Origin of the sequence: Stutzerimonas stutzeri (genome assembly GCF_024448935.1) — a bacterium.
In the GTDB taxonomy this organism is placed as follows: Bacteria; Pseudomonadota; Gammaproteobacteria; order Pseudomonadales; family Pseudomonadaceae; genus Stutzerimonas; species Stutzerimonas stutzeri_AO.
This window is the reverse complement of the sequence record NZ_JAMOIE010000034.1, coordinates 1-45,477: the sequence shown is the minus strand read 5'-3', so window position 1 is coordinate 45,477 and position 45,477 is coordinate 1. Positions and strand designations below refer to the sequence as shown.

Below are 45,477 nucleotides of genomic sequence, written 5' to 3'. Positions count from 1 at the left end.
GCTGATCAGTATCGGGGCCGTTGTCCATATGCGGTCAAGCTTTTTCTTGCAACTTGCAGCTTGGGGCGGCTTTTACGTTAATCGTACATGCCCACATGCCGCGGATGGCTTGCAACGCGTTGCAGCCAGGCACAGATCGCAGGGTAACTGGCCAGCCAAAAGCCACCCTCTTCAGCCACGTGCGTATAGGCATACAGCGCCACATCCGCAATCGAGTAGCGGTCGCCAACGAGAAACGGCGTGCGCTGCAGTTGCTGCTCCATGACATCCAGCGCTCGATAACCGTCCAGTTGCCTGGCCGCATACTCATCGAGGCGATCGTCGGGCAGGCCCAGATAAACCTTGATAAATCGCGCTACGGCAATAAACGGCTCATGGCTGTACTGCTCGAAGAACTGCCACTGTAGAACCTGAGTGCGCAAACGTGGATCGGTGGGCAACAGCTCGGATCCGTCCGCGAGGAAATTGAGGATCGCATTCGACTCCCACAAGCAGGTGCCGTCCTCCAATTCCAGTACGGGAATCTTGCCGTTGGGATTCTTCTTCAGAAACGCCTCCTCGCGACTCTCGCCACGAAGAATATCCACCGGTATCCACTCGTAATCTCGACCGAGCAGATGCAGCATCAATCTCACTTTGTAGCAGTTGCCCGAACGATAATCGCCGTAAACCTTGTACATCTCCTCCCTCCTGGGCAACGCAAGCACCGATACCTTGATCAGGCCGCATCGGCATCGGCCATCTTGCACCCACGAATCACCTTCGCTAGCCGACGCACGCCCTCATCCAGCCGCTCCGGGGCAACATGGCTGAAGTTCAACCTCAGATACCCGAGGTTTTGCTCGGGATCGATGAAGAATGGCTCACCCGGCATGAATACCACATCCTGTTCAAGGGCAGGATTGAGCAGCGTTCGCGTATCGACAGGGCTTTTCAGCCGCAACCAGAAGAACAGACCGCCCTGCGGGATCTGCCACTCGGCCAGGTCGTCAAAGTGCTCCGCCAACGCGGCCTGCATCGCATCACGGCGCAGATGATAGAAGCGGCGTAGCTCGCTCAGGTGCGTACGATACTGCTCGCTTCCAAGCCACTGCAGCGCCTGCCACTGACCAATGCGGTTGGTGTGCAGATCAGCCGACTGCTTGAGCCGCAGCAAGTAGGGGAAAAGATCGGGTGTTGCGATCAGGTATCCCACCCGCAGCCCTGGCAGCAAAGTCTTGGAGACCGTGCCGGTGTATATCCAGCTTGCCTTGCGCATACGGCTGACGATGGGCCTGGCGCTGCTTTCGTCGAAAACCAGTTCGCGATAAGGCTCATCCTCGATCAGGACTACATTGAACTCGTCGAGCAGCGCGGCTACCGCATCGCGCTTTTCTTCGCTGTAACGCACCGCCGAGGGATTCTGGAACGTTGGGATAAGGTAGGCAAAGGCCGGCTTGTGCTGCTCCAGCCGTTGGCGCAACGCGACCAACGATGGACCGTCTGCCTCTTGCGGAACCGCCAGGCAGTCGGCGCCGAACAACTGAAAAGCCTGCAGGGCGGCTAGATAAGTCGGCGCCTCGAGCAGCACCTCGGTGCCCCGATCGATGAACAGTTTGGATGCGAGGTCCAGGGTCTGCTGGGAACCGCTGACGATCAGTACTTGACTGGCCGAGCAAGAAACACCGATTGCGCGGGCTTCAGCCGCGACGGCCTCGCGCAGTGCGGGCTCCCCTTCGCTCATCCCGTACTGACCCAGGCTCGCCGGCATGGGCGCCCAGTCGACCTTCGGCAGCATGGGCTCAGCAGGCAGTCCGCCAGCGAAAGACATCACCTCAGGACGCTGTGCAGCGGCAAGAATTTCACGAATCAGCGAGCTTTTCAGGCGATCAATGCGTTCGGAGAAGGCCATGGGGCACCAGATGCAGGAATAGGAAAAATGAGTCAAACTACTTGATCGAAATTACGCCCCCAACCATAAATACGTCAATATGCCTGACCTAAAAAAAAGCACTGTTCAGCGCCAGATCATGGAGAATTTCTTCCTTGGCTATCAGGCGTATACCGCCAAGCCGGACGAGATGCTTGCCCGACGCGGACTGTCCCGGGTGCATCACAGAATCCTGTTTTTTATCGCAAGCTACCCCGATCTCAGCGTCAAACAGCTACTCGGCTACCTGGGAGTCAGCAAGCAGGCCTTGAACACGCCATTGCGGCAGCTGATCGAAATGCACCTGGTGGAGAGCAGGATGGCCGATGAAGACAAGCGCAAGCGCATGCTGCGCTCCACCATCGAGGGTGCAAGGCTTGAGCAGGCATTGCGACGCGAACAGGTGCGTCTTCTCGAACGGGCCTTCCAGCATGCCGGGGAAGAAGCGGTGAATGGCTGGCTGGCGGTTAACCAGGCATTGGCAAGCGGCATGATACGAACTTGAAGCAGCGAACAGCTCGGCCTCGACGGGGGCCACTCTGCTGTTGGAGCCTATTGATAGATCGAAGCCCTACCCCTCCTCAGGACGGGTAAACTGAAAACAAGGCGCAGATGTAACCTTTGATCAGGACGGGACAGCTACAAAAAAGGGCGACCGAAGTCGCCCTTTTTCAATGGATTGCAGAACTTAGTTCTGGTTTTCCATCTGCGCGCGGATCAGATCACCGATGGTGGTCGGACCGGCAGCCGGCTCTACGTCCTGCTTGGTACGCAGTTCCTTCATCGCGTCCTTCTCGTCCTCAACGTCTTTCGACTTGATGGACAGGCTGATGACGCGACTCTTGCGGTCGATGCTGATGATCTTGGCTTCGACTTCTTCGCCTTCCTTCAGGACGTTGCGCGCATCTTCAACGCGGTCACGGCTGATTTCGGAGGCTTTCAGGGTCGCTTCGATATCGTTGCCCAGGTCGATAATGGCGCCTTTGGCGTCAACTTCTTTCACGGTGCCGCGAACGATGCTGCCCTTGTCATTGACGGCGGCGTAGTTGGAGAACGGATCGTCTTCCAGCTGCTTGATGCCCAGGGAGATGCGCTCGCGCTCCGGATCGACCGACAGGATGACGGTGTCCAGCTCGTCGCCCTTCTTGAAGCGGCGGACGGCTTCTTCGCCCGGCTCGTTCCAGGAGATGTCGGACAGGTGCACCAGGCCGTCGATGCCGCCGTCCAGACCAATGAAGATACCGAAATCGGTGATCGACTTGATGGTGCCGGAGATGCGGTCGCCCTTGTTGAACTGGCCAGAGAAGTCTTCCCATGGGTTGGACTTGCACTGCTTGATGCCCAGGGAAATACGACGACGCTCTTCGTCGATGTCCAGAACCATGACTTCCACTTCGTCGCCGACCTGCACGACCTTCGACGGGTGGATGTTCTTGTTGGTCCAGTCCATTTCGGAAACGTGTACCAGACCTTCGACGCCCTCTTCCAGCTCGGCGAAGCAGCCGTAGTCGGTGAGGTTGGTAACACGCGCCATGACGCGGGTGTTTTCCGGGTAACGGGCCTTGATGGCAACCCATGGGTCTTCGCCCAGCTGCTTCAGACCCAGGGAGACGCGGTTACGCTCGCGGTCGAACTTCAGCACCTTGACGTCGATCTCGTCGCCAACGTTGACGATTTCCGATGGATGCTTGATGCGCTTCCAGGCCATGTCGGTGATGTGCAGCAGGCCGTCCACGCCGCCCAGATCGACGAACGCGCCGTAATCGGTGAGGTTCTTGACGATACCCTTGACCTGCTGGCCTTCCTGCAGCGATTCCAGCAGCGCTTCGCGCTCGGCGCTGTTCTCGGCTTCCAGCACGCTACGACGGGAAACGACAACGTTGTTGCGCTTCTGGTCGAGCTTGATGACCTTGAATTCGAGTTCCTTGCCTTCCAGGTGAGTGGTATCACGCACTGGACGGACATCAACCAGGGAGCCTGGCAGGAACGCACGGATGCCGTTAACGTCGACCGTGAAGCCGCCCTTGACCTTACCGTTGATAACGCCCTTGACCACTTCCTCAGCTGCGAAAGCCGCTTCCAGAACAATCCAGCACTCTGCACGCTTGGCTTTTTCGCGGGACAGCTTGGTTTCACCGAAGCCATCTTCAACCGCGTCCAGCGCAACGTGAACTTCGTCACCCACGCTGATGGTCAGCTCGCCCTGCTCGTTGTAGAACTGCTCGACCGGGATGACGCCCTCGGACTTCAGACCGGCATGAACAGTGACCCAGTCACCGTCGATGTCGACCACGATGCCGGTGATGATCGCACCCGGCTGCATGTCGAGGGTTTTTAGGCTTTCTTCAAAAAGTTCTGCAAAGCTTTCGCTCATGTTTATTCCTGCTGTTTTCGGGCGAGGATCCGCCCAATCTCCACATCCCAGATAGAAGTGGGTTCATTCATATAAAAAAAGGCGTGCGGGACTAGATCTGGTCTCCCACATGCCTCCTGGTTAACAGCTCTCGTTATCGAGAAACCGTCAGGCCGCCTCGCGGCGGTCGCTCTTCAGGCGAAATCGCGATTGGCGACTTCGCTCAGAATCTGTCCTAACACCTGCTCGATGGAAAGATCCGTGGAATCCAGCTGTACCGCATCGACTGCAGGCCTCAGCGGAGCCACTTCACGCTGGATGTCGCGCTCGTCGCGAACCCGTATCTCATCGAGAAGACTCGCGAGATTAACATCATCACCCTTGCCCTTCAACTGCAAGAAACGGCGACGAGCCCTTTCCTCCGCACTGGCGGTAAGAAATATCTTCAAGGGAGCGTCCGGAAAAACCACGGTTCCCATGTCTCGGCCGTCCGCGACCAGCCCGGGCGGTTCGCGGAACGCCTTCTGGCGCTGCAACAACGCCTCACGCACCACCGGCAATGCAGCGACCTGCGAGGCTCCGGCGCCGACCTGCTCGTTGCGAATCGCGAGGGTGACGTCTTCGCCCTCGAGAACGATCTGCATGCCATGGCCGCTTTTGGCTGCGCCGAATTGCACATCCAGATGGGCTGCCAGCAGCTTGAGCGCCTCCTCGTTGGTCAGGTCGACACCATGATTACGGGCAGCGAAAGCCAGCAGACGGTACAGCGCACCGGAATCGAGAAAATTCCACCCCAGCTTGGCCGCCAGCAACGCCGCAACCGTGCCTTTTCCAGAACCGCTCGGACCGTCGATGGTGATGACCGGGACCTGCCTGATCATGAATTACCCTCCACACCTACCCGCATCCCGGCCCGCTCGGCCAGTGCAAGGAAGTTCGGGAACGAAGTGGCCACGTTGGCACAGTCGTGAATGCGGATCGGCGCGCTGGCACGAAGCGCAGCCACGCTGAAGGACATCGCGATACGATGATCACCGTGCGCCCAGACTTCCCCGCCGCCCAGGGCACCGCCGCCTTCGATGATAAGCCCATCCGGCGTCGGTGTAGCCTTCACGCCCAGCGCTTGCAGACCATCGGCCATCACCTGAATGCGATCAGACTCCTTGACCCGCAACTCCTCAGCTCCGCGCAGCGTGGTTCGCCCTTCGGCGCAAGATGCCGCAACGAACAGCACCGGGAATTCATCGATCGCCAACGGCACGAGCTCTTCCGGGATATCGATCCCCTTGAGCCGGGCAGCCCGCACGCGGATATCGGCTACCGGCTCACCGCCGACTTCGCGCCTATTGCTCAGTTCGATATCGGCCCCCATCAATTTGAGGATATCGATGACGCCGGTACGGGTCGGATTGACGCCGACATGCTCAAGCGTGATATCGGAGCCCGGCGCGATGCTGGCTGCAACCATGAAGAAAGCCGAGGACGAAATATCGGCGGGCACTTCGATCTGCGTCGAGCGCAGCTTATGCCCGGGCTCGACCGTGGCAGTACTTCCCTCGACCTGCACCGGGTAGCCGAAGCCTTGTAGCATCCGTTCGGTGTGATCCCGCGTTGGCGCCGGCTCTGTGACCGACGTTTTTTCCGCTGCATACAGACCAGCCAGGAGCAGGCAGGACTTGACCTGGGCACTGGCCATCGGCATGTCGTAATGCATTCCTGAAAGTTTCTGGCCGCCACGAATGGTCAACGGAGGACGTCCTTCGGCAGCGGTCTCGATCACCGCACCCATTTCGCGCAGCGGCTTGGCCACACGGTTCATCGGTCGCTTGGACAGCGAAGCATCGCCCGTCAGGGTGGTATCGAATGGCTGGGCGGCCAGCAGCCCGGACAGCAGGCGCATCGAGGTACCGGAGTTACCGAGGTAGATCGGTCCTGGCGGCGGCTTCAAGCCGTGCAGGCCGACGCCATGGACCGTCACGCGCCCCTGATTCGGCCCTTCGATGACCACGCCCATGTCGCGGAAGGCCTGGATGGTTGCGAGGGCATCTTCACCCTCGAGAAACCCTTCCACCTCGGTGGTGCCCTCAGCCAGCGAGCCGAGCATGATCGAACGGTGGGAAATGGATTTGTCGCCCGGCACACGCAGGTGACCGCTGAGGCTGCCGCCAGGGTTGGCAAGGAAGATCAGATCTTTGGAATGCATAACGTCCACATAGGCTCTGCGAGCCAGTATTTTGCTGAAATGTTCCCGGGCAGCCCTGGCGCGCGTGAACACGCCCAACAAGGTATGCCCGTCTCCTTCATCGACCGCGGCGCGCAGCGCGTCGAGATCGGCACGAAAATCGTCCAGCGTATGCAGCACCGCCTCGCGATTGGCGAGAAAGATGTCGTGCCACATCACCGGATCGCTGCCCGCAATACGGGTGAAATCGCGAAATCCACCCGCGGCGTAGCGAAATATCTCGAGATTTTCGTTGCGCTTTGCCAGCGAATCCACCAGGCCGAATGCCAGAAGATGTGGCAGATGACTGGTCGCAGCCAGCACTTCGTCATGGTGCCGAACGTCCATGTGCTCGACATCGGCGCCCAGCGCACGCCACAGCCCGTCTACAAGCGCCAGCGCAGCTGGATCGGTGTCCGCCACAGGCGTCAGGATCACCTTGTGCCGTCGAAAAAGCGTGCTTTGGGCAGCCGTGACGCCGCTCTGTTCCGAGCCGGCTATCGGATGCCCAGGCACAAAGCGCGGCGGCATCCGGCCGAACTGCTCGCGGGCACAGCGCACCACGTTGCCCTTGGCACTGCCGACGTCGGTCAGCACCGCATTGCCGAGATCGAGCAACGCGAGCTCAGCCAGCAGACGCTCCATCGCCAGGATCGGCACGGCCAGTTGAATCACATCCGCGCCCTGGCAAGCCTCCGCCAGGCTATCTGCGCAGCGATCCACCACACCTAGGTCGACGGCCAGCTCGCGCGACCGAGGGTCCAGGTCGAACCCGACCACCTCGGCGCAGTACCCGCCTTCACGCAAACCTTTGGCGAATGAGCCACCAATCAGGCCCAGGCCGACAACAGCCAGACGTGGCAGCGGCGTCATCCCTGAAAGCAGTTCGCCGTTTCGGATCAACGCCCAAGCACCTTGCGCAGCACGTCGAGAAATCGTGCAATTTCAGCTTCGGTGCCGATCGAAACCCGAAGAAAAGTCGGCATGCCATAGCCGGCGACCGGACGCACGATAACCCCATCACGCAGCAACGCCTGGTTGATTGGGGCCGCGTCCTGGCCGAAATCAACCGCTATGAAGTTGCCTCTGGAAGGTATCCATTCCAGTCCCAACTCGCTGAAACCGGCTTCGAGCTGCCGCATTCCGGCGGTATTGCTCGCCCGGCTTTCGGCCAGGTATGCGCCGTCATCGAGCGCCGCACAGGCTGCGGCAAGCGCCAGGCTGTTGACGTTGAAGGGTTGGCGCACGCGATTCAGGACATCCGCAATCTGCGCTGAGCAGATCGCATAGCCCACCCGCAGCGCCGCCAACCCGTAAGCCTTGGAAAAGGTCCGCGACACCAGCAGATTCGGTCGAGTGTTCAGGAACGCCAGGCCGTCCGGCAATTCACCATCAGCCGCGTACTCGATATAGGCTTCATCGAGAACCACCAGGACGTGCTCGGGCACAGCAACCAGGAACCGCGCCAGCGCTTCAGCGCCGAACCAGGTACCGGTAGGATTATTGGGGTTGGCGATGAACACGATCCGAGTGTTCGTATCGATGGCGGCCAGCATGGCGTCCAGGTCATGTCCCCATTGCTTGGCCGGAACAGCCTTGGCCTGCGCGCCGACCGCCTGTGTGACGATGGGATAGACCGCAAACGCATGCTCGCTGAAAACCGCATTGAGACCCGGCGCGAGGTAGGCCCGCGCAACCAGCTCAAGGATATCGTTGGAGCCATTGCCGAGCGTGACCTGCTCGATGTCCACAGCATAGCGTTGCGCCAGTTTCTGCTTGAGCAAGAAACCGTTGCCGTCGGGATAGCGGGTCAGCTCGCCGAGCTGCGCCCGGATCGCTTCGATGACTCTCGGGCTGGGCCCCAGCGGGTTCTCGTTGCTGGCCAGCTTGACGATGGTCTGCGGATCTAGATCGAGCTCTCTGGCCAGTTCGTCCACCGGCTTGCCCGGCACATAAGGCGACAGTTTTTGCACGCCTGGCTGAGCCAGGGCGAGGAAATCACAGCTCATACATTAAGCCTCAAGCTCAAGCGGCAAGCGGCAAGTAAAAGCCAGTGCTTGTGGCTCGTAGCTTGTCGCTTGCGGCTGTTTTTAAAGTACCGCCTTGGGATACGAGCCCAGCACCTTCAGTGCCACCGCTTCGCGGCCAATTTTTTCCAACACGTCCTTGATCAGCGGATCCTGATGGTGGCCGATGCAGTCGATGAAGAACACGTAGGTCCATTTACCGCTTCGCGACGGCCGCGTTTCGATCCGCGTGAGATCGATGCCATTGGAGTGAAACGGCATCAATAACTCGTGCAGTGCGCCCGGCTTGTTGCGCATGGAGACGATGATCGAGGTCTTGTCATCACCGGTAGGCGGTACTTCCTGACTGCCAATGATAAGGAAACGCGTGGAATTGTCCGGCCGGTCCTCGATCTTCTCGGCGATCTTGCTCAGGCCGTACAACTGAGCCGCCATGTCACCGGCTATGGCTGCGGAATTCCACTCGCTTTTGACCCGCTTGGCAGCGTCGGCATTGCTGGAAACCGCCACGCGCTCGACGTTCGGGTAATGGGCATCGAGCCACTTGCGGCACTGCGCCAGCGACTGTGCATGGGAGTAGATACGAGTGATGCGATCCGTCTTGGTCGTTTCGCCCACCAGCAAGTGATGATGAATGCGCAACTCGACTTCGCCGCAGATGACGATGTCGTGTTCGAGGAAACTGTCGAGGGTATGGTTGACCGCGCCTTCGGTGGAGTTCTCCACCGGCACCACGCCGAAATTGACCGCGCCGGCGACCACTTCACGGAACACTTCGTCGATCGCGGCCATCGGTTTGCTGATCACCGCCTGGCCGAAATGCTTGAGCGCCGCGGCTTGGGAGAAGGTGCCCTCCGGCCCGAGGTAGGCAACCCGCAGCGGCTGTTCCAGCGCCAGGCAGGACGACATGATTTCGCGGAACAGACGCGCCATTTCCTCGTTGTCCAGCGGCCCCTTGTTCAACTCCATGATGTGCTTGAGCACCCATGCCTCCCGCTCGGGGCGATAGAACACCGCCTCCTCGCCCTCGGCCAGCGAGGCTGTCTTGACCCGAGCCACATCCTGAGCGCAGCGCGCCCGCTCGCTGATCAGCTCGAGGATCTTCTCGTCGAGACTGTCGATGCGGACACGCAGCGCCTTCAGCCGGTCGACATCGCTCATCAGCCGTGCTCCTTCTCGAACTCGCGCATGTAGTCGACCAGCGCCTCGACCGCATCCAGGCCGACTGCGTTGTAGATGGAAGCACGCATGCCGCCCACCGAACGGTGACCTTTGAGGTTGAGCAGGCCGCGCGCATCGGCACCGGCGAGGAATGTCTTGTCCAGCTGCTCGTCGGCGAGCCTGAACGGTACGTTCATCCAGGAACGGGCGTTGGTGGCGATCGGATTCGAGTAGAAATCGCTGGCGTCGATCACCCCGTAGAGCAAGTCCTTCTTCGCACGGTTGCGCTGTTCCATGATCTCGACGCCGCCCTGCTCCTTCAGCCACTCGAACACCAGGCCCGAAAGGTACCAGGAAAAAGTGGCAGGCGTGTTGTACATGGAGCCGTTGTCCGCTGCGACCTTGTAATCGAGCATGGTCGGGCAACTGGAGCGAGCGCGGCCGAGCAGATCGTCGCGAACGATCACTACCACCAATCCCGATGGGCCGATGTTCTTCTGCGCGCCGGCGTAAATCAGTCCGAAGCGGGATACGTCCAGTTTGCGAGAAAGAATGTCCGATGACATATCGACGACAAGCGGGGTATCGCCGACCTCGGGCACCCAGTCGAATTGCAAACCGCCAATGGTTTCGTTACTGGCGTAATGCAGGTATGCCGCATCCGCGCTGAGTTTCCACTCATTCTGGCCGGGGATCGCGAAATAGTCGTACGGCTTGGCACTCGCGGCCACGTTGACATGACCGAAGCGCTTGGCTTCTTCGATGCTCTTGCGCGACCAGATACCGGTATCGATGTAATCGGCGACCCCGTTCTCGGGGAGCAGATTCAGCGGGATCCCGGCGAATTGCTGACTGGCGCCACCCTGCAGGAACAGCACCTTGTAATTGGACGGGATACTCAACAGATCGCGCAAGTCCTGTTCGGCCTTCTCGGCAATCGCTGTGTACTCGTCACTGCGATGGCTCATTTCCATCACGGACAGGCCGCGTCCATGCCAGTCAAGGAGTTCAGCCTGGGCGCGTTGTAATACGGCCTCAGGGAGCGCGGCCGGGCCGGCGCAGAAATTGAACGCGCGTTTGCTCATCTTAGTTCTCTCAAAAACGGTCGATACCTTGCTCGCTCCATCCGAACCCGGGGCCCGCATGGGTGCTCGCCATTCCTTAATATGCAGAGAGGCATACAACGAAACGACGGCGAACCCAGAGGCTGCGCCGTCGTTTGATTAGCCCTCGTCGTCGGTGGGCACTACGTCTGGCGGAACGTCACCGCCGCCACCCAGCAAATCATCTTCGCTGGGCTCGGTGCTGACTACTGGCATTTCCTTGTCCAGCGCATCCTCATCGATTACCGCCTCGATGTCTTCCAGAACGTCTTCCTCAGAGGGTTCTTGTACCCGCTCGAGACCGACCAGGTGTTCATTCTTGCCGAGCTTGATCAGGGTGACGCCCTGGGTATTGCGTCCCAGCGACGACACTTCGTCGACACGGGTACGCACCAGGGTGCCCTGATCGGAAATCAGCATGATTTCCTCGCCTGGCTGCACCTGGACGGCACCCACCAGCGGCCCGTTACGCTCGTTCGAAACCATGGCAATCACGCCCTGGCCGCCACGGCCGCGACGCGGGAACTCAGCCAACAGGGTGCGCTTACCATAGCCGTTCAGGCTCGCCGTCAGGATCTGGGCATCCGGCTCGGGGATCAGCATCGAAATCAGGCGCTGCCCTTCAGGGAGGCGCATGCCGCGCACACCGCGGGCGGTACGACCCATGGTACGGACGTGCTTTTCCTTGAACCGGATAACCTTGCCGCCGTCGGAGAACAGCATCACCTCGCGCGCACCATCGGTTACGGCGGCTGCGATAAGGGTGTCACCCTCCTCCAGGCCCAGCGCGATCAGACCCACGCTACGAGGGCGGCTGAATTGCGACAGCGGCGTCTTCTTCACGGTGCCCTTCGCAGTCGCCATGAAGATGTAGGTACCAGTAGGCTCATCCACCGAGTCATCGGTCTCGTCACCCTCGATTGCCTCTTCGACATCATCGCTTTCGCTGATGATTTCCGCGTCCTCGATATCCTCGTCACCGTTCAGCTGTTGCTGACGTGCCGCCTCGATATCGACCTGCAGCATCGCGGTGATGTATTCGCCTTCGGTCAGCGGCAGCAGGTTGACCAGTGGCCGCCCGCGCGATGCGCGTGACGCCTCGGGAATCTCATAGGTCTTGAGCCAGTACACCTTGCCCTTGCTGGAGAACAGCAGCAGCGTGGTGTGGCTGTTGGCAACCAGCAGATGCTCGACGTAGTCCTCTTCCTTGACCCCGGTTGCGGCCTTGCCACGACCACCGCGACGCTGCGCCTGGTAGGCAGCCAGCGGCTGTGATTTGGCATAGCCACCGTGGGAGATGGTGACGACACGCTCTTCTTCGGTGATCAGGTCGGCCAGGGTCAGGTCCAGGCGCGCCTCGAGGATTTCGGTACGGCGCTTGTCGCCAAAGTCGCGCTTGACGCCTTCGAGCTCTTCGCGAATGACCTCCATCAGGCGCACCGGGTTGGTCAGGATGCGGATCAGCTCGCCAATCTGGGTCAGTATCTCCTGGTACTCGCTGAGCAGCTTTTCATGCTCAAGGCCAGTCAGGCGATGCAAGCGCAGGTCAAGAATCGCCTGCGCCTGTTCTGGTGACAGGTAATACTTGCCGTCGCGCAGACCGTACTGCGGATCGAGGTCTTCCGGGCGGCAGGAGTCGGCATCGGCGCGCTCGACCATCGATTCGACGGCGCTGGATTCCCAGGCTTCGGCAATCAGCGCTTCCTTGGCTTCGGCTGGTGTCGGTGAGGCCTTGATCAGCGCAATCACGGGATCGATGTTGGACAGCGCTACGGCCTGCCCCTCGAGAATATGTCCACGTTCACGCGCCTTGCGCAGCTCGTAAACGGTCCGACGAGTGACGACTTCGCGGCGATGACGAACGAAGGCTTCGAGCAGTTCCTTCAAGTTGAGCGTACGTGGCTGACCATCGATCAACGCCACCACGTTGATGCCGAACACGCTCTGCAGCTGGGTCTGGGCGTAGAGGTTGTTAAGAACGACCTCAGGCACCTCGCCGCGACGCAGTTCGATGACCACGCGCATGCCGTCCTTGTCGGACTCGTCGCGTAGCTCGGTGATGCCTTCGAGCTTCTTTTCCTTGACCAGCTCGGCAATCTTCTCGATCAGCCGTGCCTTGTTCAGCTGATAAGGCAGCTCGGTGATGACGATCTGCTGACGCCCACCGACCTTGTCGATGTCTTCGATGATCGAGCGGGCACGCATATAGATGCGCCCGCGACCCGTGCGGTAGGCCTCGACGATGCCGGCGCGACCGTTGATGATGCCCGCGGTTGGGAAGTCCGGCCCCGGGATGAACTGCATGAGCTCGTCGATGGTGATGTCGGCGTTTTCGATCAGTGCCAGGCAACCGTCGATGACTTCACTGAGGTTGTGCGGCGGGATATTGGTCGCCATGCCGACGGCAATACCGCTGGAACCATTGACCAGCAGGTTCGGAATCTTGGTCGGCATGACTGCCGGGATCTGCTCGGTGCCATCGTAGTTGGGCACCCAGTCAACGGTTTCCTTGTCCAGGTCCGCCAGCAGCTCGTGCGCCAGCTTGGCCATCCGCACTTCGGTGTATCGCATGGCGGCGGCATTATCGCCGTCCACCGAACCGAAGTTGCCCTGACCATCGACCAGCATGTAACGCAGCGAGAAAGGCTGCGCCATCCGCACGATGGTGTCGTAAACCGCCGAATCACCGTGGGGATGGTATTTACCGATCACGTCACCGACCACACGGGCGGATTTCTTGTACGGCTTGTTCCAGTCGTTGCCCAGCTCGCTCATGGCAAAAAGCACACGGCGATGCACAGGCTTCAATCCGTCGCGCGCATCCGGCAGCGCACGACCGACGATCACGCTCATGGCGTAGTCGAGGTAGGACTGCTTGAGTTCGTCTTCGATATTGACCGGGAGAATTTCTTTGGCCAGTTCGCCCATGGAAGCCTGGTTCCTTGTAGTCAGCAGGGTCCTGCGATTAAGCGCGGAATGGTATCACAAGGCGAAGAGCCGCTGGAGGCCTGAGGCCTGACGAAAAGAGAACACCGCAGCCGCATCAGTGGACTTGATCCGCACAGCGGACCGGGTGAATGCATCGCTCTGCCCTCCAGCTTTCCAGCCTGCAGCGCTTTGTTCGTCCTTTCGCTTTAATGCAGGCGCTTGCGGCTCATCAGCGCGGCGAGCTTGGCTGCATTGGGCCGTTCGACGATGCCTTTCTCCGTGACGATGGCATCGATCAGGTCGGCAGGGGTGACATCGAACAGCGGATTAAAGACGTCGACATCCGCCGCAAACCGCTGACCGTTGACCTCCAGCAACTCATGGCCGGCGCGCTCCTCTATGGGAATGTCATCACCTGATTCCAGCTCCATATCGATGGTCGAACTGGACGCCACCACCATGAACCGTACGCCATGGTGCATGGCCAGCACGGCAAGCTGATAGGTCCCGATATTGCTGGCGACATCACCGTTGGCGGTGATCCGATCGGCACCGACAATGACCCAGGTGATGCCGCGCGTCTTCATCAGGTGCGCCGCCGCCGAGTCGGCGTTCAGCATGACCGGCACGCCCTCGCCGGCCAGCTCCCAGGCCGCCAGCCGAGAGCCTTGCAACCAGGGACGGGTTTCATCGGCGTAGACGCACTCGACAAGCCCTTCCAGATGCGCGCCACGAATCACGCCAAGTGCAGTACCGAAGCCACCGGTCGCCAGTGCACCGGTATTGCAATGAGTCAGCAGGTTCTGCGGATTTCCCTGGTGCTTGCGGATCAGGTCGACACCGAGCTGCGCCATGGTCAGATTGGCTTCGCGATCACTTGCATGAATGGACGCCGCCTGGGCCTCGGCAGCGGTCAATGGATCTTCGCCAGGCTTCAAGCGGTCGAGGCGCTCACGCATCTGGTTCAGCGCCCAGCACAAATTGATGGCGGCCGGACGCGAGGCAGCCAGTATTTCGAAATCGGATTCGAGTGCCGCGCGCCAGCCCCCACCTTCGGCGAGTCGGGCTCTGAGCCCCATGGCCAGCCCGTATGCAGCACTGATGCCGATGACCGGCGCGCCATGCACGACCATCTCGCGGATCGCCGTAGCCACCGCTGCAGCAGAATCACAGGTATGCCACAGCTCTTCCAGTGGCAGTTTGCGCTGGTCAAGCAAACGCAGCTGTCCGCCCCGCCATTCGATGGCCTTTACCTTTTCCGCGGCCAACAAACGTTCGCGCATGGCATACCTCTTTTATTAGTAGCGGTCTGGCTGACAAGCGCATTCACGCCGAATCAAGGCCGACAAACGAAGAAGCCCGGTCGCTTTCAGGCCGGGCTTCTTCGCTTCAATAGATTGGGACGGCGAACCGAGTACTCGCCTTGCACCGTTTACCCGGCGCGAATCCTAATCGACTGATTTTGCCAGCACAAGCAAAGACGGATAGCGGCCATTGAGCGGACACGCTGCTCCAACCAGATCGCAGTGTCAGGCTACCTGGCCCGGTATTGCTTGCCGTCGGGTTGGTGTGCGCCTGGCGTGAGCGCAGGGCAGTGTCCATGGGCGCTGCGCCGGGCTTGACAGGGGCGCTGAACGCGCTGGTGTGGGCTGGACCATATGGACCCTGCGTCGATGACGTTCATCACATCGACTTGACCCGCGTCCGGGCAAAGCAGGATACTGGACATATATACAGTATTCCGGATTTGCTGTTCATCATGTCCTCCGTTGTCTCCCTTGATCGCCTGCTCGATGCACGCCGGCTATGGCGCGGCCAGCCAAGCATCGTCTCGACCAGTAACCAGCCCACCGGCCATCCCGCCCTGGACGCCGCCTTGCCCGGCGGGGGCTGGCCGGACTCGGCACTGAGCGAGCTGCTGATCGCCACCACCGGCATCGGCGAACTGCGTCTGCTCTGGCCCACCCTGGCACGGTTGACCAGTGCCGGCGAACGGGTCGTACTGGTCGCCCCGCCTCACCTGCCCTTCCCTCATGCCTGGCTCGCTGCCGGGGTCGACCTGCGCCAACTCAGCCTCGTTCAGGCGCACGGACGCGACGCCTTATGGGCGGCGGAACAGTGTTTGCGTTCAGGCAGTTGCGGTGCGGTGCTGTGTTGGCCACAGCAGGCCGATGACCGCGCCTTGCGTCGCCTGCAAGTGGCCGCCGAGACCGGGCAGACACTGGCCTTCGCCTATCGCTCTTTACGCGAAGCGGTAAACCCCTCGCCAGCGGCACTGCGCTTGGCAATCGAAGCTCAGCCGGCTCAGGTGCGTGTTCTCAAGTGCCGTGGGGGACTGGCGCCCGTCCAGCCGATTTCTGCAGTGGGATGGCAGTGAGCATGCTCTGGGCCTGCATCCTGCTGCCGCAACTGGCCATGGACGGTGTGCTGCGTAGCCGCCCCGATGCCGAAGCGCCACTGGCACTATTGAGCGGTACGCCGCAGCGCCGCGTGCTACAGGCGGTCAATCCGGCGGCGCGGGCGCTCGGGTTGAAGGCGGGGCAATCATGGGTTGCCGCCCAGGCGCTGACCCGAGGATTCGAGACGGCCGAATACGACCTGGCTTCGATCGAACGCTGGCAGCAGTTCCTCGCCGCCTGGGCTTACGGCTTCAGTTCGCAGGTCAGTCTGCACTACCCGCGCTGCCTGCTTCTGGAAGTGCAGTCCAGCCTCGGCCTGTTCGGCCCCTGGCCTCGTCTCGAGGCGCGCCTGCGCGCCGAGCTGAGCGCACTGGGCTTCGGACATCGTATAACCCTGGCACCCAATCCGGCCGCCGCGCGGGTACTGGCCAACGTGCATGACGGCTTGGCCGTGACGGACACCCAGACGCTGCATCAGGTACTGGATGACCTGCCGGTAGATCGCCTCGGCTTGCCACGTGATGTGTCCAACGCCCTGGCGCGCATGGGCTTGCGCACCTTCAAGCAACTGCTGGCGCTGCCTCGGAACGGTCTGGCAAAGCGCTTTCCGGCAGAATCGCTGAGACACCTCGACACCCTGCTGGAGCATCGCCCGCTGGCTCTGAGCTTCTACCGACCGCCCGACCGCTTCGATGCGCGTATCGAGCTGAACTTCGAAGTCGAGTCGCACCAGGCCCTGCTTTTCCCGCTGCGCCGTCTGACGGCCGACCTCGCCGCTTACCTGGCAGGCCGCGACAGCGGGGTCCAACGTTTCACCTTGCATCTGGAGCACCGCAACCTCCCCGAGAGCCAGCTGGCGATCGGCCTGCTCAGTGCCGAGCGCGACCCGGCCAGGCTGTTCGAGCTGACCCGCGGCCGCCTGGAGCATCTGCAGCTTCCAGCAGCGGTGCTGGCCATACGGCTGCTCGCGGACCAGCTGCCCGCCTTCGTCCCCGAGCATCGCGAGCTTTTCGATGAGCGACCGCAACAGTCATTGCCCTGGGAGCAATTGCGCGAGCGGTTGCGAGCCCGCCTGGGTGACGATGCCGTGCAGGGGCTGGCTGCTCGCGCCGACCATCGCCCGGAATGCGCCTGGCGACCGCAGCAGGCCGCCCACCTTGAGCCGCCATCGACCACAGCACCCCGCCCCGGCTGGCTGCTGAGCGAAACCAAACCGCTGCATGAAGCCTCGCTGCGCATCCTCGGGGGTCCCGAGCGTATCGAATCGGGCTGGTGGGACGGGGGCGACGTGCGCCGCGACTATTACCTGGTGGAAACCCGCACGGGCCAACGCGGCTGGGCCTTTCGCTCAGTCACCGGAGGGCCGCTGATGTTGCACGGCTGGTTCGCCTGATGGCCGACTACGCCGAGCTGCACTGCCTCTCCAACTTCAGTTTTCAACGGGGCGCCTCCAGCGCCAAAGAGTTGTTCGAGCGCGCCGCACTGCAGGGTTATCGGGCCCTGGCAATTACCGATGAATGCACCCTGGCCGGCATCGTCCGCGCCTGGCAGGCATCCAGGGAAACAGGCCTGCCGCTGGTTGTCGGCAGCGAAATGCAGATCGAGAACGGCCCGAAGCTGCTCATGCTGGTCGAAAACCTGTTGGGGTATCAGCGCTTGTGCCGGCTGATTACCTGCGCCAGACGTCGCGCCGAGAAAGGCCAGTACCAACTGCTGGCCGATGACCTGAGCGAGCCCTTGGATGGGCTGTTGGCCATCTGGATCACTTCCCACCCCGATGCTGACGCGGAAGGTCTCTGGCTGCGCGAACGCTTTCCAGCACGCCTCTGGCTGGGCCTCGAACTGCATCGCGGGCCGGATGATGAAACACACCGGTGCCAGTTGCAGGCACTGGCCAAGCGCGTGGGCATACCCGCGGTGGCCTGTGGCGATGTGCATATGCATGCCCGTGGCCGGCGCGCCCTGCAGGATTGCATGACCGCGATCCGCCGTCACCTGCCTGTAGCCGAGGCCGGGCGTCACCTGTTCCCCAACGGTGAACGCCACCTGCGCCGGCGCGAGGAACTGGCCCAGCTGTATCCGCCCGAGCTGCTTGCCGAGACATTGCGGATCGCCGAGCGCTGCCAGTTCAACCTCAAAGAGCTGAAGTATCAGTACCCGCACGAGCTGGTACCCGCTGGCCACAATGCCAGCTCCTGGTTGCGCAAACTGGTCGAAGACGGCATGCGATGGCGCTGGCCGGCAGGCGTAACGGACAAATCGCGTGCGCTGGTCGAACATGAACTGCAGCTGATCACCGAACTGCATTACGAAAGCTACTTTCTCACCGTTCACGACATCGTCCGTTTCGCCCGCGAACGCCACATTCTGTGTCAGGGTCGCGGTTCGGCAGCCAACTCGACGGTGTGTTTCGTGCTGGGCATCACCGAACTCGACCCCTCGCACAGCCGGCTGTTGTTCGAGCGTTTCCTCTCGCGCGAGCGCAACGAGCCGCCGGACATCGATGTCGACTTCGAGCACGAACGCCGCGAAGAAGTGATCCAGTATGTATTTCGTCGCTACGGCCGCAATCGCGCCGCACTGACGGCGGTAGCCAGCTCCTACCGTGCCACTGGCGCAGTGCGAGACGTAGCCAAGGCGCTTGGCCTGCCGCCGGATCAGATCAACGCCCTGGCCGAATGCTGCGGGCGCTGGAGTGAGCACGTACCCGATGACGCCCGACTTCAGGAAGCCGGCTTCGACCCCAGCAGCCCGGTATTGCGCCGGGTAATGGTGCTGACCAATGAATTGATCGGCTTTCCTCGCCACCTTTCACAGCATCCGGGCGGGTTCGTCATTTCCGAGTATCCGTTGGATACCCTGGTGCCGGTCGAGAACGCCAGCATGGCCGACCGTACCGTGATCCAGTGGGACAAGGACGATCTCGATGTGGTCGGCCTGCTCAAGGTCGATATACTGGCGCTCGGCATGCTGACTGCGCTGCGCCGCTGTTTCGATCTGGTTGCCCGTTACCGCGGCACGCAGTGGACCCTTGCCACACTGCCCAAGGAAGACCGCCCGACCTACGAGATGATCAGCCGCGCCGACACCGTGGGCGTTTTCCAGATCGAATCGCGCGCGCAAATGGCCATGCTGCCGCGGCTGCGTCCTCAGACGTTCTACGATCTGGTGATTCAGGTCGCCATCGTGCGCCCCGGGCCGATTCAGGGCGACATGGTTCACCCCTACCTGCGCCGGCGCAATAAAGAAGAACCGGTGGAGTACCCCTCCGATGAATTGAAACCCGTATTCGAGCGCACCCTTGGCGTGCCCCTGTTTCAGGAGCAGGTGATGGAGCTGGCAATCGTCGCCGCCCAATACACCGCCGACGAAGCCGACAAGTTGCGCCGCGCCATGGCCGCCTGGAAGCGACATGGCAGCCTCGAGCCGCACCGCGTGAGACTGAGCGAACGCATGCTCGCCCGTGGCTACAGCGCAGAATTCGTTGCACGGATCTTCGAGCAGATCAAAGGCTTCAGCAGCTACGGCTTCCCCGAATCCCATGCGGCCAGCTTCGCCCTGCTCACCTATGCCAGCTGCTGGCTCAAATGTCATGAACCAGCCGCCTTCGCCTGCGCCCTGATCAACAGCTGGCCGATGGGCTTCTACAATCCCGATCAGATTCTCCAGGACGCCCGTCGCCATCAACTCGAGATCCGCCCACTGGACGTTCGTCACAGCGGCTGGGATTGCAGTCTCGAGCCGACCGACACCCCTCAGCCGGCAATCCGTCTGGGGCTGCGCCTGGTACGAGGCTTTCGCCAGGAGGATGCCCGTCGAATCGAGGCGGCACGTCAGCAGCAAGCCTTTGTCGGTATCGATGACCTGTGCCTGCGAGCCCGACTGGATGCCCGTGCGCGGGAACAGCTGGCCGACGCCGGGGCGCTGAAAGGGCTTGTCGGGCATCGTCATCAGGCTCGCTGGGCGGTGGCCGGATTCGAGCCGCAGCTGCCGTTGTTCGCTGAACAGCTTGCGACCCCGGAGGCAGCGGTGCCTCTGCCCTTGCCCTCGGTCGGTGAAGAGTTGATGACCGATTACGCCACCCTGGGCACCACGCTTGGCCCACACCCGTTGGCCTTGCTGCGTGACCAGCTGCGGAGCCGACGTTGCCGCAGTTCGCGCGAACTGGTCGAAGTCGAACATGGTCGGCTGGTCAGCGTGGCCGGTCTGGTTATTGGTCGCCAACGCCCGCAGACCGCCAGCGGCGTCATCTTCGTCACCCTTGAAGACGAGTTCGGCATGATCAACGTGGTGGTCTGGCACGACCTGGCCGAGCGGCAGCGACGGGTATTGATACAGTCCCGAATGCTTCGAATCGATGGGCATCTTGAATCGGCAAACGGCGTGCGTCACGTCATCGCCGGACGCCTGAGCGACCTCACCCCGATGCTGACCGGCCTCGACGTGCGCAGCCGGGATTTTCAATGACCCCGAGTATCACCATCGATCAGCAGACTAGCCCCCGCGCGTCAGCAGATCGGCCAGCGAAAGGGTGAACATGAACACCAGCCAGAAGCCTGCGCCCAAGGCGAAGAAGCGAACCAGCGGGGAATGCGCACCCAGCTGGGCCAGGCCGAACAGCACCAACAGCGCCTGCCCCGCCGCACCGATCAACGCGACCATCGCCCATTGTGGGAACTGGATGGCTATCGTGGCGCTGAGCGCCAGTAATGCCAGCAGCCCGGCATAGACCAGCACCAGCCTGCCCGCCTTCATGCTGCCCTCCCGACCAGATACAGCGACGGATACAGAAAAATCCAGATCACATCGACCATGTGCCAGTACAGGCCGACCATTTCCAGCGTGATCGCGCGCTCCGGCAGCTTCATGTGAGCGAAGTGAATGCGCCCGACCATGCCCAGCACGATCACCACCGCAAGCGTCACGTGTACCGCATGCAGCGCGGTGGCGAAGAAATAGATGTTCATGAACAGCCGCGCGGCGGGGTCCTTGAGCGGAGACTCGCGGCCCATGCCGGGCAGCAACCCTTCATGGTATTCCCAACCGTATTCGAAGAACTTCACCGCCAGGAACGCCAGACCGAAGAATGCGCTGAGCAACAGAAACTGCTGCACCCGACGGTCGTTACCCAAGCGCGAAGCCCGCACCATCAGGCTCATGCACAGGCTGCCGCTGAGCAGCAGCGCGCTGTTGAAACCCGCCAGAATCGAGTGCAGATGATGCACCGCTTCACTGACTGCAGCCGGGTGCTGCAGACGGTAGTAGTAGATGACCAGGAACAGTGCGCCGAACATCATGATTTCGGTGGCGAGGAACAGCCACATGCCCAGAAGGCTCGCTTCGCGCTGCTGGGCGGCAGTCTGGTATGGCTCGGCCAGGTACCCGTCACGATCGGCCATGGGTTGCCTCGGGTGGGTAGTCGTACGCTTCGAAGTCGACGATCGGGGTCTCGGGAAAATTGTGCTTGGGCGGCGGCGACGAGGTGCGCCATTCAAGCCCGGCTGCGTCCCAGGGGTCGTCATCGGCCAGCGGCCCGTAGCGCAGCGACCAGAGCAGGTAACAGAACGGCATGACATAACCCACCGCCAGCACCCCGGCCCCGGCGGACGACAGCACATGGAGGAACTGAAAATCCTCCGGATAACTGTGGTAACGCCGCGGCATGCCGAGATAGCCGAGCAGGAACTGCGGGAAAAACGTCAGGTTGAAACCGCAGAAGATCATCACTGCCGCAATCTTTCCCCACAGCTGCGAGTACATCCGCCCGGTCATCTTCGGCCACCAGAAGTGCAGCGCGCCGAAGAACCCGGCCACCGCTGCGCCGACCATGATGTAGTGGAAGTGCGCGACCACGAAGTAGGTGTCGTGCACATGGACGTCCGCGGCCAGCAGCGCAAGGAAGAGCCCGGTAACGCCGCCGATGACAAACAGACCGATGAACGTCAGCGCATAAAGGAAGTGCGCGTCGATGGTCAGATTGCTTTTGTAGAGTGTGGCGGTCCAGTTGTAGACCTTGATCGCCGAGGGGATCGCCACCAGGAAGCTGAGCAGTGAAAAAACCATGCTGGCGTACATCGACTGCCCGGCGACGAACATGTGGTGGCCCCAGACCATGAAGCCGATCACCGCGATGGCCAGGCTGGAATAGGCGACGAACGAATAGCCGAAAATGCGCTTGTGCGCCGCGGCCGTGATCAACTCGCTCATCACGCCCATCGCCGGCAGAATCATGATGTACACCGCCGGATGGCTGTAGAACCAGAACAGGTGCTGAAACAGCAACGGGTCGCCGCCCAGGTTGGGGTCGAACACGCCGATGCCGAACAGGTACTCCGCCGCCACCAGCAGCAGCGTGATGGCCAGCACCGGCGTAGCCAGCACCAGGATCACTGACGTTGCGTACAGCGACCAGCAGAACAGCGGCATGCGGAACCAGGTCATGCCCGGCGCCCGCAGCGTATGAATGGTGACGATGATGTTCAGCCCCGTCAGGATCGACGAGAAGCCGACGATGAACACCCCAAGAATCACCGCCACCACATGCCCATTGCTGAACATCGTCGACAACGGCGTGTAGAAGGTCCAGCCGGTATCGACCCCTCCGGCCAGCAGCGCATACAGCGTGAAGAGGCCGCCACCCACCAGCAGGTACCAGCTGAACAGGTTGAGCTTGGGGAAGGCCATGTCCTTGGCGCCGATCATGATCGGAATGAGGAAATTGCCGAAGACCGCCGGGATCGACGGAATCAGGAAGAACCACACCATGACCACGCCGTGCAGGGTGAAGGTGCGGTTGTAGCCGTCCGCGCTCAACAGGTCGCCATCGGGTGTCACCAGCTCGATGCGCACCAGAGCGGCAGCCAGGCTACCGAGAAAGAAGAACGCCGTGACACCGATCAGGTAGAGGATCGCGATGCGCTTGTGGTCCGTGGTCAGCAGCCAGGTGCGCAAGCCATGCTCGTCGGCAAGGTAACTGGGCGCGCGGTCGGCGGCCGGATTCTTCTGGCTCAAGGTATCGTCTCCTCTGGCGTCGGGCTGCGCGGTCCGTCGGCATGCGGTTCGCCCTGCCCGCGCTCTTCAACCTTGCCGGGGGCCTGGCCGACCTTACCCAGCGACTGGATGTAGGCGGTCAGGCGCAGCACGCCCTCTTCATCAATGACGTTGGCGAAGCTCGGCATGATCGATTCGTAGCCGGCTACGACCTGCTTGTGCGGCAGCAGGATGCTGTCGCGGATATAGGCCTGATCGGCCACGACAAAACTGCCGTCTTCCAATGCCACCCGACGGCCAGAGAGCCCCTCGAGTTGCGGCGCCTTGGCCACGGCGGCCGGGCCATGACAACCGCTACACCCGAACTGGCGAAACAGCACCTCGCCCTGCTCGGCCAGGGACTCACTGGCCCCGGCTTGTGACAGCCAGCGCTCGTATTCCTGCGGTGGTTGCACGACCAGCGTGGCGAGCATCTTCGAATGGTCGGTGCCGCAGTATTCGGCACAGAACACCTCGTAGCGCCCGGTTTCGGTGGCGTTGAACCACAGCTGCGTATAGCGCCCGGGCAACAGATCCTGCTTGATGCGCAGGGCCGGGAAATAGAGGCTGTGAATGGCGTCTTGAGAGATCATGTTCAGCCGTACCGGGCGCCCTACCGGCACGTGCAGGCTATTGATCTCGCGCTGGCCGCCGGGATGCTGGAATTTCCACATCCATTGCTTGGCAACCACCTGAATTTCCATCGCATCCACCGGCGGCGTGCGCACCTCGTAGTAGAGCTTCGCCGAGACCAGGTAGATGATCATCGAGGCGATGAAAGGCAGCACGATCCAGGTCATTTCGACCTTCATGCTGCCGCGCGGGCGGTGATCGCGAGGCACTTCAGTGCCCTTTCGATAACGTATCGCGAACACAATCGTGAGCACGAACACCGGGACGACGAAGATCGTCATCATGCCGGTGAACGACCAGATCAGCCAGTCGATGCTGCTCGCGTGCTCGGAGGCGGTTTGCGGCCACAGGCGCAAAAAGTCATCGTTCATCGCCGCCCTCCCGCTTGCGTCGCTCGCGCCACAGCGACAGCCCGATGAAACCCAGCAGTGCCAACGCCGTGCCGGTGCCACCCACCTGCAGCGCACCGATGACCCAGTTGTCGTAACCGCCGGTCCGCGGGTTGTAGTGGTAACAGAGCAGCAGTAACTGATCGCTGAAATCGCCGATCCGCCCTTCGCCGGCATCGGTCAGGGCCAGCCGCAGATCGTTGGGCTGATAACCGAGCCCGTACAGCCACTGCACCAGCTTGCCGGACGGGCTCAGCGTGGCGATGGCCGAGGCATGCGCGTATTCCTGAATCCCGGCATCCCAGCGGTAACGAAAACCCAGCGCATCGCTGACCCGGCGACTCGCCGATTCTGGCCCCGTGAGCAGGTGCACCGCCTGGGAACCGGCCAGCGCTGGCCAGCGTCGGACCAGCTTGTCGCGCTCGGCGCGGGCATCGGCTGGTGTCTCGTGCGGATTGAAGCTATAGGCGATCACCACATAATCCTTGCCGAGTTCGAAGGGCACCGCGCCGAGCAGGTTGAACAGGCTCGCCAACTGCGACCCGCACACGTTTGGGCAGCGAAAATAGACCGGTACCAGCACTGCTGGCCGGCCATCGAGCAGTTCAGCAAGGCTGACCGATTCGCCACTGTCGTCAATGAACCGCGCATCCAGCGGCACCTGCGCACCGGGCCGCGAATCGATGCCGGCGGCGGCGAAAGGATCGAACGGCTCGGCGGCGCGCACGGCGGCTGCCAGCACGAACGACAGGGTCGCGGCGAGGATCAGCAGCAGGCGACTCATCGGGGTTCCGCCCTTTGTTTGGCCTGTTGCAGGCGCACAGCCTGTTCACCGCTGGCCTCAACCGGCGCCGGCCAACCGCGTTCGAGCAACAGCACTCGAGCCCGCTGCAGCGGAATGCGCGCGACGCCAGCCTCACGATCGACCCATGCATAGCGGCTCAACCGCTGTTGGGCCTCGTGGATCACCTCTTGGCCATTGCCTAGTGCACGGGTTTCCAACCGCGGCTCCGGCGGAATGATCCTGTCGCGTTCCAGCCCCGACACCGGCGGTTCCGGTGTCGCGTGGTAATAGCCGAGCAACAGACCAACAGCAGCCAGCGATACCGCCAGGGCGATGACCAGGCCGAAGCCAATCATCAGCAATACCCTGACCTTGGCGTCGTGGTGCTCGAAGCCGTCTTCCTTCGAGCGCGGATCGACCGGCACGCTCATGCGGACCTCCTCGGCAGGATCAACAGGGTCATCATCCCCGCGCCCACGGCCACCGCGGCGAACAGCGCCATCGTGCTCGCCAGCCCACTCAAGCCTGACAAGCTGGCCATACTCAGCCAGGCGCCTTCAGCCAGGCCCAGCAGCAGCGTGCCGCCAGCCAGTATCGCCAGCGGTACCCGACGCCCTGAGAACGGCCACCAGGTCGCGACGAAGACCAGGCTCTGCAGCGCCACCAGCCAGGTCAGCAACGGCCAATCGCGGGCACGAATCTCATACCAGCGAACCTCCTCGGGCAGGTTGCCGTACCAGACGATCAGGTACTGCATGAAGTGCAGATAGATCCAGGCCAGCGCCGCGGCCGATAGCAAGCCACGCAGCACACCCGGGCGGGAGGCGCCGGCAAACAGGCTGAACAGGATGCAGGCAGCGATCCCGGACAGCATCAGCCGGCCCAGCCACAGCAGCCCGAAGATGCTGGACGCGAAGTGCGGCTCCATTGATTGCGCCCACTCAAAGGCCGCCAGCGACACACTCAGCACCACGGCGATCAGCCCCAACCCGGCCCCTGCAGGGTTGCACAGCGTCGTCGGCAACAGCCAGCGCGCCAGCGCCCACCACAGCCCCACATAGAGCAGCCCACGTATGACGAAACTGGGCCACCAGAGCCACAGCCCGCGAAAGCCGTCGCTGTACTGGTGCATCCACTCGTAAATCAGTCCGGCGCCAAGCAGCCCCGGCAACACCAGCACCAGCAGCGCAGGCATGGCCCGGCTGGCGACCAGCGTCCAGGGCCAAAGCTGATCGCGAACGCTGCCGCTGATCGGCGCCAAGGCAAGGCCCAATGTCAGCGCCCCGAGCGGAATTCCCGCCAACCCCAACAGGCTCGCCACACACGCGGCCAGGGTGTCGCGCGGCGCCAGCAGCAGCCCGACGCCAAGGCCGACACCGCCGATGGCCAACGCCGCCCAGGCGATGGTGCCTGGGCTCACGGATTTGATGGCGCTCATGGCAAAGCCTCCAGCGCGCGACGATCGGGCTCAGGGAGCTGGTTGACCTCGGCCGTGCGCGCCAACTGCAAGGCGCGTATGTGCGCAACGATTGCCCAGCGATCTGCTGGCCGTACCCGCGCGGCGTAGCTGTACATCACGCCGTAGCCATCGGCGATGACCTGCAGGAAATGGCGATCAGGTGCCTGCACCAGACGCGGCTCGGCAAAGTCAGGGGGTTGCGGAAAGCCGCGCCTGACCACCGTCCCCAGACCATCACCGGCCAAGCCGTGACAAGGCACGCAATTGATGCGGTAGCGCTCTTCCCCGCGCGCCAGCAGCTCTTCGGTCAACCGCGGACGTTCGGCCAGAACCGCCTCCCAGGACAGCTCGCCACGGGCCACCGTGCCTGACGGTGGCGCCTGGTTGACCTTGCCGTCCGGAAAAAACAGGCTGGACTCCTGGGCGTCGGCACGCGGCTGTTGGGCCATCTGATCGCAGCCGCTGAGCAGCACGATGAAAACGATCAGCCAACGCATCAGGCAGGCACCTTGCTGACCGACACGGCCCGCTCCGCCAGCCATATCGCGGTTTCCGTCTCGCTGAACAGCGGGTCGTCTGCGCGAATACAGAGCAGAAAGCGGTCGTCCGTGGCGCGCTGGAACGCCTCGGTTTCGAACAGCGGATGATGCAGCAGCGGCAGCCGGCACAGAAACAGCAGGCCGAACAGCGCACCCAGCGCGCCGCCGGTGATGGTCATCAGGAATGTAATGACGGCGAAGCCCTGCAAGGCGATCAGGGGCCGGCCGCCAATATCCAGCGGGTAACTCAGATTGGCGTATATCTGCATGCACAATCCCAGACCGCCACCGATCAGCGCACCGAGGATGCCGGCCCAGTAGGCGCGGTTGCTGCGCTGGCCGAGCAGCGGTTCCAGCTCCGGCAGCATGAACGGGCTGTAGGCCTCCAACCGTGTGTAGCCTGCCTCGCGCGCGGCGCGGGCTGCCTCGATCAGTGGCTCAGGATGGGCGAAATCGGCCAGAAATCCGTAACAGCGCTCAGTCATCGCCCCCTCCCCGATAGCGGTGCAAGGCCTCTTTGACTTCGAAGGTGGACACCATCGGCAGCAGCCGCATGAACAGGCTGAACGGCACGAGGAACAGCCCGAAGGTACCGATGAACAACGACCAGTCCCAGAACGTCGGGCTGTAGCCTTGCCAGGTGGCCGTCAGGTAATCGCGGGTGGCCGGCACGACGATCAGCATCCAGCGCTCGCACCACATGCCGATCAGGACGCCGACCGCAATCGCCAACAAGGCCTTGCCGTTGCGTCGCACCTGCGGCCACCAGAGCGCTTGCAGGCAGATCAGGTTGAAGAAGATCGCTGTCCACCAGCTCCAGGCCATCGGCCCGGTCAGGCGCGCCATGGCCACGGTGATCTCGTGTTCCTTGCCCGAATAGAAGGCAATGAAGATGTCCGCAAAATAGCCGTAGGCGGTCATCCAGCCGCTGGCGAGCAGCAGGATGCCGAGCACATCCAGATGCTTGACGGTAATCAGCAACTGCCAGCCGAAGAATCGCCGCAGCCCCAGCGCGATGACGATCACCAGCGCAAAACCGGAAAAGATCGCGCCGGCGACGAAGTACGGCGGGAACACCGTCGAGTGCCAGCCGGTTTCCGGCGACAGATCGAGCAGAAACGAATAGCCGCTGGACACCGCAAACACCAGCGGAATGGCCAGCAGCGCAATGAAACGGTAGGCCCGCCGCCAATGTGCCCAGTGCGAGGAAGCGCCCCGCCAGCCAAGCGCCAGCAGCCCGTAGAAGATCTTGTAGCGGCGCTTGCGGGCGTGATCGCGGGCCGAGGCGAAATCCGGAATCGCCCCGATGTAGATGAATATCAGCGAGACGAACAGGTAGCCAAGCACGGCAAAGAAGTCCCACGACGTCGGGCTCTTGAACTGCGGCCACAGCTCCATGGTGTTGGGGTACGGAGCGCTCCAGTAGAACAGCCAGGGCCGCCCCAGATGCAGGATCGGGTAGATGCCCGCGCACACCACCGCCATCAACGTCATCAACTCAGCCATGCGGTTGAGCGAGTTGCGCCACGGCCGGTTGAGCAGCAGCAGCATGGCCGAGATGAAGGTGCCGGCATGCCCGATGCCCAGCCACCACATGTAGTTGAGGATGGGCAAGCCCCAATTGACCAGGTTGTTGTTGCCATAGACGCCGACGCCCTGCCAGACCACCGCGCCCGCCGAGGCGACGAACAGCCCCAGCAGCAAACAGCCGAAGATGAACAGCGCCCACCAGGCGCGGCGATACGGAGCGAAGTCGACCGGAACGGTGAGCACCCGGTCCGAGACCTCGCCGAGCGGCATCTGCCTCGGCAAGAAGTGCGGTGTATCGGCGCCCTGGTAGCGCGGTTCGGCGCCGGCGGGGCTCATGGCTCGCCCTCGACGGTCTTCGGCCATTCAACCACGCCCAGGTAGGTGGTCTTGGGTCGCGTGCCCAGCTCCTCCAGCAGCGCATAGTGGCGCTTGGTATCGCGCCCTTCACGGACCCGAGCGCCCGGATCGGACAGATCGCCGAAGACGATCGCCTGGGTCGGGCAACTCTGCTGGCAAGCGGTCTGTACCTCGCCGTCGGCGACCGGACGGTCCTCGATCCGTGCAGCGATGCGCGCCTCGCTGATGCGCTGCACGCAGTAGGTGCACTTCTCCATGACGCCGCGCGAGCGCACCGTGACGTTGGGGTTGCGCTGATGCTGGATCGACGGCTCATCGTCGCCAGTCCAGTCGAACCAGTTGAAACGGCGCACCTTGTAGGGGCAATACGACGCACAAGTGCGGGTGCCGATGCAGCGGTTGTAGATCTGTTCGTTGAGCCCATCCGGCCCGTGCACCGTAGCGTTGACCGGGCAACCGACCTCGCAGGGTGCCTGCTCGCAGTGCATGCAGGGCACCGGCTGGAATGCCGATGACTCGGGTTCGGCTGGATCGCCCTTGTAATAGTGATCGACCCGCAGCCAATGCATGTTGCGGCCCATGGCGACCTGTTCCTTGCCGACCACCGGAATGTTGTTCTCGGCCTGGCAGGCGACGATGCAGGCGTTGCAGCCAATGCACTGATCGAGGTCGATGGTCATGCCCCACACCGGCTCGCCAGGCGGGGTCGGCGGGTAGAGGGTGTTCGCTTGCTCAAAGAGGTAAAGCGGCTCCGTCGGCACCTTGCGGTAGGCCTCATCACGCGGCTCGCTCTTGATGGTTTCCTTCCCATGCGGGATGTGATGCGACTGGGTGGTGGCCAGCGGCAGGAATTCGCCGGTTTTCTCCAACCTTGCGCCGCGACGCAGCCAGGGATCGCCGGCCGTGCGCAACGGTGCAAGGGCATAACCGAGACGGTCGGCCACACGCCCGGCGCGGGTGCGGCCGTAACCGGCGTAAAGACTGAGCGTGCGTTCGGCGTGGCCGGGCATGATCCAGGCCGGGCCAATCACCACGCGGCGACCGAGCGTGACCCGGACCAGATCACCATTCGACAGCCCCTGCTCTTCGGCCAGCTTTGGCGCCACGCCGATGACGTTGTCCCAGGTGAGCTTGGTGATCGGCTTGGGCAGTTCCTGCAGCCAGCCGAGGTTCGCCAGCCGTCCGTCCCACACACTCGGGTCCGGCAGAAAGCGCAGGGTCAGCCCCTCCTCGGGGGCCGGCTCGGCATCCCAGGGGACCGGCGCCGCCTCGATGGTCAGCGGAGGCAACGCGGTATGTTCGATAAAGCCACGCTCCAGAGCCTGTCGCCAGGCGCGCTCGTCGAGCGACTGCCAGGTCTTGCGCAGTTCAGCACGTCCATCCGGATCGAGATCGCCCTGCATCAGCGCCAGCACCTCGGACAAGGTGCGGCTGCTATAGAACCTGCGCACCAGTGGCTGACCGAGGCAGACGCTGCCATCGGCGGCGCGCGCGTCTTGCCAGCCATCGAGGTCGTGGGTCAGTGGCAGATGCCAGTGGCAGTAGGCCGCCGTTTCGTCGTAGTAGAGCCCGGCATGAATGCGCAGCGGAACCTCATCGAGCACCTTCTCCAGCTCGAGATCTGCCGGAGCGGTGTCGACGGGGTTGCATTCGAGCATCAGCAAGGCCTCGACTCGATCGTCGCGAATCGCCTCGACCAATCCCGGCAGGTCGCCCGGACGTTGGCCACCCGCCTCGAGCCAGACCACCGGCTCGCTGTACGTCAGCGTCTTGCCGACGTTGCCCAGCCGCTGGTTGAGCCGGTGAACAGCCGCCTGCACCGCCACTGGCGCGCGTTCGCCAGCGGTAATCAGACAGCGCCCGGCGCGGGCTTTCAGCTCACCAGCCACCGCCTCAATCCAGCGCTGACGTTCGACCGGCAGCGGCTGGGCCGGCCCGTCGCCCTCGCCCAACGCGGCCGACAACGCCTGCACGTACGCTTGCAGCGTCTCCGGCTCGATGCGTTTGCGCTCGCTGGCCTTGGCGCCGGTAAGCGTCGGCACCGATTCGACGACGAGCAGACGAGCTTCGCCTTCGCCCTGCGCCGCCAGGCGCTTGCGCTCGCCCCAGCGGACCGCATGGGGCAACTCACGCGGGCCGGCCCCCAGCCAGTCGTGTTCGAAACTCAACACCCATTCGGCCGCGTCGAAGCGATAGTGCGACTCGAGGGCACGGCCGAAGGTGCGCTCTGCCGTTCGATAATGGTCGCCCTCGAAGGGTTCGTGTCGATACAGCCTCGCCTCGGGCCAGCGCTGCAGCATTTCGCTGAACTGGCGCTGCAATGTCGGTGAGCTGGTGGCACCCATAAGCACGTGCAGGCCGCGACCAGCCTTCCCATCGAGCCGTTCGGCCAGGCGGCTGGCTTCGAGCTGGAAGCTGTCCCAGGTCGCAGCGACCCCCTTGAAGCGCGGCGCTTGCGAGCGATCAGGGTCATACAGTTGCAGGATGGCCGCCTGGATGGTGGCCGTGCTGGCACCCCGGCTGAGCGGATGATCGGGATTGCCTTCGAGTTTGGTCGGCCGGCCTACATGCGTGCGGCCAAGCACGGGCTGGGCATAGCCGGCGAAGGTCACCGTGGTCGCATACCACTGCGCTTCGCCGGGAATGATCTTTTCAGGCTGAACCACATAAGGCACGCCCTTCTCTGGCTCGCTGCAGCCGGCCAGCCCGGCCATGGCCATCGAGGCACCCATCACCTGCAGGAAGCGCCGACGGTCCATCTGCGGGGCAATCGATGGAAACTCGGCCTCGACGAATGCGGCAAATGCCGGTTCGTCGGCCAGTTGTTCGAGGCTGCGCCAGTACCCGGCCCCGCGCTCGCCTTCCAGACGCTCGCGAATCGCTGTCCAGTCAAGGGGCGCAGGGTGTCGTGGGTCGGTTTCGTCTCGAATATGCATGGCCTACCTATGGCATGTGTAGCAATGGGTCAGGTTGCCTTCGCCGATGTGATACTGGCGCATCAGCGCCTCGCCCAGCTCCCGGCGGTCGCCCTTGTATTGCCAGCTCATGTCAGTCACCGCTTCCCGTGGGCGCAGGCGCGGCGCAGGTTCCTGATGACAATCGAGACACCAGCTCATGGTGAATGGCTCCGCCTTGTGCATCAGCGGCATGCGGTCGACCGGCCCGTGGCATTCGGCACACCCCACGCCTGCGTTGACGTGCACCCCGTGGTGGAAGAACACGTAATCAGGCAACTCGGTCACGCGATTCCAGCGCAACGGCTCGCCCTGCACCAGGCTCTGACGAACCGGTGAGAGCATTTCCGCGCCGGTCCATATCTGTGAATGGCAGCTCATGCAGGTGTGGGTTGGCGGCAGCCCCGCCACCGGGCTGGTCTCGACATTGTCGTGGCAGTAGCGACAGTCGATCTGCAGCGCACCCGCGTGATGTTCATGGCTGAAAGGCACTGGTTGATGGACCGTCCAGCCCTGGTCGGTGACATAGGACGAGCGCGAGAGGATGACGAACGCGGCGAACACCCCGACAAGCCCTAATGACAAAAGGAGCAATGCCAGACGCAACCACATGTCGGCGGTGCGGGGGAAAAGTTGGGCCATGCGGGAAGACGCGTCCTGACTGTAGCCGTTTGTGACTGTATGTTTCTGGCCGCTCACAGCCGGATGAGTTCAATAGAGACGGCAAGCCATCGGTGCGGGCCAGGAGTCCACACAAATCGGAAGGGAACATTTGCGCAAGCCGATCAGTCAGCTATGGACAATCATTTTCCGGAGCCACCCTTGACTTTGCGCTAGAGGGCAGGCGTTCGGCAGGAGCCGCCGGGCCGGCACCAGGCCGGGATGCCATCCGCACCGATCCGACGACAAAAACGGAGGCCTGATGAGCAACTGCACGATCCACTTCGACGGCAAGCCACTGAACGGTGAAGCCGACACCCCGTTGATTGATTTCCTGGCGAACCATGACATCGACCTGCCCCACGTCTGCTACCACCGCGCGCTGGGCTCCCCGCAAACCTGCGACGTCTGCTGGGTGCGGGTCGACGGCGAGCTGGTGCGCGGCTGCACCCTGAGGGCCCGCGAGGGGCTCGAGGTCACCAGCGAAATCGCCGAGGCCAGGGCAGCCCGCGAGGAAGGCATGGACCGGCTGCTCGCCAAGCACGAGCTGTATTGCACGGTATGCGAGCACAACACCGGCGACTGCACGCTGCACAATACCTATGCGCAAATGGATATCCCAATCCAGCGCTACGAATTCAAGCGCAAGCCATATGAAAAGGACCACTCGAACCCCTTCTACACCTACGATCCGGACCAGTGCATCCTCTGCGGCCGCTGCGTCGAGGCCTGCCAGAACGTCGAGGTCAACGAGACGCTGTCCATCGACTTCACCATGGACCACCCGCGCGTGCTCTGGGACGGCGGCAAACCGATCGACGAGTCGAGCTGCGTCAGCTGCGGCCATTGCGTCACCGTCTGCCCCTGCAACGCCCTGCTGGAAAAGACCATGCAGCCCGACGCCGGCCCGTTCACGGCGCTGCCGCAGGACGTCAAGCGGCCGCTGATCGACATGGTCAAGAAGCTCGAAGAAACCATCGGCGCGCGGCCGATCACTGGCGTGTCGATGCTGGACATGCACTGGCGTCAGCCGGAGATCAAGCGCACCAAGACCGTCTGCACCTACTGCGGGGTCGGCTGTTCGTTCGAGATGTGGACTCGCGACCGGCATATTCTCAAGGTGCAGCCAGTGGTCGATGCGCCGGCCAACGGCATCTCCACCTGCATCAAGGGCAAGTTCGCCTGGGACTTCGTCAACGACCCCAAACGCCTGACCACGCCGCTGATCCGCGACAACGGCAGGTTTCGCGAGGCCAGCTGGGACGAAGCGCTGGAGCTGGTCGCCCAGCGCCTGCTGCAGATCCGCGATAGCCATGGCCCGGACAGCATCGGCTTCATCGGCTCGAGCAAAGCCAGCAACGAAGAGGCCTACCTCACGCAGAAAATCGCCCGCGCGATCATCGGCACCAACAGCGTCGACAACTCCTCGCGCTACTGCCAGAACCCGGCGACCAAGGGGCTGTTCCGCACCGTCGGCTACGGCGGCGACTCGGGCACCATCGAAGACATGGAAAAGGCCGAGCTGATCGTGCTGGTCGGCAGCAACCTGTCCGAGAACCACCCGGTGATCGCCTCCAAGCTCAAGGCGCAGAAGAAGCACCGCGGGCAGAAGTGGGTGGTGTTCGACCCGCGCCGGCACGAGATGGCCGAGCGCGCCGATATCCACCTGCGGCCCAATTTCAGCACCGACCTCGTCTGGGCCTCGGCGTTGTCGCGCTACATGTTCGAGCACGGCTATGCCGACACCGAATTCCTCGACGCGCGGGTCAACCAGGTCGAGGAATACAGGCAGTCGCTGGAGCCGTTCACCATGGACTTCGCCGCGGAAGTCACCGGCATCGACAAGCAGAAACTGATCGAGGCCGCCGAGCTGATCGGCCGGGCAGACTCGGTCTGTCTGCTGTGGGCCATGGGCATCACCCAGCACAGCCACGGCTCGGACACCAGCACCGCGCTGTCCAACCTGTTGCTGGTCACCGGCAACTATGGCCGGCCCGGCACCGGCGGCTATCCGATGCGTGGCCATAACAACGTGCAGGGCGCCAGCGATTTCGGCTGCCTGAAGAACATGTACCCCGGCTACGAACAGGTCACCGAGGAAAACAACCGCGACAAGTGGGCCGAGGCCTGGGGCGTGCCGAAGGAGAAATTGTCGCTGGAAAAAGGCAACGACAACTTCACCATGGTCCAAGGCGCCGACGAGGGCTCGGTCAAGGCAATGTTCATCATCGGCGAGGAAACCGCCTTCTCCGACGCCGACAGCAAGAACGTGCACAGCGGCTTCGAAAGCCTCGACTTCATGGTAGTGCAGGACATCTTCATGAGCCGCACCGCCGAGTTCGCCGACGTGGTGCTGCCGGCCGCACCCTCGGTGGAAAAGGACGGCACCTTCACCAATACCGAACGGCGCATCCAGCGCTTCCATCAGGTGCTGCCGCCGCTGGGCAACAGCCGCCCGGACTGGCAGATCCTCACCGAGCTGGCAAGGCGCATGGGGCATGACTGGGGTTACAGCCACCCCAGCCAGATCATGGATGAGGTGGCCGGCATCGCCACGATGTTTCACGGCATCAGCTATGAGCGACTGGAGGGCTGGCAGTCGCTGTTCTGGCCCATGCAGGCCGACGGCAGCGATACGCCGCTGCTGTACACCGAGCGATTCCACACCGATGACGGCAAGGCCGTGCTGTTCCCGCTGGAATGGAAGCAGCCGGCCGAAGCGGCGGATGCCGACTACGACCTGATGCTCGACAACGGGCGCATGCTCGAACAGTTCCAGGGCACCAACCAGACCGGCCGCGGCCCGCGCATCTGGTCGCAGGCGCCGAACTGGTTCGTCGAAGTCAGTCCGGAGCTGGCGGCCGAGCGCGGCATCCAGGACGGCACCTGGGTGCGGATCAGCTCGCGGCGCGGCGCGATAAAGGTCCGCGCCACCGTCACCGAACGGGTCGCCGGCAAGACGCTGTTCATGCCCATCCACCAGGGCAAGCCAGGCCTCAACCTGCTCACCGGCGAGCATCACGATCCCGACGTGAACACACCCGCCTACAAGGAGACCGCGGTACGGCTGGAGGTGCTGGGCGAGAGAGGCCAGCCGCCGCTGCCGCCGAACAGCTTCCGCAACGCCAAGCGCACACCCACCGAAGGCGTACCCGTGGAGGTGAAGTGGCAGCGCGAAGATTATGTCGCCCCGCCGGCCCGAGCCCCGCACCCGGAGAGATTCTGATGGCCGAACGATTGAACTACGAGGTCAAGCCGACCCCGATTGGCCCCAGCGCCCAGGAAGAACTCGATACCCTGCTGGAAACCCTGCACCAGCGCGGCGTGCTGCGCTTGGCCAATGACCTGGCCGGTTCGCACGACCGCCTGTTGAAAGTCCTGGTCGACGGCATGAGCAAGGAAGGTTCGCTCAATGCCATCCAGAACCTGTCGATCCTCGGCATGGCGCTGTCGCGCATCGAGCCGGCGCAGTTCTACAAGATCGTGTTTGCCTTCCAGTCTGCTTTCGGTGCCGTGAGCCGTTACAAGCCGGACGACAAGCACGACGAAGCGCCCGGTGTAACCGGCGCCTACAAGATGCTGCATGACGACGAGCTGTGGGCGGCGCTGACGCCGATCATCGAAGGCCTGAAGACCTTCGCCAGCGGGCTCGACAAGGAGGCGGAAAAGCCGATCACTGCCTTCAGCGGCAAGCAGACGGAGCAGTAGCCGCCTCTGGGGTCCGGCGCGCGCAAGCGAGCTTACAGCATTGTAATCAGGCGAGCCGGAACCCCTGGAAACACACGGCAGTCCCAAAAATAGGGCCCGCTGGAAACATCGCGTCTAAGCGCCCGGCTCAGCTGACCTGAACGCGAACAGGGTGGCGGCACTGCCATGGCGCCGCTGTCTGCGCGGTGCACCCAGGCGACCCCAGGCGGTAGCTGAGCGCCCCGCTTCGTCCGTTTACCGACCGAGGAGCGCGCTGCCCATGGAATTGCTGACACTCTCGATCATCGTGCTGGTCATGCTGGCAGCCGGCCTGGCCCTGCAGCGGCCCTGGCAGAGGCACCTGCCGCCCTGGCCACAGCGCGCACCGTTCCTTGGCGGTGGCCAGCCGGACAGCCACGCCTGGAGTCGCTTCCACGTCCGTTACTACCCGATGACGCTGCTGCTGATCGCCTTCGAGATGGAGATGATGTTCATGTATCCCTGGGCGGTGGTCTACGTCGCCGAAGGGGCCAAGGCGATGATGGAGATGGGCATGTTTCTCGCCATCCTCTCGGTCGGCATCGTCTATGCCTGGCGCGAAGGGGTGTTCCGGTGGCAGTGACCTTTTTGCAGCGCCTGGCGGCCGGCCGTCCGGCGCCGGTCTTCGTGGTCTCTGGCATGGCCGGCGCCGGGGCGCGCAACGCCCTGTTGCTCGACCCGCGCATCGACGTGGTGGACTCGCCTCGGCACGCCACGATCCTGCTGGTGGCCGGCGGTGTGCCAGCGGACCAGCACCAGGCGCTGCGCAGGCTGCACGCCCAGCTGCCGCGACCAGCCGCCACCCTGTGGTATCGCAGCGATCCGCTGACCGAGCTGGACCATGCACGGCGCATCGACCGGCTCGACGATCTCCCAGCCGAAGCCATACGCCTGCACCGTGCATTGATTGACGGCAGCACACCGGGCGATCCCGATCTGCTGCCCGATCAGCCGCCGCATCCCTGGCAAGGCAAGGGCATGCACGGCCAGGGTGGCGAAGGGATGATGGGCGGCGTGCCCTACGGGCGGCCGATGGCCATGGCGATGATGCAGGACCTGCGCGACGGGCTGCAGCTGGACTCGCTCTCGTTCACGCTGGGGCCGTTCTACCCGGCCCTGCCCCCGGGTTTGCAGCTGAAGCTGACCCTGCAGGGCAACCTGCTGCAGAAGGCGATGATCGAGTCCAGCGCGTACCCGGTGCACCTGTCGCCGTTGTTCTTCGAGGCGCTGAAGCGGCCGGTGCCTATTGCGGCGCTGGAAATCGAGCGGGCCCGCTATCACCTGCATCGCCTGGCGCACCTGATGCGGCTTGCAGGGCTCTCATCGCTGGCGCAGCGCACCTTGCTCGATGCCGTCCGGCTACAGCCGGGCGCGCGGCTGCCGGATCTGCATCGGCGGGTGACGCGCAGTGGGCTGCTGCACAGCATCGACGCAGGGCTGGGCCAGCTCGACCTGCAGCAGGCGCGCATGCTCGGCGGTGTGGCCTGGCGCGCAGCGGGCATGCCCAGCGACGCCCGATCGGAGGACCCGAGCTACGTCCGGATCGGCTTCAAGCCGCTCACGCGCGAAGGCAGCGACATTCGCGCCCGGCTCTGCCAGCTGGTCGCGGAGATCACCCAGGCACTGGCGCTTGCCGCCGCTGCAGACCAGGCCGGGCTGCAGACAGGCAACACCGAGCGTGTCGAGACCCCCAGAGGCGAGCTGACAGCGGAGCAGCGACCGGCCGATGCCAGCCACCTGCTGATGGGCCTGCTGCCTGGCCTGGAATGGAGCCAGGCGCTGTTGCTGATCGCCAGCCTGGACATCGCTGCGCTCTCGCCCTATCCGATGGCGCAGCAGGAGGCCGGGTCATGCTGAACGAGGTGTTCCTGCCCCTGTTGCTCGTGTGCCTGACGCTGGTGCTCGGTCCCTATCTGCTGGCGGTGATCGACCGCGCCATCGCCGCCGGCATCGAGCGCCGTGCCGTCGCCAATCCCTGGCTGGCACCGCTGCAGCACGGCGCATGGCTGTTCCTGCAATCGCGCAACCACACCGAGCGACCGGACAGCCTCAACTGGCAGCTGGCACCGGCGGCCTATCTCGCGCTGGCCGCAGCCGGGCTGGCCGTGGTGCCCTGGTCGGCCACGCTGATCCCGACGGACATCAGCACCGGGCTGGTGCTGTGGGGCGCGGTGGAGGCGCTGGCCACGGTGGTGATCTTTCTGCATGGCTGGTCGGCCAACGCCCTGCTGCCGCTGATCGGCGCCTATCGCTACGTGGCGCTGGGGCTGTCCTACATCCTGATCAGCATGTTCGTGCTGATCGGCGTGGCACTGCCGGCCGAGTCGCTGCGGGCATCGGCCGTGGTCGAGTCGCAGCGCGAGCTGTGGAATGTGATCCGCCAACCGCTGGGGCTGCCGCTGTTTGTCATCGTCGGCCTGGGCGTGAGCTTCTGGGGCCCGCTGAATCTGGCCGATTCGGCCGATCTGGCCGGCGGCACCGAGGCCGAAATCAGCGGCCCGTCGCGGCTGGTCTGGCAATGGGCGCGACGGGCGATGCTGGTGGCCTTCAGCACCATGGCGGCCACTGCTTTTCTCGGCGGCTGGCTGGGCCCCTGGCTGCCCGGCCCAGTGTGGCTGGTCCTGAAAACCCTGGCGGTGATGGCGCTGCTGCTCTGGCTCGGGCGATCGCTGGCGCGCGTCTGGCCTGAGCGCCTGGTCACCCTGGCGTGGCTGCTGTTCCTGCCGCTGTCGTTCGTGGACCTGCTCTGGGCTGGCGTGGAGGCGCTGCGCTGATGCTTGTCGATAGCGTGTTCTTCATATGTGCAGCGGTGGCGCTGCTGGCCGCCTGGCGCGTGTTCTGCACCGACTCGATGATTCGCGCCTCGTTCCTGTTGCTGGCGTCGTTCATTGCGGTCGGGGTGATCATGTTGCTGCTGGCCGCCGAATATCTGGGCGTGGCGCTGTGGTTCATGATGGCGGTGGAAATGACCGTGATGGCGCTGTTCATGGTCATGTTCATGATGAACCCTGCCGGCCTGAACCCGATGAACATGGTGCACCAGCCGCGCATCGCCATCGCTGCCGGCGTGGCGGCCTTTCTGATCCTGGGCGCGGTTGCCTTCTTCTCCGATTTCGCCGGCACACCGGCACCTGCCGATCTGGACCCGGTGCATTCCCTGGGCGCAGAAATGCTCGGCCCCTCGATGCTGGTGTTCGAGTCCGCCGGCCTGGTACTGCTGGCGACCATGATCGGTGTGGTGGTGCTGTCCAGCCACCGCGGTCGTTATGGCGCATCGTCCGAAGGCTCGATGCCGCCGGGCCTGACTCCTGGCGGCGAACCGGCCGGCATGCCGCCCAAAGAGGATGACGACGACGAAGGAGGCCACAGCCATGCCCATCACCACTGACCCCTGGCGGGAGGATCGTCGATGACCCTGACCACCCTGCTGCTGCTTGCCGCCGGCCTGATCGGCATCGGCGTCTATGGCGCGCTGTCGCAACAATCCTTCGTCATGCTGATGATGGGCCTGGAGCTGATCCTCAATGGGGTGATGCTCGCTGCAGTGGCGTTCTGGGCCATGGTGGGCGGCGGCGTGCCCGAGGGCCAGTTGCTGACCATCATCGTGATGGCGGTGATGGCGATCGAGATGGCCATGGGCTTCGCCCTGGTGGTGGCCGTCTACCGGGCCAGGCAGGCCGACACCACCGAAGCGCTGGACGGGCTGAAACACTGATGCTCTGGCTCGTCCCGCTGCTCCCCCTGCTGGCCGCGCCGGTGCTTTACGGGCTGCTGCGGCGCGGTGGCGCGGCAGTGCTGGGCTGGGTCGGCGCCGCCATCGTCGCGGCGACTTTCCTGCTTGCGCTGGCCGCGGTGCTGGGCGACTGGAGCGGCAGCTACCGCTGGAGCGCACAGGTCGGGCTGGGCGTGGGCATCACGGCCGCCAGTGCGGTGTTCGCGCTGGTGGTGCCGCTTGTCGCCGCGCCGATCGTGCTGTACAGCGCCTATCACGAAGCGCAGGCGTCTTCCGGGCATTCGCTGGCGCGGCTGATCGCCCTGCTGCTGGCCTTCGTTGGCGCCATGCAGTTGCTGGTGTTGGCAAGCGATCTGCTCACCCTGCTGATCGCCTGGGAGCTGGTTGGCGCGCTGTCCTGGGCGCTGATCGCCCATCACTGGCCGAGCGAGCGTTCGGTGCGCGACGCGGCCTGGGCTTTCCTCGTAACCCGCTTCGGTGATCTCGGTCTGTACCTCGCCGCCGGCGCCGCCTTTGCCGGAACCGCCTCGTTCGATTTCGCCGGCCTTGGGCAACTCGATGGCATGCCCTTGCAGGTGTTCGTCGGCGGCATCGTGCTGGCGTGCGCCGCCAAGTCCGCACAGTTGCCCTTCTCGCCCTGGCTGTTTGCCGCCATGTCCGGCCCGGCGCCGGTTTCTGCGCTGCTGCATGCGGCAACCATGGTCGCAGCCGGCGTCTACCTGATCATCCGCCTGCACCCGGTGCTGGATGGCGTCGCCTGGTTCGCGCCCGTGGCCATGGCGTTGGGATTGGCGACCGCCATCTGCGGCGGCATCGTTGCCAGCCTGCAGGGCCACGCGAAAAAGTTGCTGGCCGCCTCGACCTCGGCCCATTACGGCTTGATGTGGCTGGCGGTGGGCGCCGGCTTTCCCGGGGCTGCGCTGCTGCATTTCGTCACCCATGCGTTTTTCAAGGCCGGGCTGTTTCTTGCCGCCGGCATCGCCGAGCACCAGGTCGGCAGCTATGCGTTGGGCACAATGCGCCTGGGCCGCCAGCTGCCCGGTGTCGCCCTGGCCGCGCTGGCCTGCAGCCTGGCGCTGGCCGGCGTGCCGCCATCGGGCGGTGCCTGGAGCAAGGAGCAGCTGATCGCCGCCAGTGGCGATCGCGGCCCGGGGATCCTGCTCATCGCCCTGCTGGCCGGCGCGCTCAGCGCGCTCTATGCGACCCGTTTCCAATGGCTGGCGTTCGGCCCGGGCGGGCCCGCCGGTGATCGGCCGGGCCGGTCCCGGCATAGCGTCGCCGAACGCCTGGCGCTTTATTTTCTGGCCTTGGGCACGCTGGGCCTGGCGCTGCTCTGGTGGCCAGGCCTGGGCAAAGCGATCGCCGAGTCCTTGGGCTTCGTGCTGCCGCCGGGAAAGACCTGGGAAACCCTGCTGTCGTTGGCCTTCGTGGCGCTGGGCATCCTGCTCGCCGCCCTGGCGCTGGCGCGGCAATGGGGCAACCGCGACGAAGACAATCCTCGCCACGCCACGGCCAGCGACTGGCTGGGGATTCCGGCGTTGGCCTCGCGCGCTGCCAGTGGGTTGATGAATGCCAGCTGCGCGTTGGCGCGCTTTGACGATCACGTAGTGGACGCCGGCCTCCAGCGGATCGCGGGCTACACCAACCTTGCCGCGGCGCTGGGGCGCTTCGATGACCGCGCCGTGGATGGCGGCATCCGCCTGACCGCCCGCTTCGGCAACTGGCTGGCACGCACCGGCGATCGCAACGGCGAAGCGCTGTTCGACGGCTGCGCCATGTGGCTTGCGCGATTCACCGGCTGGCTCGGGGAAAAAGCGCGTCAACTGCAGAGCGGCCAGATGCACCACTACTACACCGCCATCGCCGCCGGCCTGGCGGCGGTGTTGGTGGTCCTCGCCATGGGAGACCTGCCTTGATCCTTACCGCCGCCATCGGCCTGCCCCTGGCGGGCGCGCTGACTCTCGCCGTCATCCCGCGCTGGCGCGAGGCCGCCGCGCGCCGGTTCGCCACCGCCGTCGCGCTGCTGTCGCTGCTGTGCCTGGTGCTTGCCTGGCGACGCTTCACGCCGGGCGGTGAACTGTTCCAGCTGGTGGAGGAAGTGCCCTGGGTGCCCGGCCTGGGCATGGCCTGGCGGCTGGGCGTGGATGGGATCGCCCTGGCCGTGGCGAGCATGAGCGCGCTGGTGTTCGTCGCCAGCATCATGTATCCGGTCGACACCCAGCATCGCGCCGGGCCCTACTACGCCTGGATGCTGTTCCTCCAGGGCGTGTCGCTGGGCGTCTTCCTCGCCCTCGATTTGTTGCTGTTCTATGTGTTCTTCGATCTGTCGCTGGTGGGCATGTTCTTTCTCATCGGCCGTTGGGGCCATGGCGATCGCCAGCGTTCGGCGCTGAAGTTCTTTCTCTATACCTTCTGCGGCTCGTTGCTGATGTTGCTGGCTTTTATCGGGCTGTATCTGTCGGTGACACCGCACAGCTTCGACATGCGCGTGCTGATCGCCGAACAGCCCATGGTCGGCTCGGCCATTCCGGCGGGGCTGGTGTTCCTGGGGCTGATGATCGGCCTGGCAATCAAGACGCCGCTGGTGCCCTTTCACACCTGGTTGCCGCAGGCACACGTCGATGCGCCGGCGCCGGCCTCGGCCATCCTCGCCGGCGTGCTGCTGAAGATGGGCACCTTCGGCATGCTGCGCATCCCTTTCGCGATGATGCGCGAGACCTTTGCCGCCTACGCCTGGGTGATCGCGCTGGTGGCGGTGATCTCGATCCTCTACGGCGCCTCGGTGGCGCTGGGCCAGCGCAACCTGAAGCGGCGGATCGCCTACACCTCGATCAACCACATGGGCTACACGGTACTGGGCATTGCAGTGGCCGGCGCGCTGCTCAGCGGCAGCGAAGCGGCACGGCAACTGGCGCTGGTGGGCGCCACCGTGGAAATGGTCGCGCACGGGCTGATCACCGGCAGCCTGTTCCTGATCTGCGGGTCGTTCTGGCAGCGCACCGGCGAATACGAGATGGCCCGGTTCGGCGGGCTGGCCAAGCGGGCACCGCTGCTCACCGGCTTTACGGTGCTCGCCGCCTTCGCCAGCCTCGGGCTGCCGGGACTGGCCGGTTTCGTCGCCGAATTCCACGTGTTTGCCGGCACCTTCTCGGTTTATCCGTGGCTGGCGGTCATCGGCATCTTTGGCATCCTGATCACCGCCGCGCTGTTCCTGCTGACCCTGCAACAGCTGTTCTTCGGCGAGCTGCCGGAGCAATGGAGCGGCTTTAGCGATCTCGCTGGCCGGGAAAAACTGGTGCTCGGCGCGCTGGCGGCGGCGTTTGTGGTCATTGGTATCGCCCCGCAATTCCTGCTTGGCATCATCGAAGCCAGCGCGGGCTGGCTGGTGGGCGCGCGCTGATGCCCGTCGGCGACCTGCTGCCGGAAATCTGCCTGCTGCTGGGCGCGGTGGCGATCGTGCTCACCTCATCGTTTCTGCCCCAGCAGCGCCTGGGATGGATGGCGCTGCTGGCGCTGCTGGCAATCGCCTGTTCGGCCGCTTCAGCGCTGATGCAGTGGGGCGGCCCCGCGCGGCTGACCTTCTCCGGCGTCTGGGCGCTGGACGAGCCAGCGATCGCAGCCAAGCTGATCATGCTTGCGGCCGGCGCCGTGGTGGTGGCCCTGTCGCCCGGCTGGTTCGCCACCGATCACCGCCATGGCGAGTTCTACGCCCTGCTGCTGTTCGCCCTGCTCGGCGTGATCATGCTCGCCTCGGCCAGCGACACGATGGAGCTGGTGGTCGGCATGCTGTTGTCCTCTGCCGCCAGTTATCCGCTGGCAGCATTTCACCGTGGCTTCGCTCCGGCCCTGGAGGCGGGGATGAAGTACTTCCTCGTCGCCGCGCTGACCAACACCCTGCTGTGCATCGGCGTGGTCTGGCTGTTCGGCCTGACCGGCAGCACCGGGTACCCGGAAATCTCGGCCCGCCTGGCACAAGGCGTCGACGGGCTGGCGCTACTGACCGCCACCGGCTGCATCGTGGTCGGGCTGAGCTTCAAGCTGGCGGCCTTTCCCGCCCACGCCTGGATGCCTGACGTGGCCCAGGCATCGCCCGCCCCGGCGGCGGCCTTTCTCACCGTCGTGCCCAAGGTGGGCGCGGCGATCGCATTGGCGCGGTTCCTGGCCCTGTTGCCCGCACCGCATCACCCGACGCTTCTGATCGCCCTGCTCGCCGCGGTCACCATGACCCTGGGCAACCTGGCCGCGTTGTGGCAGCAGGACGTCCGGCGCCTGCTGGGCTGGTCGGCGGTGGCGCAGTCCGGCTTCGCGCTCATGGCGGTTGCGGTCATGCCGACCAGCCCCGACGCGCGCACCTCGCTGCTGCTGTTCCTGGCGACCTATGCCATCGCGAACCTGGCCGCCTTCAGTGTCGTGATCGAGCTGCGCGGGCGCACAACCTTGAAGGACTATGCTGGCCTCGCTCGGTCAGCGCCGGGGCCAGCGCTGGTGTTGATCCTGGCGCTGCTGTCGCTGGTGGGCATCCCCCCGCTGATCGGCTTCTTTGGCAAGTTCATGCTCTACCGAACCACGCTGGAAGGCGGCCTCGGCTGGCTGGCGGTGGTCGCCGCGCTGAATACCGCCGTCTCGCTGTTCTATTACTTGCGAGTGGCCGGGACCGTGGTCTTCGGGCAGCCTGACGGCGCAGTGCATCGGCTCGGGCGTGCGACCAATGCGCTGGTCTGGCTCAGCGGTGCGTTGCTGTTGGCCGCCGGGCTCGCTGTGGAGCTGCTGGTTGACGCCCTGCAGAACGTCGGTAGCTTCGCCAGCTAGGCGGGCAACGCGCGCAGCGTAACAATCAGGCCGATTGCGCTGCAGTACGGCACCTACCCACCCAGGCGGGCCGGAGGTAGGCCAGCTCAGGCCGTCGCTTGCTCCAACCACCCGAGCAATCGAAGCGCATCTTCACGGCTCACTCCGCACGCTTCTTGATCGGCGTCGAACGCGGCGCAAACAGCCGGACGGGACGGAAGCCCAAACAGCCCGCACCGATTGCTCTCTGAAAGATGCACGCACCGCTCGCCCGCCGGTTTGCCAAACGGCATGCCAGGGATTGGCGAACTGATAGAGGGGGCAATACAGCAGGCTCCGCAACCGGGACGGCAATTCATTTCACGATCCAAAATGAGGCAGCATGGTTTGCCGCAATGCGTTCTGATGACGGCGTCCAGCGGCTTCGGCATACTGGCCGCCCTTTCCCCACCCTTAGAGATTTCCGCATGTTCAAGGTCAACGAGTACTTCGACGGCACCGTCAAATCCATCGCCTTCGACATGGCAGCTGGCCCCGCCACCATCGGCGTCATGGCGCCTGGCGAATTTGAGTTCGGCACCAACCAGTTGGAAGTCATGCACGTAGTCGCCGGCAGCCTCGACGTGAAACTGCCGGGCAGCGAAAACTACCAAACCTTCGGCGCTGGCAGCCAGTTCACCGTGCCGGCCAATAGCACGTTTCAGCTGAAGGTGGCCGAGGCGACTGCCTATTTGTGTGAGTACAGGTAAACGCGGTATGGCGATCGCTTTTCGTAGGATGGAATCGCCGGAACCC

38 protein-coding genes are annotated in these 45,477 nt (G+C 63.6%); 15 read left to right on the top strand and 23 right to left on the bottom strand.

What is annotated here, in order from left to right; translation table 11 throughout:
- Positions 1–77: 77 nt before the first annotated feature.
- On the bottom strand, positions 78–680 hold the full coding sequence (locus tag NA637_RS11745; protein ID WP_256072418.1) for a glutathione S-transferase family protein: 603 nt from the start codon (positions 678–680) through the stop codon (positions 78–80).
- Positions 681–718: 38 nt separating this feature from the next.
- A complete protein-coding gene (locus NA637_RS11740) occupies positions 719–1,891 on the bottom strand; it encodes a PLP-dependent aminotransferase family protein (RefSeq protein WP_256072417.1) in 1,173 nt (390 codons plus the stop codon).
- A 79-nt stretch (positions 1,892–1,970) separates the two neighbouring features.
- Here NA637_RS11740 and NA637_RS11735 point away from each other — a divergent pair, with 79 nt between their 5' ends.
- Positions 1,971–2,414: a MarR family winged helix-turn-helix transcriptional regulator gene (locus NA637_RS11735; RefSeq protein WP_256072416.1), complete on the top strand. Its 444-nt coding sequence runs from the start codon at positions 1,971–1,973 to the stop codon at positions 2,412–2,414.
- A gap of 183 nt (positions 2,415–2,597) precedes the next feature.
- On the opposite strand, the gene rpsA is transcribed toward NA637_RS11735, so the two are convergent.
- The 8 genes from rpsA to mtnA all read right to left on the bottom strand — a co-directional run bounded on the left by rpsA (position 2,598) and on the right by mtnA (position 14,985).
- Positions 2,598–4,283, bottom strand: coding sequence for a 30S ribosomal protein S1 (gene rpsA / locus NA637_RS11730; RefSeq protein ID WP_256072415.1), 1,686 nt, complete (start codon positions 4,281–4,283; stop codon positions 2,598–2,600).
- Positions 4,284–4,456: 173 nt separating this feature from the next.
- Positions 4,457–5,143 (bottom strand): (d)CMP kinase, encoded by a 687-nt coding sequence (gene cmk, locus NA637_RS11725; protein ID WP_256072414.1) that lies wholly within the window; start codon positions 5,141–5,143, stop codon positions 4,457–4,459.
- The gene (locus tag NA637_RS11720; RefSeq protein WP_256072420.1) at positions 5,140–7,356 is read right to left on the bottom strand and encodes a bifunctional prephenate dehydrogenase/3-phosphoshikimate 1-carboxyvinyltransferase; all 2,217 of its coding nucleotides are present in this window, start codon (positions 7,354–7,356) and stop codon (positions 5,140–5,142) included. Before NA637_RS11720 ends, cmk begins: the two co-directional genes overlap by 4 nt.
- Before the next feature lie 26 nt (positions 7,357–7,382).
- Positions 7,383–8,492, bottom strand: coding sequence for a histidinol-phosphate transaminase (hisC, locus tag NA637_RS11715; protein ID WP_256072413.1), 1,110 nt, complete (start codon positions 8,490–8,492; stop codon positions 7,383–7,385).
- 81 nt (positions 8,493–8,573) lie between these two features.
- On the bottom strand, positions 8,574–9,671 hold the full coding sequence (pheA, locus tag NA637_RS11710; protein ID WP_256072412.1) for a prephenate dehydratase: 1,098 nt from the start codon (positions 9,669–9,671) through the stop codon (positions 8,574–8,576).
- A complete protein-coding gene (gene serC / locus NA637_RS11705; RefSeq protein ID WP_256072411.1) occupies positions 9,671–10,756 on the bottom strand; it encodes a 3-phosphoserine/phosphohydroxythreonine transaminase in 1,086 nt (361 codons plus the stop codon). The genes pheA and serC overlap by 1 nt, the downstream gene beginning before the upstream one ends.
- 138 nt (positions 10,757–10,894) lie before the next feature.
- Entirely contained in the window at positions 10,895–13,702 is a 2,808-nt protein-coding gene (gyrA, locus tag NA637_RS11700; protein ID WP_256072410.1) for a DNA gyrase subunit A, read from the bottom strand.
- Positions 13,703–13,908: 206 nt separating this feature from the next.
- Positions 13,909–14,985 carry an S-methyl-5-thioribose-1-phosphate isomerase gene (gene mtnA, locus NA637_RS11695; protein ID WP_256072409.1) on the bottom strand — a complete coding sequence of 359 codons (1,077 nt, stop codon included), beginning with the start codon at positions 14,983–14,985 and terminating at the stop codon, positions 13,909–13,911.
- A gap of 476 nt (positions 14,986–15,461) precedes the next feature.
- Between mtnA and imuA the strand changes: the two genes are divergently transcribed.
- From imuA to NA637_RS11680, 3 genes are read left to right on the top strand one after another with little or no spacing between them, the layout of a single operon-like run.
- Positions 15,462–16,079, top strand: a complete 618-nt coding sequence (gene imuA, locus NA637_RS11690) for a translesion DNA synthesis-associated protein ImuA (protein ID WP_256072408.1) — start codon at positions 15,462–15,464, stop codon at positions 16,077–16,079.
- A gap of 2 nt (positions 16,080–16,081) precedes the next feature.
- Positions 16,082–17,494, top strand: coding sequence for a Y-family DNA polymerase (locus NA637_RS11685; protein ID WP_256072407.1), 1,413 nt, complete (start codon positions 16,082–16,084; stop codon positions 17,492–17,494).
- Entirely contained in the window at positions 17,494–20,568 is a 3,075-nt protein-coding gene (locus NA637_RS11680) for an error-prone DNA polymerase (protein ID WP_256072406.1), read from the top strand. The genes NA637_RS11685 and NA637_RS11680 overlap by 1 nt, the downstream gene beginning before the upstream one ends.
- Positions 20,569–20,595: 27 nt before the next feature.
- Here NA637_RS11680 and NA637_RS11675 read toward each other — a convergent pair whose 3' ends face one another.
- From NA637_RS11675 to NA637_RS11620, 12 genes are read right to left on the bottom strand one after another with little or no spacing between them, the layout of a single operon-like run.
- Positions 20,596–20,856, bottom strand: a complete 261-nt coding sequence (locus NA637_RS11675) for a hypothetical protein (RefSeq protein WP_256072405.1) — start codon at positions 20,854–20,856, stop codon at positions 20,596–20,598.
- Entirely contained in the window at positions 20,853–21,500 is a 648-nt protein-coding gene (locus NA637_RS11670) for a cytochrome c oxidase subunit 3 (RefSeq protein WP_256072404.1), read from the bottom strand. The genes NA637_RS11675 and NA637_RS11670 overlap by 4 nt, the downstream gene beginning before the upstream one ends.
- A complete protein-coding gene (locus NA637_RS11665) occupies positions 21,487–23,112 on the bottom strand; it encodes a cytochrome c oxidase subunit I (protein ID WP_256072403.1) in 1,626 nt (541 codons plus the stop codon). Before NA637_RS11665 ends, NA637_RS11670 begins: the two co-directional genes overlap by 14 nt.
- Entirely contained in the window at positions 23,109–24,134 is a 1,026-nt protein-coding gene (gene coxB / locus NA637_RS11660; RefSeq protein WP_256072402.1) for a cytochrome c oxidase subunit II, read from the bottom strand. The genes NA637_RS11665 and coxB overlap by 4 nt, the downstream gene beginning before the upstream one ends.
- The gene (locus NA637_RS11655) at positions 24,124–24,936 is read right to left on the bottom strand and encodes an SCO family protein (protein WP_256072401.1); all 813 of its coding nucleotides are present in this window, start codon (positions 24,934–24,936) and stop codon (positions 24,124–24,126) included. The genes coxB and NA637_RS11655 overlap by 11 nt, the downstream gene beginning before the upstream one ends.
- On the bottom strand, positions 24,933–25,367 hold the full coding sequence (locus NA637_RS11650; protein WP_256072400.1) for a hypothetical protein: 435 nt from the start codon (positions 25,365–25,367) through the stop codon (positions 24,933–24,935). The genes NA637_RS11655 and NA637_RS11650 overlap by 4 nt, the downstream gene beginning before the upstream one ends.
- Complete coding sequence (locus NA637_RS11645) at positions 25,364–26,374, bottom strand: hypothetical protein (RefSeq protein ID WP_256072399.1); 1,011 nt, start codon at positions 26,372–26,374, stop codon at positions 25,364–25,366. Before NA637_RS11645 ends, NA637_RS11650 begins: the two co-directional genes overlap by 4 nt.
- The gene (locus NA637_RS11640; RefSeq protein WP_256072398.1) at positions 26,371–26,892 is read right to left on the bottom strand and encodes a c-type cytochrome; all 522 of its coding nucleotides are present in this window, start codon (positions 26,890–26,892) and stop codon (positions 26,371–26,373) included. Before NA637_RS11640 ends, NA637_RS11645 begins: the two co-directional genes overlap by 4 nt.
- Positions 26,892–27,419: a quinol:electron acceptor oxidoreductase subunit ActD gene (locus tag NA637_RS11635; protein ID WP_256072397.1), complete on the bottom strand. Its 528-nt coding sequence runs from the start codon at positions 27,417–27,419 to the stop codon at positions 26,892–26,894. Before NA637_RS11635 ends, NA637_RS11640 begins: the two co-directional genes overlap by 1 nt.
- Positions 27,412–28,800 (bottom strand): NrfD/PsrC family molybdoenzyme membrane anchor subunit, encoded by a 1,389-nt coding sequence (gene nrfD, locus NA637_RS11630; protein ID WP_256072396.1) that lies wholly within the window; start codon positions 28,798–28,800, stop codon positions 27,412–27,414. The genes NA637_RS11635 and nrfD overlap by 8 nt, the downstream gene beginning before the upstream one ends.
- Positions 28,797–31,757 (bottom strand): TAT-variant-translocated molybdopterin oxidoreductase, encoded by a 2,961-nt coding sequence (locus NA637_RS11625; RefSeq protein WP_256072395.1) that lies wholly within the window; start codon positions 31,755–31,757, stop codon positions 28,797–28,799. Before NA637_RS11625 ends, nrfD begins: the two co-directional genes overlap by 4 nt.
- Before the next feature lie 3 nt (positions 31,758–31,760).
- A complete protein-coding gene (locus NA637_RS11620) occupies positions 31,761–32,417 on the bottom strand; it encodes an ammonia-forming cytochrome c nitrite reductase subunit c552 (RefSeq protein WP_256072394.1) in 657 nt (218 codons plus the stop codon).
- Between the two features lie 280 nt (positions 32,418–32,697).
- Between NA637_RS11620 and fdhF the strand changes: the two genes are divergently transcribed.
- The 10 genes from fdhF (at position 32,698) to NA637_RS11570 (ending at position 44,703) form a co-directional block, all read left to right on the top strand.
- Positions 32,698–35,661, top strand: coding sequence for a formate dehydrogenase subunit alpha (gene fdhF, locus NA637_RS11615; RefSeq protein ID WP_256072393.1), 2,964 nt, complete (start codon positions 32,698–32,700; stop codon positions 35,659–35,661).
- Complete coding sequence (locus NA637_RS11610; protein WP_256072392.1) at positions 35,661–36,143, top strand: DUF1641 domain-containing protein; 483 nt, start codon at positions 35,661–35,663, stop codon at positions 36,141–36,143. Before fdhF ends, NA637_RS11610 begins: the two co-directional genes overlap by 1 nt.
- Positions 36,144–36,402: 259 nt before the next feature.
- Positions 36,403–36,744: an NADH-quinone oxidoreductase subunit A gene (locus tag NA637_RS11605; RefSeq protein WP_256072391.1), complete on the top strand. Its 342-nt coding sequence runs from the start codon at positions 36,403–36,405 to the stop codon at positions 36,742–36,744.
- On the top strand, positions 36,735–38,018 hold the full coding sequence (locus NA637_RS11600) for a hypothetical protein (RefSeq protein WP_256072390.1): 1,284 nt from the start codon (positions 36,735–36,737) through the stop codon (positions 38,016–38,018). Before NA637_RS11605 ends, NA637_RS11600 begins: the two co-directional genes overlap by 10 nt.
- The gene (locus tag NA637_RS11595; RefSeq protein WP_256072389.1) at positions 38,012–38,935 is read left to right on the top strand and encodes a complex I subunit 1 family protein; all 924 of its coding nucleotides are present in this window, start codon (positions 38,012–38,014) and stop codon (positions 38,933–38,935) included. The genes NA637_RS11600 and NA637_RS11595 overlap by 7 nt, the downstream gene beginning before the upstream one ends.
- Positions 38,935–39,549 carry an NADH-quinone oxidoreductase subunit J gene (locus tag NA637_RS11590; RefSeq protein WP_256072388.1) on the top strand — a complete coding sequence of 205 codons (615 nt, stop codon included), beginning with the start codon at positions 38,935–38,937 and terminating at the stop codon, positions 39,547–39,549. Before NA637_RS11595 ends, NA637_RS11590 begins: the two co-directional genes overlap by 1 nt.
- Before the next feature lie 21 nt (positions 39,550–39,570).
- Positions 39,571–39,876, top strand: coding sequence for an NADH-quinone oxidoreductase subunit NuoK (gene nuoK, locus NA637_RS11585; protein ID WP_256072387.1), 306 nt, complete (start codon positions 39,571–39,573; stop codon positions 39,874–39,876).
- Positions 39,876–41,810, top strand: a complete 1,935-nt coding sequence (locus NA637_RS11580; RefSeq protein WP_256072386.1) for an NADH-quinone oxidoreductase subunit L — start codon at positions 39,876–39,878, stop codon at positions 41,808–41,810. The genes nuoK and NA637_RS11580 overlap by 1 nt, the downstream gene beginning before the upstream one ends.
- Positions 41,807–43,294 (top strand): complex I subunit 4 family protein, encoded by a 1,488-nt coding sequence (locus tag NA637_RS11575; protein ID WP_256072385.1) that lies wholly within the window; start codon positions 41,807–41,809, stop codon positions 43,292–43,294. The genes NA637_RS11580 and NA637_RS11575 overlap by 4 nt, the downstream gene beginning before the upstream one ends.
- The gene (locus NA637_RS11570; protein WP_256072384.1) at positions 43,294–44,703 is read left to right on the top strand and encodes an NADH-quinone oxidoreductase subunit N; all 1,410 of its coding nucleotides are present in this window, start codon (positions 43,294–43,296) and stop codon (positions 44,701–44,703) included. Before NA637_RS11575 ends, NA637_RS11570 begins: the two co-directional genes overlap by 1 nt.
- An 86-nt stretch (positions 44,704–44,789) precedes the next feature.
- Here NA637_RS11570 and NA637_RS11565 read toward each other — a convergent pair whose 3' ends face one another.
- Complete coding sequence (locus tag NA637_RS11565) at positions 44,790–45,041, bottom strand: YkgJ family cysteine cluster protein (protein ID WP_256072419.1); 252 nt, start codon at positions 45,039–45,041, stop codon at positions 44,790–44,792.
- 108 nt (positions 45,042–45,149) lie between these two features.
- Here NA637_RS11565 and NA637_RS11560 point away from each other — a divergent pair, with 108 nt between their 5' ends.
- A complete protein-coding gene (locus tag NA637_RS11560) occupies positions 45,150–45,431 on the top strand; it encodes a pyrimidine/purine nucleoside phosphorylase (RefSeq protein ID WP_256072383.1) in 282 nt (93 codons plus the stop codon).
- Positions 45,432–45,477 lie beyond the last annotated feature (46 nt).

Coding starts and splice junctions, on each gene's coding strand:
- NA637_RS11745 (WP_256072418.1), bottom strand. CDS start 680: ATGTACAAGGTTTACGGCGATTATCGTTCGGGCAACTGCTACAAAGTG.
- NA637_RS11740 (WP_256072417.1), bottom strand. CDS start 1,891: ATGGCCTTCTCCGAACGCATTGATCGCCTGAAAAGCTCGCTGATTCGT.
- NA637_RS11735 (WP_256072416.1), top strand. CDS start 1,971: ATGCCTGACCTAAAAAAAAGCACTGTTCAGCGCCAGATCATGGAGAAT.
- rpsA (WP_256072415.1), bottom strand. CDS start 4,283: ATGAGCGAAAGCTTTGCAGAACTTTTTGAAGAAAGCCTAAAAACCCTC.
- cmk (WP_256072414.1), bottom strand. CDS start 5,143: ATGATCAGGCAGGTCCCGGTCATCACCATCGACGGTCCGAGCGGTTCT.
- NA637_RS11720 (WP_256072420.1), bottom strand. CDS start 7,356: ATGACGCCGCTGCCACGTCTGGCTGTTGTCGGCCTGGGCCTGATTGGT.
- hisC (WP_256072413.1), bottom strand. CDS start 8,492: ATGAGCTGTGATTTCCTCGCCCTGGCTCAGCCAGGCGTGCAAAAACTG.
- pheA (WP_256072412.1), bottom strand. CDS start 9,671: ATGAGCGATGTCGACCGGCTGAAGGCGCTGCGTGTCCGCATCGACAGT.
- serC (WP_256072411.1), bottom strand. CDS start 10,756: ATGAGCAAACGCGCGTTCAATTTCTGCGCCGGCCCGGCCGCGCTCCCT.
- gyrA (WP_256072410.1), bottom strand. CDS start 13,702: ATGGGCGAACTGGCCAAAGAAATTCTCCCGGTCAATATCGAAGACGAA.
- mtnA (WP_256072409.1), bottom strand. CDS start 14,985: ATGCGCGAACGTTTGTTGGCCGCGGAAAAGGTAAAGGCCATCGAATGG.
- imuA (WP_256072408.1), top strand. CDS start 15,462: ATGTCCTCCGTTGTCTCCCTTGATCGCCTGCTCGATGCACGCCGGCTA.
- NA637_RS11685 (WP_256072407.1), top strand. CDS start 16,082: ATGCTCTGGGCCTGCATCCTGCTGCCGCAACTGGCCATGGACGGTGTG.
- NA637_RS11680 (WP_256072406.1), top strand. CDS start 17,494: ATGGCCGACTACGCCGAGCTGCACTGCCTCTCCAACTTCAGTTTTCAA.
- NA637_RS11675 (WP_256072405.1), bottom strand. CDS start 20,856: ATGAAGGCGGGCAGGCTGGTGCTGGTCTATGCCGGGCTGCTGGCATTA.
- NA637_RS11670 (WP_256072404.1), bottom strand. CDS start 21,500: ATGGCCGATCGTGACGGGTACCTGGCCGAGCCATACCAGACTGCCGCC.
- coxB (WP_256072402.1), bottom strand. CDS start 24,134: ATGAACGATGACTTTTTGCGCCTGTGGCCGCAAACCGCCTCCGAGCAC.
- NA637_RS11655 (WP_256072401.1), bottom strand. CDS start 24,936: ATGAGTCGCCTGCTGCTGATCCTCGCCGCGACCCTGTCGTTCGTGCTG.
- NA637_RS11650 (WP_256072400.1), bottom strand. CDS start 25,367: ATGAGCGTGCCGGTCGATCCGCGCTCGAAGGAAGACGGCTTCGAGCAC.
- NA637_RS11645 (WP_256072399.1), bottom strand. CDS start 26,374: ATGAGCGCCATCAAATCCGTGAGCCCAGGCACCATCGCCTGGGCGGCG.
- NA637_RS11640 (WP_256072398.1), bottom strand. CDS start 26,892: ATGCGTTGGCTGATCGTTTTCATCGTGCTGCTCAGCGGCTGCGATCAG.
- NA637_RS11635 (WP_256072397.1), bottom strand. CDS start 27,419: ATGACTGAGCGCTGTTACGGATTTCTGGCCGATTTCGCCCATCCTGAG.
- nrfD (WP_256072396.1), bottom strand. CDS start 28,800: ATGAGCCCCGCCGGCGCCGAACCGCGCTACCAGGGCGCCGATACACCG.
- NA637_RS11625 (WP_256072395.1), bottom strand. CDS start 31,757: ATGCATATTCGAGACGAAACCGACCCACGACACCCTGCGCCCCTTGAC.
- NA637_RS11620 (WP_256072394.1), bottom strand. CDS start 32,417: ATGGCCCAACTTTTCCCCCGCACCGCCGACATGTGGTTGCGTCTGGCA.
- fdhF (WP_256072393.1), top strand. CDS start 32,698: ATGAGCAACTGCACGATCCACTTCGACGGCAAGCCACTGAACGGTGAA.
- NA637_RS11610 (WP_256072392.1), top strand. CDS start 35,661: ATGGCCGAACGATTGAACTACGAGGTCAAGCCGACCCCGATTGGCCCC.
- NA637_RS11605 (WP_256072391.1), top strand. CDS start 36,403: ATGGAATTGCTGACACTCTCGATCATCGTGCTGGTCATGCTGGCAGCC.
- NA637_RS11595 (WP_256072389.1), top strand. CDS start 38,012: ATGCTGAACGAGGTGTTCCTGCCCCTGTTGCTCGTGTGCCTGACGCTG.
- NA637_RS11590 (WP_256072388.1), top strand. CDS start 38,935: ATGCTTGTCGATAGCGTGTTCTTCATATGTGCAGCGGTGGCGCTGCTG.
- nuoK (WP_256072387.1), top strand. CDS start 39,571: ATGACCCTGACCACCCTGCTGCTGCTTGCCGCCGGCCTGATCGGCATC.
- NA637_RS11580 (WP_256072386.1), top strand. CDS start 39,876: ATGCTCTGGCTCGTCCCGCTGCTCCCCCTGCTGGCCGCGCCGGTGCTT.
- NA637_RS11570 (WP_256072384.1), top strand. CDS start 43,294: ATGCCCGTCGGCGACCTGCTGCCGGAAATCTGCCTGCTGCTGGGCGCG.
- NA637_RS11565 (WP_256072419.1), bottom strand. CDS start 45,041: ATGAATTGCCGTCCCGGTTGCGGAGCCTGCTGTATTGCCCCCTCTATC.
- NA637_RS11560 (WP_256072383.1), top strand. CDS start 45,150: ATGTTCAAGGTCAACGAGTACTTCGACGGCACCGTCAAATCCATCGCC.